This is a genomic window from Pseudomonas sp. KT_2_4, from assembly GCF_041410225.1.
Lineage (GTDB): Bacteria > Pseudomonadota > Gammaproteobacteria > Pseudomonadales > Pseudomonadaceae > Aquipseudomonas > Aquipseudomonas paracarnis.
On record NZ_CP166962.1, the window covers coordinates 2,915,897 to 2,973,567 of the forward strand.

A 57,671-nucleotide genomic window follows, 5' to 3' on the forward strand; every position below is an offset into this window, starting at 1 on the left:
TGATCCAACTTGGCATCCCTGAGGGAACACTGTGCACTGCCACCGGATGCAGGCTGCCGTCGAGAAACATGGAATCGACCAGCACCTGCACATCGGAGTGGACGAACGGAATCTCGATCTTGGCTACGTAGTGTGGTGGGGACTGTTCCTCTATACGCGAGCCATCGAGTCCCAGGGTCTTCAGATAGCGGCACCACGCTTCCTGCACTACCCGCAGCAGGGCATTCTTGGACGCCAGCCATGTAGCGACGGGCTGATCCGTGAACAACCCCTTGCCTTGAATGATGCCCGCCGCATGCTGCGCAAACAGCGGAGGCAAGGAACGGTTGGCGAAGTGCATCCGCAGCAGCTCGCGCCAGAAGTCCACCGGGTTGCGAATGGATCGCGGCGTCAGTTGATAGACATGTTCGAGGATGAAGTCCTTCGACTCGTTCTCGCTACGCGCTGTCTGCAACTCGGTCTGATGAGCATGAAACAACCCGGCAAAATGCTCCTGCTCGACCTGCTGCACCGCGCTGTACGCCAGCCTGGGGAAAAGCTCGGCAAGACTGAGCCGAACCACACGCCCGTGGTGAACAACATCCCACGGCAACTCATTCGCATCTGCTCTACGCAGATGCAGCACCAGCGAAGGCGCGGGCCCTTGTTCACCCCGATCCCATGCGGCGCGGTAACGTTCCTCGAACTCCGCACGGAAAGCAAACGGGTCTTCGTAGAGCATCATCTCGAAGCCCCGGTCGCGCAGTTCGGACAACAGCTTCTCGTCGAGCAGCACGTCGTCCGGGTCGCAGGCCACCCACAAACGGGTGAGGTCGGCCGTGAAGTGGCTGAGAATACGTTCTGACCACTGGCTCATGCCACACGCTCTTTCGTCATGTTCGCTCCGGGCATCACATCGCTGGAGACGCGCACCATCATCACGGCATTTAAATCCGGCACGCAGGCACCCATATTATCTAAGGCCGTCATGCGTGCATCGTGTTCTTGCTGCAGTCGCTTGCGCCGATGTTCGCGCACGGCTGGCAAGCCGATACGCCCGATCGCCTGACTTCGCGCCTCGAATGCATACACCGCACGCTCGCGTTCCTCCTTCAGTCGGGCACGGTGTTCATTCACCAGCTCGGTAAAGATCAGCTCACCTTGAGTGCTGGCGGCCGCATGCGATGCCGCAAACCGCGTCACAGACTCCTCAGCACACGTCAAGGCATGTACGTCCACCATTTCCGTCAGCAGTAGATCCCATACGCGTTTGGCTGTCGGTACGAAGGGCCGACCTTCCTCGTTGATGAACACCGGTAAGAAGCGCTTCCGGCTCAGACCTTCAGCTGCCAAGCTGATTTCCCACAGCGACCAGATGCCGCGAACCGAATCCGGCAAGCCGGTCACGCGGATCACCGGCAGCGGCTGGCCGACGACAAAGCGAGGCAGCTCACAGATCACAGCCCGGGCGCGAGGGTCCTCCATCGTGATCCATTCGAATTCCGGATTTTCGTCCGCCGTGCGGGCGTCGAAACAAGCCTGTTTGGATTCGCTTTCGTCCACCCAATTAACCCGCCAGGCACTACCAACCTTGGCGGCTGAACCACCGCGTGCGGCCAACCCATTGGTGATGGCACGTTCCAGCCAGAACTGGGCCGGATGATCACGCCATTTGCGAGCGTCGTCCGCGTCTAGATCGTGCTCCGTTGTCAGCAGATCGCTGTTCTGCTTCGACTCTGCCAGCGCGGATCGCAGCTGCGAAACCACGGCGTCGCATTCCTGCTCGATCGCATCCGGGTTCTGCAGGCCATGCAAGAACAACTCGTCGAAGATCGGATCGGCCTCGACCGAGTCCATAACGTCGGCCGCCTTGTCGACGCCAAACTCCTGCGCGATGATCTCGAGCTTTGCCTCCAATACCTGACGCACACGGTGTTCGACCGTATCTTCCAGTACGAAGTTGATAGCCCGCACCACATGGTGCTGACCGATACGGTCGACGCGGCCAATACGCTGCTCAATCCGCATCGGGTTCCACGGCATGTCGAAGTTGACGATGACGTGGCAGAACTGAAGGTTCAAACCTTCGCCGCCGGCATCTGTTGAAATCAGCACACGCACATCCTTGGAGAACACCTGCTGAGCGCGAGTGCGGGCTTCCAGATCCATGCTGCCGTTGAGCGTCGCCACCGAGAAACCACGACTCAAAAGAAAATCGGCCAGCATCGCTTGGGTAGGTACGAACTCAGTGAAAATAAGCACCTTAAGCGCTGGGTCTCCTTCTTCCTGTTGCAGCTTGTAGATCAGCTCCAGCAACGCCTCGGCCTTAGCATCGGTGCCTGCGGCTTCGGTTTCGCGAGCCAGATCCAGCAGCATCTCGACTTCGGACTTCTCCAACTCCCAGCCACTGGATTGCATGGCCAGATCCACCTGAGATTGCCCATCAAGATCTGCCCACTCGTCCTGGCTGGCGTTCTCGAATAGGTTCGCTTGGGGCTGTGCTGTATCGAGTAGAACCTGCCGCCTCTCCAGCGTAGTGCGGATGGCTGCGGTACTCGACGTCACCAACCGCTGCATCAATATCATCAAGAAGCCTATGTGACGCTGCTTGGCTGCCATCGCCTGGTTGTAACCGTGGCGAACGTAGTCGGTCACCGCCTCGTACAGGCGCTGCTGCGAGCCATGCCGCGCCTGCCATGCGACAGCCTGAAGCCGCGTGACGCGCGGCTTAAACAGAGGCTGGCCTTCGGCATTGATCGACAGTCGCTTCTCTGTGCGGATAACGAATGGTCGCACCCGGTCACGGTTAACGCTGCTTTCGTCCGGAAATGCCTCCCGGTCCAACAACTGCATTAAGCGCATGAACTGGTCGGTTTTGCCCTGGTGTGGCGTGGCCGACAGCAGCAAGAGATAGGGCGATGCTTCCGCCAACGCAGCGCCCAGCTTGTAGCGAGCGACCTGTTCGGTGCTGCCGCCCATACGGTGGGCCTCATCGATAATGACCAGATCCCACGACGCGGAGATCAAGTCCTCGAATCGCTCGCGATTGTAGGTATTCAGCTGCTCCAAGCTCCAACCGCGACGGCTCTCCATGGGTTTGACCGAATCAAGTGAGCAGATCACCTGGTCGTGCATACGCCACAAGTTTTCTTCCTCGCCCGCACCGCCGCTGCGCCACTGGCGGAAGGCCGCAAGCTCGGACGGTTCGATGAATTGCAACTTCTCGCCGAAGTGCAGGTGCATTTCGGCCTGCCATTGGCGCACCAGCCCTTTTGGCGCCACCACTAGGATTCGCTTCACCCGACCACGCAATTTCAACTCGCGCAGCACTAAGCCTGCTTCGATGGTCTTGCCGAGGCCCACCTCGTCTGCCAGCAGGTAGCGAATGCGATCACGGCTTACCGCGCGGTGCAGAGCGTAGAGCTGGTGCGGCAGAGGCACAACACTAGATTGGATCGGCGCCAGCAGCAGGTTGTCCTCCAGCGCGTCCAGCAGCTTGGCCGCCGCCGTGGCGTGCAGGATCTGCTCCACACTCGGATGCACGCTTTCCAGCGGAGCCAGATCCACCGCCCGCGCACGCACCACCGCGTCCTTGGCCGGCAGCCACACGCGGTAGGCAACCTCGCCCCACATGTCCTGCCGCTCGATCACTCGGCACGGTGATGCCTGCCGGGTGAACCAGCACCAATCGCCGATTATGAATCCGCTACCGGCCACGATCAGATCCCGTCTTCGGTACGAGTTAGCGCGAGGTCATAGAGGGTGAGCAGCTTCTCATCCTCTTGCAATGTAGCATCAGGCAGTTTGTCGGCGATGCTGATGATCGTCGCGTAGTCTTTGTTCGCCCACGCCGCGCGGAAGCCTGCACGCAGCACCTCGAGACGCGACTCCTTAATCTTGCGGCCTGTCAACGATCGATAGGCGTCGAACTCTTTGAGCAATGCCTTCTCGCGCTTCTTCTCCAGGTCCTGCGCTTTGTTTGGGTCGGGCACGTACCAACGATCCTTGGCCTTGGCCACTAATGCAGGACTGTTCTTTTCTAGCCCACGAAGATCCCGGTGATTGGTCGAGAGGTAGCTGTGGATTTGGCTGGGCACCTCACCTGTACCCTCGTACTTCAGGAAGTTGTCCTCTAGCAACGCTGACAGCTCGGGCTTGGTCTCGTGCTTTTTCCAGCCTGCGCCAAGCTGCCCCATGAATTCCGGGCTGACTTCTTGGTAAGTCGATGGGCGACGCTTCAGGAAATCTGACAGCCAGTCGATCGCGCTTCGCTCGTCAGAGACAAACATCTCCATCTGCGGCGCGACGGCAACTTGCAGCCGCTTCTTGTCGTACTCAGCCACCTGATCCGGCAGAAACACCATACCGTCACGCTCGACGAAGCGCTGCATGAGCCCGGACTGGAACTCATGAGATGACATGGGTACTGGCGTGTTGTGTCGTACAAACCAAGCGACCATTCGATCAAAGATAATGCGCGGGTCACGTTCAACAATAAACTCTAGTTCGCCGACTCGAAATTTGACTATTGGCAAATAACCCAGGTGTGTCCTGACGAAATCCCAAGCAGACTCTTCACTATTGAGATTGGCAGTAAAACGATCTTCAAGCCCTCCATTGGGCTTGTAAGCGCTGATAATCAAATCTTGCTTCACTGCAGTAGTCGTAGTGACTGCTTTGAAGCTACCCTTTTTCTTGTCGATCGCTGAAACATTAGCAACGACAAAGCCGGCTTCTTGTAGTGCCGTCTGAATTGCGTTCCAAACAGACGCCTGAGTGTTGGAGAATTCGACAGTCATCCATCGGCCAGGCTTTAATATGCGATAAGCCTCAGAGAAGCCTGCACTCATCAATTTTCTGTAGTCGTCAATTGATTTTCCTTGCTCTTTACTTTGAATTGCCTCACTTAGATTGTTCGTAGTAGCGCTCAGCCAGCTTTCCCAAAGAAAATTGAGTTCTGAGTACATCAAGTTACCCCCGAACGGAGGGTCAATAAAAATGTAATCCAATGAGTTAGGTGGCACGTCCATGGAGAACGCAGAGCCTGTCGAAACCACATATTTGTTCTTATGATTGCGAAGCACCTTATCCATATTAGAACGAAGGCTCCATTTATCAATCACATTTAACTCAAGAGAGATTGATGGCGCATACAAGGTTCCATCAAGAGGCTTATCGACTTTCCCACCTTTCCCGCTAAAGTAGTTGGAGACATTCAGCCTGCAAAGTCTGTTTACGAACTGATGGGTGGACGTAAAGCCAAACAGAAGCTGTCGCCCTAGAGGCCCTGAGCACATGGATCTCAAAGCCGATAGTGCAATCAAGTTCCTGTGGGTATAAAAGTGGTGCACGTGCGTCACGCCAATGGGATCATTCCTGCGCGTTTCCGCACCCTCCGACATCCTCGTAGTCGGATATTTGTCCTTGATCTCGACCCCGCTAACTCTGGTGATCAAGGCGAGGTCTACTTTGTCCGGGCGCTTCTCATGCCGCTGCCTGCCGACACTGTAATTAATTAAGACAGGTACTTGCTTGGCTTGCTTAGTATTTTGGCTAAGCGCTGTATCAATTTTCGTTTCCCATGCTCTTCCCAACTCCTTTTTTCCGAATCGAGCACTGCAGCTTGGGCATGCTAGGTCATCTCTAACGCCGCCATTTTCATGATCGAGCGCCACATCAAAAAAGACAATTTCATGTGCGCATTCCGGGCACGAAAACACATCAGACCATACAGTGTAGTTAATCCGTGCGCACAACCCTACCCCTGAAAGATCTGGCAATGAATTGTGTTCAACTAATTGCAAGGCGGAATCTAGTTGTTGATCGGTTGGCTGATGAAGTGTCTGATACATCCACCCATAGTTTTTTTGGAGAGCCTTTGAAATCTCTACTGTTGCTGACTCCAAGTCGTGAGTATCGACGGACGAGTTGAAGTTATACGCAATGAATCCACCAATCGTCGATAGATCGTTGAGCACTGGGATTCTTGGCCCGATTTTTGATATCGCACGCAACTCTGTTTTGCCACTTTCATTAACATGATCAAAAACTATTCCCTTATCATCCACCGTGTAACCCAGAGATTCCACGGCTCTCCGATCTCCGCAAAGTTGTGCGGCTACCCCTGTCATCCCAGTTCCACAAAAAGAGTCAAGGACAAGCTCTCCTGGCTGCGTGTAATGCAACAGGTAGCGCATGATCGCTTTGTGAGGGACCTTGGTGTGGTAGCTGTGTGCGTTGTAAATCGGATCGTTCTTTCCCTCGCTTACGTCAGCAGTGAATGGCTCTACGTGGCGGGTTTCGATTCCTGTTTTGTATTCCGACCCATAACTTTTTACGAAATCCCTAAGAAATGGATTGGGGCAGGCTGTGTAATACGGTGGGTCAGAAAGATCCAAGATGGCTTCGTCCGAACCGATAGGGAAACCCTCAATTTTCCGGAACGCCGGATCTTTCAGCTTCTCAGCAAGCAACTTCAGGTAATGCTCGCGGCGAGCCTCATCACTCGGGAATGTTTGCCCGAGGCATTCAACGGGGCCGGAGTTGGCCGCGTGGTTCTGGAAAAGATCACTCATCAGTTGCTCCTCAAATTCTTTTTTTCATAGTCGGGTGATCAGGGCGTATCACTCGATCACGAAGCGCAGCTTGGTGGCATCCTTGCCCTTGCAGCGCTCGTTCATGAAGGTGTCGAAGCGCTTACGCAGGTCGTCGGGCGTGGCTGGTGAGCCGCCCTGCAGCAGCGCCTGCTTGATCTCGTCGCCCTTGACCGCGATTTTCTCCAGCCCCGACAGCGCCTCTTGCACGGCATTGGCGAACTCGGATGTCATCGGCTCCGGTAGCTTCCGTGAGGTCAGAAAGGCGTCGATCAGCTTCTTGGACGCGGGCGGCAGCAGACCAAGGCTGTCCTGCGTGAACGGGTCCTCCAGGTTTTCCAGCAGCGTTTGCTGCCAGTTGGCTACCAACTGATCCAGATCATCGTCCAGCTTGTGCAGCCGGTTGGCCGCCGGGATCAGCTCCAGCTGCTCAGCAGACGGGCGGAACTGGCAGTGCGGGCAAACGGCTGCGGCGACCAGAGTCGGCTCATCCAGCGAGGAACAGCTCTTCAAGCCGTTGAGTGACTCCTCGAAGGCGGTAAGCTGGCTGGTGGGCATCAGCGATACGCCGGCCAACACGCGCAGCGCCAGCAGGCGGTCGTCCTTGCGCAGGGCGTTGCGGGTCTTGTCCTCTGACACGCCCAGCCGCGCCTTGCTGTGGCTGGCGATATAAGCGGTGATGTAGTCCTTCTTGAGCTGGCTGAGCGTCTGCCGATACTCGGAAGCATGTTCTGCCGTGCGGTCCTGGCTCAATCTCTCCTGTAGCGCCTTGCGGGCGGCTTCGGCCTGCTTCACCCACGGGTGCTCGACAGGTAGCACCATCTCTGCCTGCGACAAGTAAGAAGCCGTGCTGCCCAGCTCGACCACTAGTTCAAGCAGGCGCTCGACAGCGGCCAACACCTCCAGATTCTTTTTATGGCCGTTGATGTCTTCCTGCGTGACGCGCAGGTTCTTGAGCTTGCCGACAGTGTTGTACGGCGCCAGCGACTCGGTGAACTTCTTCAGTGCGTCCAGCCGGGAGTGCCAGTCTTTGGCTTCTTCCTCACGTAGCAGATTTTGGCCCCAGAAGCCTAGCTTGCCTTGTTGAAGGTCGGAGCCAGCTTTGAGCACGCGCGGCACCAACCCACTGAGTTTCTCCTGCAGTTTGATTACCGGCTCGGTGTCACCCTGGCTAGCCTTTTGGGCGAGGCCGGACGGCAGGTCAAACAACTCGAACAGGGCGCGCAGTACCGCGAGGTTGATCTCCTTGGGAGCTTCAACATGCTTGAACTGCTTGAGCTCTTCAATGGAGCGTTCCGCCAGTTGCGCCAGCTTGCCGGAGTCGATCTTGTCGCCGGTGATAGACAGCACGATGTCGCCGGAGTAGACCAGGCCGCCCAGCACAGTAACCAGCAGATCGGGCTCCAGCCGGTACTTGATCGGCGCGAAATACTCGACGTCTGAGGTGCCCGAGAGCAGTTCGTTGCGGTTGAGCACCTGGCCGTGGCCCTTGGCCTTGAGGCGATTCAGCACTTCCTGGGCGTAGCGAGAGTTCGTCGGATCGACGCGATCGCCATCAAGCAGTTCCAGGGCATCGAGAATGGCAGCCGCGTCCTTGGTGCGAGTGCCACCGGCCAGGGCACGCAGCGCATTACCGATCAGTTGCTTGCGGTTGGCTTCGGTCACCAGCACCGAGAAGGTAGGGTGCTCCGGCGAGAGATCGAGAAAGCGCTGGCCCAGCACCAGGCCTGAGATGACGTTCACCACGTCGCGGAAGTTGATGCGCTCGTCGGCACCAAGCCGCGCCCGGTCGCGCAGCGAAACACCTTTGGCCCACTCCTGCAGCGTCTTGGTCTTGCCCTGGTAGGTGACCTCGAATGCCGTACTCTGCTTATCCTGTAGCCACTTGCTCATGGCACGCAGGGCATCGTCTGCCTTTGAGATGTAGATGTTTTTTGCTCCACTGCTGGCAGTAGACGCCAGATCACGTGCAGCCGCATATTGCGACAGGTAACGCTTATAGTCCTCGTCCGGCGACTTCAGGCGGAAGAATACTTCGTCTGCCAGGTGGTTATCGCTGAACTTTGGCTTGTCAAAGGGCTGGATGAAATAGATATAGAAGTCGCGCTCAGGCTGGGCGGTGGGCCGGTCATTTGGGGCACCAAAGAACAGATAGCCCATGCGCTCGACACGGCGTTCTTGCCACTCGACCTGGTACTGCCAGATCTGGAATCCGGGGTAACTCAGATCGTCGGTGCACTCCATCAACTTCTTGATGGCACTGTAATAAGCACGATCAAGCGCGTCGTCGGACAGGGCTTCGGCACGCTTTTCGATCTGCGCGTCGTAGTCGATGTCCTTCTTGAGATCGAGGTAGTACTGCTCGGTGTCCGGCGCCTTGGAGATGAACTGACCGTTGACGGTCTTCAGCACTTCCCGCATGACGGTCTGCACCATTGACAGCAGATTCTCGGCGGGCTCACCCGGCATGTCTTCCACGCCCGGTTGAAACAGGCACAAGGCGTCGCGCAGCTCAGCGGCCGTGGGGCCAATCGGAATGTGAATGTCGCCGCCGGTGGTCAAACGGTTCACGGCCAGCGCGTTGATGACGCGTAGCGCCATCGGCTTGTAGGCCGGGCGCGTGAAGGCCTGTTGAACCCGCGACTCCAGCACCTCGGAGACACGCATCACTTCCTTAATATTCGGGTCGGCGCGCAATACCGAGTTAGCTTTGATGGTGTTCCAGAAGCTTTCGTAGCTTATGAACTGTGGCCGGTCAGTGGGCACATCTTGGTCGAGGATCGCCAGCATGGCGGACTCGATGGTCTTGAGCGCTCCACGCTTCTCGGTGAAGTGGATTTGCTCGAAAGTCTTCAGGTAATCCGGGTGTACCGGGAACAGACGCACATATTCGTCCATACGCTCGTTCATGGAGCCATAGAACTTGGCGAACGGCGTCAGGTACTCGCGGATCTTGTTCTGCTGATCGGCAGTTTTCTTCAACAGACGCGCGGAAACGACGAAGCTAACGTCCTGGCGGTCGATCAGAATCTGAGTGAAGCGTTCGTTGACGCGGCGCATGCTGTCGGCGACGTGCTGAAAGCGCACGCTGTCGAAGATGGCCTCCTGCACACCGGCGACGAAGCGGAACTTCAGATGCTTGGTGACTTCGCCGATCTGACGCAAGATAGCCAAATCCTGCACTAGCTCGTGGTCGCGACGGGACTGCAGGTACTCCAGGAATTCATCGACGACAAGCAGCACGCCCTGGGTCGGGAATTTCTCGCCGAACGCCGCCATCATCTCCTCGAAGGAATCCTTATTGTTAAGCTCCTTGTCCGCCGTCGGGAATGTGTAGTCGACGCCGAACTTTTCGAGGAAACGCTCAAGCTGCAGGGTGATGATCTGGCGCAGCGGCATTTGCAGTCCGCCGACCTCGATGCGCAACACCTTGAAGCGGCCGGCGATCGGGGCAACCGCTTCGGCAACCTTGGGGTGGCGGATCATCGGTGCGTAGCCAGCGTCTTCAGCCACCAGCGACAGCACCGACATCAAGTGCGATTTACCGGTGCCGTAGTTGCCGACGATCAGCACACCTTTGTGATCGACCGAGTCGTCGAAACTGAGCTGGGGAACCATGAGCTTGGAGATCCGCTCGGCCATGTCATCGGAGATGACATAGGTCGCGACGAGCTTCTTGGCCTCGTCCGGGCGCCCGGCATCGAGCAGCTGAATGACTGACTCGATCTGCTCGAACTGGATTAAATCTCCGTACTTCATGTTCACGGCCATGCGCTCTTCACTCCCCTTTAAATTTCGAAGATGACCACGCCTTCGCGGCTGTAATCACAGTGTTCTTGATGAGTTAAGTCAGCGTATATCAGCCGGTCACCGCGCAGCTCTCCAGGCCAAACGGCGACCACTCGCTGGTAATGTGCGAGCCCCTTGAGGAGCTCAAGCGGATGAATCTGTAAACCCGGCTCGAAAAGTAGCTCCAGGTTGTCTAGCAAGAGCACCTCGTCCATGCGGGCTCTCACACAGATATCCCGAAGCTCCTCCCCTACAGCGAAGCTGCGCTTTGGTTTTGGAATGGCCGCCAGCCGGCGCGCAAGCACCGCGCTGATGTTGAGAGGCTCTACAGCAAGGTTGACGGCAAGCTGGCGAAGCAGATGGGTCTTACCGCTCCGACTAAGGCCAACCAGGAGAATTAGCTTGCTGTTAAGGTCGCCGATTTCGTCGACGAGTCGTTCGAGTTTGCTCAGCACGCCGACTTCCTTATCCAGGCGAATGTGAATGAGAAATCTGCGAACATCTCAGCAGCAGATCCTCGGTTTAGCATCCCGTTACCGCCTATAGAGGGGCTTAATGAGGACCGTTTGGACCAATCAATCATCATATCCCACTGATACTCTTCGCGTAAATTGCAGCAGGTAAGGCGTGCCGCGGTTATAGAGCATCACAAAGCCAAGGGCGCGGTTGTAGAGATCCGTGGAGTCGTAGTTGCCGGGCTCGAGGTGATGACGGATATGCGACTACCTTGAGACATTGTCCACCTTATCGGCAGAGATCGCCTCGTCATGATGATTGATCTCAGGGTCATCGACATTGCAGATAAGGAATACGAGGTTGAGCGTCTTCATCTGGACTGGCACCGACATAGACTCCTGAGTCGGCACCAGGGAGATTCCGACATCCTGAGTCCATATTCAGCCGCCCAGTATTCCATATGGTATTCCACCAAAATTTCAAAAAAATATTTTCTATTTATTTTCAATAGGATAGAAGATCATTTCAAATTACCCCGGCCCACCAGAAAAGCCCGCACAGTCCGGGCTTTTCTGCATTTGGGTGAATGACAAACGGTTATGAATTGATGCGAGGTCTCCCCCGGACTCAGTAGCTTTTCAGCAACACCACCTGCGGCGTCCTGCCGAACGAACACACCTGCGACTCCCCAGCCCTCATAAAGCCCGCCACCCCAGGCTTTGATCAGCCGTTGCCAGCAATGATCAGCGCGCTTGAACACGTCATTTAGCCCCATGACGGCGCAGGTAGCGGCCATAGGGTTTGCCTCCCCGCCAGGTAAAAGCCCGCGAACTCCTGCCAATAGCCAGTCAGCCAGCATGCCTTGAAACGTATGAGCTTTTAGGACCACTATCGAGTGGTGACAACCAATAAAACCACGGGCAGCTATCGTGAACCTAAGCCCCGGGAAACCAGGAAACGCTCATGGACACTTCCACGCTGCAGTCACTCAAGCTTGGGATTATTTCAGCCACCGGCCTCTCAAGGGACGCGTTGCATATCTATGTAGGTCTGGCATTGCTGATCGCTGCCAGCTGCATCACTCGAAAATCCCTGGGCTCCTTCAGCAATTGGCTGGTGGTGTTGGCGGGGGCGAGCCTCATCGAGCTGTTCGATCTGATGGATGATAAGGCGAGCCTGGGACACTGGCGGTGGGCCGCGAGTCTCCATGACATCGCCAATACACTGTTCTGGCCAACGGTTCTGGTCGTGGCCTACCGTTTCAGGCTGATTAAATTCTGATCAGCAAACCCGCGCTGTGGTTCTCCTCACACACAGCAGCATAAAGACGCTTTAGGTCAAGACTCTGACCCAGATGGTGTTGCCCCATGCACTTGCTTTTTGTTTAGATCGGCCCCTGGCCTACCCATGGATGAACGATCACTGCCCATAAGCAGCTTCAGGAAGAGGAGATCTCCCATGCACTTGAATAAAGAGCGATATGGCGTTGAGCTTTACAACTTGCTGGAATGTTTAAATTTCGACACCACCGCCAAAGGCCCCGTTATTGAAAAGGTGTTGGAATGGGCGCAACGCTATATAGATTATAGCTGCGTTGCGGTCTGCACCCTTGAAAACACTGCGTTACCTTCCATCGAGTTTTACTACGAAAAAAATGTTCCCGAGCACTGGCTCAAGGAATACCACAGGAATGATTACGCCAAGGATGACCCCGTCATCCAGTACGCTTTAAATATCGGCGGAGTTTTTTCCTGGCGCGATGCTCTCGTTTCTTTTGACACCCCACGTGGCAGAGAAGTTATCGCGCGGGGCGAAAGGTATGGGCTGCGACACGGTTATACCTATTTCATGCCGGATGCAGAGGCTCAACCGCTGGCACCGAAACTGGTATCGCTGGCCAATGTCAGTTCGAAGTCCGACGTAAAATGCGAGTACATCATTGCCACATTGGGCGCGACATTATGTTACCTGGCAGAAAACGTGATCACCCAAAAAGAACTTTGCAAAGCTCCTTTGAATGACAGTGAGCTGCAAGTTTTGGATTGGTCAGCCAAGGGCAAAAGCATCTGGGAGATTGCGAAAATCATTGATACGCCAGAGCGTACTGTGAAATACCATTTACTCAATACCTATCGAAAACTTGAAGCTTCCAACAAGACCCAAGCCGTCAGCAACGCGCTGAAGCTTGGCTTATTGCACTGACGGATCAATCAATAAACACCGGCTCACGCGTCAACTCTATATGAAACCTGGCAAAGACTAATCGCCGCAGCAACTCGCCGAATGCGATAATCTCGGCGCCTGTGGCGCCTTCGTAATTAATAACCACCAATGGGTTATGCGTATAAATGCCTACTCGATCGACTCGAAAGCCGACAGCGACGCACTGTTGAATAAGCCAGCCCGCCGATAATTTCCAGCGCCCGCCTGGCTGCTCGAATGCTGGAAACTGGCTATAACGGGCCATCAGCTGCGCCATGCATGCTGCGCTGACCACCGGATTCACGAAAAAACTACCGGCATTGCCGAGCTGGCCGGGCTCTGGAAGCCGTCGATTTCGCACGCGTCTTACTGCTGCGGTAATGTCCGTCAGCGTTCGGGCCTGCGGCTGAGCACCCAGCTCCTCGCGGATTTTCGCATCCAACTGGGCCCAGGCTCCGCACTCACGCATCTGGAACAGCACACTCAAGATGACCAATCGTTGTGCGTAGCGTGATTTGAACACACTGTCGCGATAGCCCAGGCCCAAGTCATTGCGCGGTAGCCAGTACCGAGTGTGGGTCAGTCTATCGAGTACCTCAACACCGACCAGGCAGTCTGCAACCTCCGTTCCATAGGCGCCGATGTTCTGAATGGGTGCAGCCCCAACCGTGCCAGGTATGCCCGCCAGCGACTCGAGCCCTTGCAACTGCGCTTCTGCGCAATACTGCACAAACGCGTCCCAATTGACGCCCGCACCAACACGCACCCACCGATGAGTGCCCCGGGAGCGCTGCTCAATATCGATAAAACCTTCGAGCAAAATAACAACACCGTCAAAATCCCGAGCCAGCAGAATATTGCTGCCGCCCCCAAGAAAAAGCACTTTTAATGCCTTGCGTTTTGCAAACGTCAGGATTTTTTTCAGATCGTCATGCGTGCCCGCCTTGCATAACAAATAGGCACGAACATCAACCCCGAACGTATTGAAACTGCGAAGGGATTGCCGATAACTGATCTGCATAAGCACTCACCCAGCGCGTTGATTTCTGTTGGCATCGCTAAAAGCTAGCGCACATAGCCTTAGCCTGCCCACTGTCCAAACGGACACTTTACAGCCCGGCCCTTGAGCGCACAGGATTGGATCCAAGACAAAAAATATACGTCAACTATTGCACTTACCAATTGCGAGGGTTGTGTCATGGAAGTCTTATCAAACGTTCATCCGTGCGCGGATAACCGTCCGGCCTGCCAACAATGGATTATTAAAGGCAGCCACTCGATTGAATATTCAGTTATTGAAGCGCCGCGTCTTTTTGATTCTACCAACATCAAGCTGGCGGTCTGTGGATCGTCGGCCTCGTCGATGACTTACGATAAGCGTCTGATTTTCATCGATAGCGAAGTTTTAACCTTTCACGGCCCACGCCTTCGGCAGTTTTTCAATGCCTTTGAAGGTGAATATCGGATTGTCCCGATTCACATTACCGAACGCCTCAAGGACTACGCGATGGTGGAGAGTATTCTCCAGCATATGGTTGACTTTGGCGTCTCTCGTAAAGATGAACCGGTTATCGCCATCGGCGGCGGTTGCTTGATGGATGTTGTAGGCATGGCCGCAAGTTTATATCGGCGCGGTGTGCCGTATATCCGCATTCCAACAACACTGTTGGGCATTGTTGACGCCGCCGTAGGGGTTAAAACCGGATCAAACTTCGGCGCCCATAAAAACAGGGTGGGCAGTTATTACGCGCCGATCTGTGCATTGCTCGATACGTCCTTCCTGGAAACGCTGCCGACACGGCATATTAAAAATGGAATGGCCGAAATATTGAAAATGGCAATCATCGCCGACCAGGCGTTATTCACTGTCATTGAGAAAAACGTGGAGCATCTGATGGCTGATCGCCTGGCCCAATCAGCGCTTTCGTTAGGTGTGGTGCGCAGTGCAGTGCATGGCATGCTCAAAGAGCTCGAACCTAACCTCTGGGAAAGCAACCTGCAGCGGCTGGTGGACTTTGGCCACACGCTCTCGCCGATCTTTGAGATGAAAGCGGTCGACACCCTGCTGCATGGTGAGGCCGTCGCAGTGGACATGTGTATTTCAACCCTGGTCGCCGCCAACCGCAAGCTACTGGAGCCACGCCAGGCATTGCGCATCATTGAGCTGACCAAAAAAATTGGCCTGCCGATCATTCATCCCACCTGTACCTCAACCAATATCACCCAGGCACTTACCGAAATAGTCAAGCATCGCGATGGGCTGCAGCGAATGCCCGTCCCCACAGACATTGGTCAAGCCACCTTCCTCCACGATGTGACTGCACAGGAATGCATACGCGCCTGTGAACAGCTCAGAGAGATCGCACAGCAATACAGCCCGGCCTGACGAGACAGGAGTCTTTATGATTTTGGTATTTGATGTCGGCGGCACCAGCCTGCGCATCGGCTGTTACTGTGAAAAGCAGCGCCGGCTAGTCAAGCAGGCCCGCATCGCCACGCCTAACTTCGTCAATTCGCCGCTGCGCGACAGGGACCTGGTCGAACACCTGTTCAGGACCATGAAAGACGCTGCGCACACCCTGGGTGTGGCGTATGACACCGTCGTCGCCGCGCTTCCCGGCCCGGTCACCGCAGAGGGCTATGTCACTGCTCTGCCCACTGTCCTGGGTGCAAAACTCGACAGACCTATACCGGCGGTGGCGCAGTTACAGGCACTCTTTGACACGCAAAACGTGCATGTACTCAACGATATAACGGCCGCGGGATACCGTTACCTGACCCCGCAGCATCACACGTTCCATATCGTGTCGTCGGGATCGGGGATCGGTTCCAAGCTGTTTATTGATGGCAAACCTTTGACCGGCCATCAAGGCGACGCTGGCGAAATTGGGCACCTGCTCCACCCGCTCTGCCCAAAGGAATTGCGGTGCGATTGCGGTGGAGAGGGACACATCGGTGCCGTCAGCTCAGGGCGCGGAACCCTGAGGCTCTTCAAGTTGCGCGCCAGCCAGCAACCGACCGCATATCTGAACAGCGCATTGGGCAAGACCACACCCACATACGACTTGCTCCAAACCTCCTCACTGGTTGACGCCTTCCAGCAGCGAGACCCCTGGACGCTTGAGGTCATGGATGACGCCATCCGCCCTCTCGCCCACGCACTGGCGGCTACTCGCGCCGTCTCTGGGGTTGCCTCCTACATTTTGCTCGGCGGCTTTTTGTGTGCGCTGGGCGAGCCTTATCGAAAGCGATTGGCTGGCCTTTGCACCAGCTTCTTCGACGCTGGAGATTGGAACGACACCATCGCCCTCGGCCATGCCGATGACAACAATGGCCTCATTGGCTGCGCGCTCTATGCACAAGGACTCCTCCGCCATGAACATGAAAGTCAACCGCTATAACTATCCAAGTCAGTTCGGCAACGACTTGCAGCCATTGCTGCGTGCCATTGGGGAAGACCTTCTCAAGGGTCATTACATCCTGACTGAAGCTGTCGACAGCTTCGAAACAGCCTTCGCGGACTACATCGGTGCCAAGTACTGCGTCGGTACCAACAGTGGTACCGACGCACTGATCCTCGCGTTACTGGCCATGGGGATAGGGCCCGGTGATGAAGTTATCACGCAGGCAAACACGTTCTACGCCACCGTCGCCGCCATCTGTTTCGTGGGGGCCACTCCCGTATTGGTAGACGCCGAACCCCATGCTTACTTGATGGATATTGAGCAGGTCGAACCTGCAATCACGGCGCGTACCAAAGCCATTATTGCTGTGCACCTGTTCGGCAAATGCATGCCCATGAAACAGCTTCTGGCGCTGGCCGAAAAACACCAATTGAGGGTCATCGAGGATGCCGCACAAAGTCATGGCGCCCGAATCGACGGGCGCGCCGCCGGGCATTTCGGCGACATCGGCTGTTTCAGTTTTCACCCCAGCAAGAACCTGGCTGCCGCCGGCGACGCCGGGGCGATTGTCACCGACGACCTTCACCTGGCCGAACAAATAAAAGTATTACGGGCGCTGGGGCAATCCGGCCAGAACCGGCATGTGGCCTTGGGCATGAACTCCAAGCTGGATGCCATTCAGGCCAGGGTCTTGTCCGCCAAGCTTGGGCACCTGGAGCATTGGAACGAACAACGCCGAGCAGTGGCCGCTCATTGCATCAGCCGCCTGGATGGGTTGCCCTTGAGCTTCCAAGCGCCAGCAGAGCACGAGGATCACGTCTATCACCTGTTCCAGGTGCGTACTGAACAACGAGATGCTCTGCTTGCTCACCTGCAATCGAACGGGATAGATGCTGTCGTGCGCTATCCAACACCGATCCATTTGCAGGAAGCGTTCGCTGCATACGGCTGGAAGCCTGGTGATTTTCCGGTGGCCGAGGCCCTGGCCACACAAACCCTGTGCCTGCCCTTGCGGCCCGATATGGATGCCGACGAAGTCGACCGGGTATGTGGCTGCGTGCGCGCATTCTTCGAGGGGCACTCATGAAAACGCTGGCCGTGCTGGGCGGCGGGAGCCCCTACACCCTTCAATTGTGCGAGCAGCTGGCCAGCAGCCCAATGGCCGGCGAAGCTTGGGAATTGCGGCTGCAAGGTCGCAACCAGGCCGTCACTTCGCAGATAGCGCACTTTGCGCAGTCACGCCTTCCCCGCTGGAAAGTCAGCCATGACACCACCGCTCAACGCGTGCTCGACGGTGCCGACTATGTAGTCCACCAAGCCCGCTACGGTGGGCTTGAAGGTCGCCATGAGGGCGAGTCGCTCGGCCGCGCATTGGGTGTGGCCGCCGATGAAACCCTGGGGCCTTCCGGCCTGCTGGCAGCGATTCGTTGCCTGCCGTATATCGCCGAACTGGCCGAGCTGCTCCAACGCTTTTGTCCACAAGCCTGGGTGCTCAATATCACCAACCCGCTGAGTCTCACCACATCGCAGCTCTTTTTACAGGGCCACGCCCGTTGCATCGGCATCTGCGAGTTGCCGACGGTCACACAACGTCAGATTGCCGCGCGCCTGAACCTGCCTTACGAGCAACTTCAATGGGCCTACACCGGGCTGAACCATCGTGGCTTCCTCCACGACCTCACGCATGCAGGCCAGCCGGTACTGCCGCGCCTTGTGTCGCTCCTGAAAAGCCAGTCATTTACGGGCTTTGATGCGGCCCTGATCGAAGAACTGCAGGCTGTTCCAACTAAATACTTTCGCCTGTTGGTCAGCACTAAGGTGGAGGAAAACCATCGTTCCACCCAACTGGTCGACCTGCGCACAGAGATCCTCAAGCAACTGGAACAAGCCCCGCTGCGCTACCCGCCAGCCCTGGAACAACGCCCGATGCCTTGGTATGAGCTGGCGGTAGTGCCCATGCTGGAGGCATTGAGCGGGGCCCGCCAACCCTGTGTGCTACCGATCAACCTGTGCGCCGCCGACGGTATGACCCGCGAATTTCTGGCCACTGTCAGCTGCGGCACTGTCAACGACGACCTGCCGCACGCGCCCCCACCAACTGCCGTTGCCAAGTGGATGCAGGTATTTGAAGCCCATGAAGCCAGCTCATTAAGTGCCTGCCTTGACCCCACGGGCGCAAACATCGAAGCCGCCTTCGCGGCGGACCCGCTGATGGCCAATCGTGATCTGAAAGCGGCCGTCGCAACTTTTCAAACCTATCTTTCAGGGGATGCACATGGACATGCTTAGGTTCGCCATCATTGGCTGCGGCCGCATGGGTTTGACCCGCGCCAAAGCCCTCAAGACACTGGGAGCGCGCATCGTCTCTAGCGTGGACTCAGACCTGGCCCGCGCCAGACAAATCGTCGACATCGCCCCCGGCTGTGCAGCACTGGAGAACGACCAGGAGATCGACTGGACACAAATCGACGGGGTGTTTATCTGCACGCCACCCGGCATGCGCGGGCCGCTGGAATTGGAGGCCGCGCGTCACGGTGTTGCAGTATTTGCCGAAAAACCGCTACACGTGTCCGCAGCCGGCGCACTGCAACTGGGGCAGGCCTTCGCCCGCAGCGATGCGTTGTTTGCCGTGGGCTATATGAACCGCTATCGGCACAGCGTCAGCAGCGTCAAGCAGCACCTCGATACCCTCAACGTCATCGGGTACCAGTGCCATTGGATCTGCAAGCCGTATTCGGTCGACTGGTGGAAAGAAGCCCAGTGGTCCGGCGGCGCGTTGAACGAACAGATGACTCACAGCGTGGATCTGTGCCGCCACCTGTTCGGAGATGCCCAATCGGTTTTCGCCCAAACCCATGTGGACCCGGGGGCGCCTCATATTCAAAGCGTCAGCGCCCTGCTCCAGCACCGGGACAGCCTTGCGGGGAGCATCTTCTATTCCTGTGCGGGCCAGGACAAAGATATCGGCCTGCACATCTTTACCGACCAGGGCCCGGTCGTACTCTCAGGCTGGGACTACACCTTGACGTGCGCGCCATGGCTTGAGGGCGACAGTCAGCCGCAAGATCCTCAGGACGTTTTCCTCACAGAAACCGAGTGTTTCCTGCAGGCCGTGCTTAAAGGGGATCCGCACCAGCTCAAATGCACGCTGAAAGACGGCATCAAGACACAACTGACCGTTGACGCCATTCGTCAAGCCGCCACCGACCAATGCCTGATCAGGCTTTGAAATACGGACAGGAGCCTCAGTGATGTCAACTTGCACGACCCTTTATGTAAAAGGCAGCACGCCTGCCCTGCAAGGCAACCTGCATGTCCCTGGCAGCAAAAACTCCGCCATGCCGTTGCTGACGCTGGCGGCACTTCAGGCACAGCCGGTGACCGTGAAACAAGTGCCGGGGATTTCCGATATCACCCACTTGCTTGAGCTTCTCTCATTCGCGGGCAGCAGCAGCAGTGTCAATCAAGGTAACCAAGTCATTTTTCAAGGGCTGCATCTTAAAAACGAGCCCTACACATTCCCGCAGGCGCTCTCTTCGCGACTGCGCGGAGCGATATACGCCCTGGCATTGCCGGCCAGCCGCGGCGTCCGTGCCCGGCTTGAATCCATAGGTGGGGACTTTATCGGTTCGCGCTCGTTTACTCCCCATCTGCGGGCGTTGGCCGGATTCGGGTTGCAGGTCAGTGGCCAAGGCAGTGCCGTGGCTATTACCGGTGGGCACCCACGCCCAAGTGAGTTCTCTATCGATGACAAAGGCATCACGGCTACGTCCCTGGCGATCATCATCGCCGCCAGCCTTGACGGGGAATCCATCATCAAGGACGCAAGCCTGGAAACCGAGTGCGACGATGTGCTCGCCGCGGCCCGGCACTTCGGCGCCCAGGCCGAGCGCGATGGGCGCAGCCTGATCATCAAAGGTCCCTTCCAATCAACCGATGCGCCGATACTCATACCCGCCGATCATCTGGTCTGGGGTACCTTTGCCATCGCAGCGGCCATGACCGGCGGATCGACAAGCTGTGCAGCCGCGCTTATTGACCACCGTTTCGACCCTGTCATTGAGGCCTTGCGCAGCTTCGGCATCATCGTGAGCCAAGATGGCCCCCTGCTGAAAACCTTTGGCCGTCCCTTGCGCCCCGTCACACTTGAAACCGGCATGTACCCCAAGTTCCCGTCGGATTTACTGCCACAGATGATGGCCCTCGCCGTTTCGGCGCCCGGTACCAGCGTGTTCAAAGAGTCGCACTATGGATCGCGGTTCGACCACTTGCCGGGTATGGAAAAAATGGGAGCGCGCATCAGCATGGTCGAAGGCGACGTTCACATTCACGGAGCAACACCGGTGTCCGGTGCCCAACTCGACGGCGCAGGCATACGCGAGACCACTGCCCTGGCCTTGCTGGCACTGACAGCGCAAGGGCCCAGCGTCATCCGTAAAGCCGCCTCGGTGTCCCGAGGTTACGAAGACTTGGCGCAAACGCTATGCCGGATGGGCGCAACTGTTCATTTCGGCTGACTCCCCCTACATTTGAAGGAGGCTGGTAATCATGGCCATACAGGCGGTTTTTTTTGATGTCGGCAATACGTTGATGAATTTCAACTACGCCACAATCGCCCGATGTATCCCAGGGCTGCAGGTCGAGCAGTTGGAACAGAGCGGACCGCTTGCTTGGAAAAAGTTAAACGGAGTACTGGAAAAAGCACGCATCGAAGGTACCCACATCGACGTGTTGAGATGGCTGTTCAAGGAACTGCTCCAGGAACGTGGACAACCGGCGCAGATCGAGACGCTCATCGAAAAAACCAGCACCGGCTCACTGTGGAATTCGGTCAATTACGACGCCAGGGAGGCGATTGTCGGGTTGAAAGCAGAAGGCATCAGCACCGCGGTGATCTCCAACGCTGACGGGAAAGTACAGGCATTGCTGGACGACAATGGTTGGGCCGACACCTTTGATTTTGTCATCGACTCCGGGCTGGTCGGGGTGAGCAAGCCCGATATCGAAATTTTCAATATCGGCTTGGACAAAGCCGGGCTTGAGGCCTCCCAGGTGCTTTACGTGGGCGACTTACCGGCGGTTGACGTCTATGGCTCACAGGCCGCCGGCCTCAGCCCTGTGCTGTACGACCCGCATGATCACTACGACGCCCATTGGAGCGCGTCTACGCGCAACGACCGTCGGGCCTATCACCGCATCACCCATATGAACCAGTTAGGCCCACTGGTCAGCCTGCTCAACGGTTAAGGAGATCTCCTCATGCAGACTGTCCAGATCAACCGGCTCAGCCACAGTTTCGCAACCAGCTATTTCGACGCGCAAACCGCCCATGACGGCCTGGGCAAAGTCCTGACCTCACGCGTCGTGCCCGAGCCCGAGTGGGGTTGCAACTTTGTGGACCTCGTGGCGCTACTGCCCGAAGCGAGCATCGGTATCCATGAGCATGGAATGGATGACTCGGAAATTTATATCGTCATCAGCGGCGAAGGTGAAATGACGCTGGCGGGGGAAGTATTCAGGGTCGGTCAGGGCTTCGTCCTGATCAACCCGCCCGGAGGCAGGCACGCCCTGCGCAATACCGGCCAGAGTCTGCTGAAATTGGCCGTATTGGACATTCCCGCCCCACAAGGAAGAGAACATGAACAATAAAAGTTACGTATTGAACGTCGGCCAGGATGACCTTGAACGGCTGGGCAAGTCTGATCGTATCTATGGTCCGGGCTCCCGGGACTTTTTGCAGCGATATGCCCACATCAAGGAGGGCATGACGGTATTGGACGTGGGGTGCGGCACCGGCAACATGTCCCTTTGGATGGCAGAAAAAGTCGGGCCTGGCGGGCAGGTCATCGGCATTGACGCAAGTGCCGAGCAGATAGCCGTGTGCAAGGCTCGTGCCGAGGCGCTGGGGTATACCAATACCCGATTCGAACAGTTGGATTTCAGTCAGATCCACTCCCTCAACACCCTGTTTGATATTGCCTACTGCCGCTTCATTCTGATCCATCTGACGCAACCGCTTGAGGCGATAAAGCTGATGAGTTCAGTCACCCGGCCCGGCGGCGCAGTGGTCTGTGAGGAGCCTGTCACCGACTTGCACGAATGCTCGCCCGAACACACAGCATTCGATCACGCCAACAAGCTGACAATCGCGCTGGGGCGTGCCAAAGGGGTGGATTACAACCTTGGCGCCCGCCTTGCGCAGCTGTTCGCTGCGGCTGAGCTGGATGACCTCCAATTCGATCATTACCAACCCAGCATCAGTGACGAAAATGACAGGGGCATCTTTTTCGATTCATTTACTCAGATTGCCGACAACCTGCTGGAACACGCGCTTGCGACACCGGAACAAATCCACAGCGTCGGCGAGCAATTATCCCGCCTCAAAGACGATCACCGTTACTCGATCAAGGGCTTTCGCAACATACAAGGCATCGGCAGGCGGCGACCTGTTGCCCAGGAGGATATGCGATGAGTGACTTCATGCAGGACGACCCAGGGATGGCCAGTATCAGAACCCTGATCGGTATTGCTCAAACCGGGCTCGCGTATGCCAAGGATCCCTATGACATCGAGCGCTACCATCAATTGCTGGAGACCGCCCAAACCCTATTGGCGAAGCAACCCAGCCCCCTGACCTCCCAGCTCTTGAAGAACCTGGTAGCCGACTCGGGTTACGCCACGCCCAAAATGGACATCAGGGCGGCGGTATTCGACGGCGAACGCATCCTGCTGGTCAAGGAAGTTGAAGATGGGCTCTGGTCGCTTCCTGGGGGCTGGGCCGACATTAATCACTCCCCCGCACAAGTAGCGGCCAAAGAAGTGCTTGAAGAGACAGGGTTGCGGGTGAGCCCGCGCAAACTGGTGGCCTTCACCGATCGTCGCCTGCACCCTCATCCCCCCATGCTGTTGCATGTGTACAAGGCGTTTTTCCTGTGTGAACTGTCTGGCGGGACATTGCGCCCCAGCCTGGAAACGCCGGATGTCGGTTTTTTTGACGAGCACAACCTTCCCGAACTTTCCACTGCGCGAGTGACCCATGAACAAATCGCCATGATGTATCGGCACCTACGAGACGAGACCTTGCCTACTTATTTCGATTAGCCAGGAGAGTGTCATGGTGGATTCATCTTCAATCACGTATGTGCTGCACTACAGCCCGGACCCAGATGAGTGCCAAGGGTCACGTACGAGCCCGCTGCACTTGATCAATGGCCTGCAAGACACCCACAGCTACCAGAGGCTTTACCGGGAAATTGGCGGCGAATGGGGTTGGGGCCGCCAACGCGACTGGCAACCCATGCAGTGGGCCCAGCACCTGAGCAAGCCGGACATTCAAGGGTGGATCATGTACTGGGCTGGCCAGGCGAATGGCTTCTTCGAGCTTCGACGGCAACAGGACGAGAGCGTTGAAATCTACTATTTCGGCGTGGCCAAGGCGCTTCAAGGGCAAGGCTTGGGCCACGCGCTGATTCAGCATGCGGTCACTGCGGCAAAAGCGATGACGAAAAAAACCATCTGGCTGAAAACAAGCTCCACCGATCATCCCGCCGCGCTCGGCCTGTATTTGCGCGCGGGATTCAAAGTCATGCGTGTCGTCCCCAAGGACACCCCCTTACAAGGGGCCGAACCCTGCACATTCCACGTTCGCCCTTGATAGGAACGGCCATGAAACAGTGCCGATGGCCCCCGTCGATAAACGAGGCCGTAAATCGCCAGGACAGGTCGCAGCTACTACGCCGGTGGATAACCCACCTCTTTAAGCGCTATGGCCTTCAAGCCTGGAGCTTGCAACTTATCGCCGGCGAAGCCAGTCACCGACGCTATTACCGGATACGCAGTGCCCACCCGGGCAAGGCCTTTATCATTATGGACGCCGCCCCATGGCTTGAAGACAATGCTGCTTTCGTTACCGTCGCCGGCCTGCTTGCATCTGCCATGATCCGCGTTCCGGCCATCTATGAATGGGACAAATCAAATGGGTTTCTGCTGCTGGAAGACATGGGCGATGAAACGTTGCTGCAACTCAATCTTCGCACTCATCGTGAAGCCGTTCGCCATTACTATAATCAGACAATTTGCACGCTAGTGGACATGCAGTTCAATGCGCCTGCCAATCAACTCGCTAATTTTTCTCCCGAGCTCATGCGCGACGAACTTAGCCTGTTTACCGACTGGTACCTGGACCAGTATTTAAAAATCAAATTAAGCGGTAATGAGCAGCGCGACATTGCCTGTTGCTTCAACTTAATTACAGAAAAAATTCAGTTAATCGAGCACGTATTCGTCCATCGGGATTTCAGACCTGGCAACTTGGTCATTTCGAGGGATGGTAAAGCGATTGCTGTGCTTGATTTCCAAGATGCGGTTAAAGGCCCCATCACTTACGATCTAGTGAGCCTGCTATGGGATTCATTCCATTGCTGGGACGAGCCGTTTACCCAACAGATGGTTCGCCTTTATTGGACGACTGCAATCGGCAAGGGCCTTCCCGTCCCGTCGACCCTGGCGGCGTTCAACTTATCCCTTTACTGGACGCGGCTGCAGCGGCATATCCGTGTGATAGGGATCTTCGCGCGGTTAGGCATACGCGATGGCAAACTCAGGTATTTGCAGGAAATTGAGCGCTTTAATAATTACCTTTTATCCAGCACGGTGCGAAACGATAGCATGCAGCCACTAACGCGCTTACTCAAGCAAATAACCCTCTCTAACTCCGCCCTTCATTAAGATTGCGGATACACACCCACTCACCCAAACAGCTACCGGCCACTCGCCACGCTTTACAACAGCGAAACACCCCCCTAGATTATTTGTTGCTACCGCACCTCAGGACCTGTACACCTAAATGATCGGCCCCCTATCAAGGAGAGATAGATGGAACTGCGACATCTACGTTATTTCATCAGCGTAGCCGAGGAGCTTCATTTCGGTCGTGCTGCACTGCGATTGCATATTGAACAATCTCCTTTATCAAGGGCAATAAAAGAGCTTGAGAGTGATCTGGGCGTTCAGCTCCTTGAGCGTTCCACCCGCACGGTTAATTTGACCAGTGCTGGCGAAGTTCTTTTGCAGGAGGCACGCACCATGATAAATGGAGCGCAGCATGTGCGCGAAAGAGTGCACGCAGCGGCGCAACCCGATAATGAGCCGGTATTGCGGGTGGTGGTAACTGACGGTGTGGCACAGCCAAAATTGATGAAGCTGCTTAGTCAGTGCCGAGTCTCCACACCCGCCCTGGCGGTGCGACTGCAAGACATGACCGCCGAGCAACTCCAGGAAAGCTTGCTGAATCAGGAAATAGACTTGGGGCTTTCGCTACGCGCCGGGGACGAAACCGGACTGTGTTCCCAGCCTGTATGGCGAGATAAGGTCTCGTTGGCGCTCCCGGTCGACCATGCCCTTTGCAGCCTGGAGAGCATCAGCCTGGAACAGGCGGCGGCCCATCCGTTAATCGGATATGACGGAAAACTGTGCCCCGAAGGATACAGGGCAATCGAACTCATGCTTGATACACAAGCGCTTGCGGTGCAACTGACCATCAGTGCTTCGGGGCATGAAGAAATGTTGCTCCGGGTAGGCGCCGGCTACGGGATCGGTTTCTTACTGTCATCGCACCCAGAGCAGTTTTTGCCACCAGGGATCGTCACCCGCCCGTTAAAGGGCTGTGAACACGCAGTGATCACCTACGCGTTGTTTCACCCAACGGGTGTCTCTGAAGATGCCCTGCAACTGATAAAGCATGCCAGGCAAATAGGCCTGCTTGATTGAACTGCAGGTTTGTTTACCGGTGTTACCGCTGTTGGTTAACCCAAGAGCCAAGACGTGAATTATGTGCGTTTGAGGTACTTTTTGGCTTGGCCGCAATACCCGCAGCCATGCATGGCATACCCCTGCACCGTCGGAGCTGCGCCTTGCCATCACGCGGCGGTATTGCTAGTGTCGACTGATGAATCATTATTGCCTCACCTCGACCACCACCACCACGACCGCAGGAAGCGGAGCGTGCGAGGTGTCGTGAGCCAATAGCCAACGAACTTCAAAGGCCCGCCAGCGATGGACAGGGCCTTTTTTTATGCCTTGTGTCGCGGGTTCACACGCAAGGAGATGCACCTATGTACGCCCTGTTGATACTCGATATCCAAGTCGGACTTGTTCACGGCCCGGAAAACCCCTGGCGCTGCGACGAACTGCTGGAAACGCTCAATAGCCTGATGGACAAGGCACGCAGCGCCGGCGCGCCGATTTTTCTCGCTCGTCACATCGGCCCCGTTGGCTCGCCAATAGAGCCGGGCAGCCCGCTTACGTTGATTGCACAGGAAATGAAGTTAATGGGCGGGGAAGTGGTGTTCGAAAAACGCCGGCCCAATGCTTTTGCGATGACCGACCTGGCGGACAATCTGCGCGCTTGCGGCGCTACCGGCGTGGTGGTCACTGGGGTGAAAACGCAATACTGCGTCGACAGCACCTGCCGTGCCGCGCGTGATCTTGGCTTCGATGCGGTGCTTATCGCCGACGGTCATACCTGTTCTGATACGCCCTTGATGAAAGCCGAGGCCATCGTGGCTCATCACAATGCCACGCTCGATGGGCCGTTCTGCCAGTTGGTTCGGGCTGAGGACTGGAGCTTTTAACAGAGCCTGACGACGGGGGACGCCAACAGGGCCGAGCTTCGGAATTTTCCCGCAAGTTGCCGCGCTGTTGGTGAACTAGCGCAAGCCACCTCACAACGCTAACTTCTTTACGTCGCTGATGATCAGCGTCCGGCTTTGACAGGCCGAAAAGTGTAACCTTTCACACCCCGTGATAAGGCGGCATGCTTACACATTCCGCTCCGTTCATGGCGGCTGTGCGTGGGGCATCTTCGGGTGCGCCGGGTTCCTACACTTCCGGTCTGTCAACCCGCGTACAGCTGCCACCTATTCCTGTTTGACAGCAGGGGGGAGGCAGCTCCTTAAACAGTGTGGGAGCTTCATCATGAAAAAGATCACCCCCAATCCCCCAACCACCCTCTTCACCCTCGCCGAAAACATCCACCCCGAAACCCTGCTAATCCAAGCTAGCGAAACCCTCGCCTCCCTCAACGCCATGACCACCGACCTGGCTTTCGAACTTGAAGGCGCGCACCGCCACAAGTTGCTGGCCGCCCAACAATTGATCGTTCTGGGTGAGCTACTGGTAGAACGCGTCCTGAACACCCAACTATTCACTACCCATCCGCCACAGCCCTAAAACACGAAAACGGGCGAGCTGCCTCAGCGCATCTCGCCCGCTGGCATCCCCTCACACTTCCCATTACCCTGACGGCCTTTATCAGACAACCGGAAGTCAGATACCCGTGCTCAAGCCCTTCGCCGTCATCGCCCTCACCGTCATGCCCTTACTCACCACCGCCGCCGAGTTGGCCGGGGTTTGGCAAGGCACCTTGGGCAAATCCGCTATCACCGTCTGTTTCAACGGCGCCGATGGTGAGCATGGCAGTTATTACTACCAGCGCATCCGTACCCCTATTCAGTTGACTCAGGCCAACGACAACGCGCCGTGGGTGGAGGAAGGAAACACCGGTTTCTGGGCCCTGCAAAAACCTCAGGGCGATACTCTTTCTGGTGCTTGGAGCAAAACCGATGGCGGTGCGCCGCTGCCACTGGCCCTGCGCCGCATTGGCACGGACGGCTGCGGCAGCGATGCCTACAACGCGCCCATGGAAGCTGCGCCGCTGCCAATCAAGACTGAGAAGAAAACTTTCCAAAACCACACCTACCAGCTCAAGACCCAAGGCCCACGCGTCACGCTCAAGCTTGCGGGTGACGGCCCGGCGGTGCAGAAGATCAACCAGCAGCTCGCTGCCCTGGCCGTCAATGACGAAGATCTAACCGACTATTTTTATGAACGGCGTGAATACCTGGGTCGAAACGGCTCGGTCTATACCAGTGAGATCGAGGTTGAACCTGCCTATTGGTCATCGCAATTTCTCACCGTGCGGTTCTACCGCTGGGCCGCAGGCCAAGGCGCCATGGGCATCAGTTGGGGCCTGCACTCCTGGAACTTGCAAACCGGCGAGAGTGTGGACCCATGGGCCTGGCTCGGCGGCCATCAGCAATGGCATGACGCCTATTCCGGCCATTTGAAGCTGCCGGCCGCCTTCAGCACTTGGCTGGCCAAGCAAACCACCACCGACGAGGGCTGCCCGGCGATCACCGATTATTCCAACTTTCACCTCAGCTTCAACACCCAGGGCCTGCAACTCTCGACACCGGCCAATGGTGACGGTTGCGACAACGACTTGGCCTTCACCTGGGAGCAGTTGGAGCCGGTGCTGACCGAACAAGGCAAAGCGGCACTGCCCAGTTTGAAACTGCCTTGACGCGCCGGAGAAAAACCCCGCGGCCGTTCACCAAAGGTTAAGAATCGCGATCGTATACTCCCTGACTACCCATGACCGGTCGCCCGATCGGTCTCATGCCTCGGTAGCCAGACTCCATGACGCGCCCCGCTCCCCTGCTGCTCTTGCTTGCTGCTCTGTTGTTCTTCTTCGCCCTCGGCAACCACGAGCTGCAAGGCTCTACCGAAGCCCGGGTGTCCGGGATCGCCATGGCGATGCACCTGGACAATGACTGGGTGGTGCCGCGTCTGTTTCGTGAACCCTTCCTGGAAAAACCACCCCTGAGCCTGTGGCTGGACGCCGGGGCGATTCGCCTGTTTGGCGCCAGCACCGGGGCGGTGCGCTTGGCGTCGGCGTTTGCCGGGTTGTTCAGTGTGATGCTGTTGTACGGGATGTTGCGTCGGTTCGGGCGGCCGCAGGCGCTGGCGTTCAGTGCCGCGTTGATCCTGGCGACCATGGCCAGTTACTGGGGCAATGTGCGGGGTGTGGGTGAGGATTCGTTGCTCAGCCTCGGTGTCACGGCTGCCCTGCTGGGGTTTTACCAGGCTGTGCGGCCTGAGCGTGAAGGTTCAAGTACTTGGGCCTGGGCGTTGTTTACCGCCGGGATGGTCATCGCTACGTTGAGCAAGGGTGTGTTGGGCCTGGCGATGCCGGGCATTGTGATTTTCGTGTACCTGTTCAGCACCAGCCTGATGGATAAACGCCTGCGGCTGGGCGATTGGCTCAAGCCGGCGCTGTTCACGCTGTTGGCGTTGGTGCCGCTGCTGATCTGGCTGGGGTTTCTGTTTCAGCGCGGTGGGATGCAGGCGGTGGGTGAGGTGTTATGGACCAATAGCGTCGGGCGCTTCAGTGGTTCGTTCGTCGAGGCCGGGCATTACGAACCTTTCTACTATTACCTCGCGAAACTGCCCGAGGCCTTCCTGCCCTGGAACATCCTGGTGTACCTGGGCCTGTGGCACTTCCGCAAAAGCCTGGTGCGTAACCGCTATCGGTTGTTTTTCAGTGTGTGGCTGGTGGCGCAGTTCACTCTGCTGACCTTGGCTTCCAGCAAACGCACGGTGTACTTGATGGCGCTGACGCCAGCCGCTGCGGTGCTGGCCGCCGAATATGCGCGGGTGTTGCTGGAGTGGGCCAAGGACCATAAGCCGGGGCTGTACCGTTTTCATCGGCGCATTATCGGTGGGGTTTTCGCCCTGGCCATCGCCTGCTACCTGAGCGCAGCGTTCTGGTTTGCACCCAAAGCCGATGTGCGCCATTCATTCGTACCCGTGATCAGCCAGATCCAGACCCTGCAAGACGAAGGCAGGACGGTGGCGATGTACCAACCCAACGAGCGCATCGACGGCGCCAGCGTGTTCTACCTACAGGCCTACTTGCCAATCCTGAACACCGAAGCCGAACTGCGCGCCTTCCTCAGCGCCAAGCCCGGCAACGTGGCGTTGACGGACCACACCGACCGGCTGAAAGAGCCGGTCACGGTGATCAAGCAAATGGCAGTCAACCGCCAGCCTTACTACTTCGTGGAGCAGTAAGGCCGGCGCGGGGTATCAATGCTTGGTGAGTTTGTCCAGGTAGCCCATGGCAAACGCCGAGACCACGAACGTCATGTGGATGATCACGTACCACATCAGGTGCTGTGGATCGACGTTCTTGGCGTCCATGAAGATGCGCAGCAGGTGGATGGAGGAAATCGCCACGATGGAGGCCGCCACTTTCATCTTCAGCGACGAAGAGTCCATGGTGCCCAGCCAGTTGAGCTTTTCCTTGTTCTCGTCGATATCCAGCTGCGAGACGAAGTTCTCGTAGCCGGAAATCATCACCATCACCAGCAAGCCGCCCACAAGGGCCATGTCGATCAACGACAGCAGCAGCAGGATCACTTCGGCTTCCAACATGGTGAAGATGTTGGGAATCACGTGAATGATTTCCTGGAAGAATTTCAGCGCCAGGACCAGCAAGCCCAGGGACAGGCCCAGGTAGATCGGCGCCAGCAGCCAACGCGAGGCGTACATCGTATTTTCGATAAAGCGTTCCATTGAATCTCACACAGCTTGGCTAAAAATGGCGCCGAGTATACCAGCCGCCACCCGGCCCCTGTCACCGCGAGAAAACTGACCCAAGTGGCATCTGTAAGAGAATTTTTCTGCTAGTGTCGAGGCCATTCACTCGGCTCGATGATGTCGGACAGGAAAACTCAGATGATGGATGTGCGATCCCCTTTGGCCACTCTCGGCCTGTGCGCGGCGTTGCTGATGGCCAGCGGCTGCTCCCCCAAAGAAGAGCAGAAGCAGGCGACCCTCGAAGAGAAAACCACAAAGTTCGAACAGTCCCTGGACACTATTCAGGACCCCAAGCTGCGCGATGCCATTGCGGACCTGGGCGGCTCGCTGCTGTTGCTGGAGCGTGCGCGCGTCAAGCTCGCCAGCAAGCCCATCGAAGCCGAATACGGCGAAGACAGCCTGGCCCTGCTCAAGCATTACCCTACGCCCCAAGCGCTGGTGGACACCTACATCAATGGCCTGTTCGTGCTGCGCAAAACCTCGCACTCCGACTACCTGACGGATTTGCAGCCGGTCTTCCCGTTCAACTTCAACGCCCCTGACCAGTTCCCCTTCCCCCATGGTCTGGAATGGCAGTCGGTCACCCTGAGCAACAATAAAGTCATTCCCTTCCAGCCGGAATGGTCAGAAACCGACCCCGGCATCCAACTGAGCCCCAGCAGTTCCAACCTGACCAACCCCGACGACCTGACGGTGACCTACCCGTTTATTGAAGGGATCGAGACGGAAAACAAGAGCCAGCCACAACCCATCAGCCTCAAGGGCGCGGTGGAGGTGATCACCCCGGGCAAGGTGCTGACGTTCGACCTGACCAAACAAGACGTGGGCCATAAACGCACCGACGGCAACATCACCCTCAACCTGCTGACGCTGGAAAAGAACTACGCCGAGATCGAACTGACCAACAGCCAGCCCCTGGCCGCCGAAGTCGGCGATGCGTCACCCAACCCACTGCTGGTGCAGGCACGGGACAGCACCGGGCAGTTTCTGACCCGCTCAGGCTCGATCAACGAGAGTGCCGCGCAAGTGGCGTTCTATGAAAAACAACTGGCCGAGATGCAAAAACAGACCGCGTGGTCCGATGCCTTCGATAAACAGCTCACCGACGCGCAAAAAGCCTTCGAGCGCCAGCAGACCAGCCATTACGCCAAGGTGTATTTCAACGGGCTGATCGATAACCTGCAGGTGAATGTGCTGGATTTCTCCAAGGCCACGCTCACCCGTAAAGACCTGGACCTGCCGGTGATGCGCTTTGACAGGAACAGTCTGCAAAACACCGTACAGCCCCTGCCAATGCCGGTCACGGTGTATGACGACGGCGCCGCCAGTTGGCTCAAGGATGCCTCGATGACGGAGGACCAACTGAAAAACAGCGTCACCATCAGCCAATCGACCGAAGACGCCAGTGCCGCAAAAATCGTGTTCGACCACCCGTTCACCTTCAATGACGACCTGGTCGGTGCCGAGCGCAACAACAGTGACGCGCCTATCACCTTCTTCACCGCCGACGACAAGGGCGAGCGCGGCGAGCCTATCGAGCTGCCGACCGAGGCGTTCGAGCTGAATGCCGTCAGCGGCACGCTCACGTACGACCTCAACCTGTTCCCGGAAACCCCGGCGTTTGTGGTGGGCTCGGTACCGTTGTTTTTGGCCACCATCGAGAAAGCCACGATTGACGCCGCCAAGCTGCCCAAGGGCCTGTCGCTCAAGGACAACGCGCTGATCGTCGACCAGAAGGACTTCCCCGCCGACAGCTGGCGCTTCTACGCCAAGGATGCCAGCGGCAATTACCTCAAGGAGATCCTCGGTGTCAGCCACCGCGCCGAGGAATATGGCACGGCGATGTTTGACGTGCATTACTTCTACGGCCAGCCGACCACGCTGGAAAGTTACCAGCGCACCGACCTCAACACCGTGCAGTACGGCTTTGAGGTCAAGCTGGACAAGCCTGAGAGCAAATAGCCCTGGGTGGACGCGGAGCGTCCGGGGCGGCGTTACCACGCGGAGCGTGGGAACGATCCTCAGAGGGCCAGCCGCTCCTGGCCGCCATTGAGTTGGCGCAGATGAGCCTGCAGGTGCAGGCACCAGATCTGCGGTTCGTCCATTTGCTCGTAGCCGTGCAAGGTCAGGCTATCGACGATGGTGCCCAGCATGCGTTCTGCCACGAAGGGCCCATGAAACGGGCCCTGGGATTTGACGGTGGAAGGCTGTTCGCCCGACATGCCGGCGGCAAATAGCAGCGTCCACATCCCGTTATCCCCGGCCAGAGGGCGAATGGAGCATTCGATACGGGTGACCAGGCCCAGGCACTGGCGAGTAAGGCAAAGGTTGCGCGACATGGCGGCGCCCCTCGGTAGATCGGTGTTCAGCCCCAGCGCACGGCGAGGCTGTTTCTATCCTGCGACTCCTGTGGATATCCCTGATTCTGAGAATAGAAGAAAAACACGACAAACCAAGGTTGTAGGGACCAACGGGCGTTGGTCCCCGAGAATGGAGTCAATTTTGTGGCACGCTAAACGCGCCCCGAAACACCACGGACCACTGTGGGAGCTGGCTTGCCTGCGATGACAGACTCATAGCCAACCTCCCAGTTGGCTGATACACCGCTATCGCAGGCAAGCCAGCTCCCACCTTGACCGAGTGATGACAGCAATCAGGTCGGCTTGGCTTCGGCCAACGCCTGCTGCGCCAGCTCCTTTTCCGCCTCCTTCAAATCTTCCTCACTGATCATCTCGGCAATCGCGCGCAGGCGCTCCACCACCCGCGCATTCACGGTGCCTTCCGGGAACTGCCCCTCGGCGTCCGGCTCACCGGCATCCTCGCCCACCAGCAGGCTCAAGGCCTCATCTGCCTGGCGCACCGCATAGATATGAAATTGCCCGGCACGCACGGCCTGCAACACCTTCTCGTCGAGCATCAGCGTGGCGACGTTGGCCTGAGGGATGATCGCACCCTGCTCACCAGTCAACCCACGGGCTTCGCAGAGGCGGAAGAAGCCTTCGATCTTCTCGTTGACCCCGCCCACCGCCTGCACTTCACCAAACTGGTTGATCGAGCCGGTAATGGCAAAACATTGCTTGAGCGGCGTCTTGGACAAGGCCGAGATCAAGGTGCATGCCTCGCCCAGGGACGCACTGTCGCCGTCCACATACCCGTAGGACTGCTCCAGGGCAATACTGGCGGAGATGGCCAACGGGAATTCCTGGGCATAGCGGCTGCCCAGGTAACCGGTGAGGATCATCACGCCCTTGGAATGAATCGGCTGGCCGAGGTTAACTTCGCGCTCGATGTCGACAATACCGCTACCACCTGGGTACACCGTGGCGGAAATCCGCGCCGGCACGCCGAATGCCGAGTCGCCGACCTCAAGTACTGTCAAGCCGTTGCACTTGCCCACAGCGGCGCCGGCAGTGTCGATCAGGATGACGCCGGCGAGCATGTCGTCGAGAATCCGCGCCGACACGCGGCCGGTGCGCGTGGCCTTGGCCTTGAGGGCGCGCTCGATATGCCCGGCATCGGTCATCTCGTCACCGGCCAGGTGGCGAATAAAGTCCGCCTCGCTGACCAACTGGAACAGGTCGCCAATACGCGCCGACAAACGGCCCTGATGTTCGGCCAGGCGTGCGCTGTAAGTCGCCAGGCGCGCGACCGCATCCGAGGTCAGCGGCGCCATACCCTCTTCCGAAGTACGGGTTTTGAGCAACTGGGCGAACTGCTCCAGGCTCTCGTCGACCATGGGGATGTCTTCGTCGAAGTCCACCAGTACGCGGAACATCTCCTGGAAGTCCGGGTCGGCGTCCTGCAAGGCGTAATACAACTGGCGCGAGCCGATGATGATCACCTTGACCTGCAAGGGAATCATCTGCGGGTTGAGGGTCACGGTGGCCAGGCGGCCGAGTTCGCCCAGGGGCGATTCCATCTTCAGTTTGCGCGATTGCAGGGAACGCTTGAGCGCATCCCACACAAAGGGTTCGCTGAGCATTTTTTCGGCTTCCAGAATCAGGAAACCGCCGTTGGCGCGGTGCAACGCACCTGGACGCAACTGGCGATAGGTGGTGTAGAGCGCGCCTTGGTCGGTGCTGTATTCGATACGGCCGAACAGGTTGTCGTAGGTCGGGTGCGGTTCAAACACCACCGGCGCGCCACCGTTGACCGAGTGGCCCACCACCAGGCTCGGGCAGTACTGCTCTTCGAGCAGCTTGCGCGCCTGGGCGTCGGTCTTGGCGTCGTCCACCAACTGCTCGACCACGGTTTTGAGCAGGTACACCTGCATGGCCTGCAGGTAGCCACAGACCCCGGCGTTTTCTGCGTATTTTTCCGACAAGGGCGCCAGCAAAGGCTGCAGGGCCAGGGTGATGGTTTCTTCGTTGAACTGGCGCAGCTGGTTGTTGGACTCACGCTTCCACTGCGGCAGGCTGGCCAGCTCTTCGTTGAGGCGCTCTTCCAGCTCGGAGATATCGGTGTGGAAGCGCTCGCGATCGGCTTCCGGCAGTTGCGAAAACTCGGCTTCGTCCAGCGCCTTGCCGTCGAGCATCGGCGTAAAGGCGATATTGGAGCTGTCGCGGTACAGCGCCACGTCTTTTTCCAGGGCCAGGCGCTCGATCACGTCCAGCGCTTTGTCGTAGCGCTGGTTGAACGCCCGGTCGATGGCGCTTTTACGCTGTTGATAAGTCGGGTGCTCGAACACCGCCGGGAAGGTGGCGACCAGGTTGTCGACCAGGCCGTTGATATCGGCAATAAACGCCGCGGCGGCGCCACCTGGCAATTCCAGGGCGCGGGGCTCGCGGGGCTCATCGAAATTATTCACATAAACCCAGTCCGCCGGGGTTTGCAGGCGCTTGCCTTCGGCTTTCAGGTAGCGTTTGACGAACGAAAAGCGGCCGGTGCCCGGCTCGCCCATGACAAACACGTTGTAACCGGGGCGTGGCATGGCCACGCCGAACTGCAAGGCTTCAACCGCACGTTCCTGGCCAAGCACACCGCGAAAGGGCTCCAAATCATTGGTGGTCGAGAAGCTGAACTGTTCAGCGGAGAAAGGGCGAGTCAGCGCTTCGGGCGCTAGACGCAAGCTGGCAGCAACAGGATCAGGCATCGGGCTTCCTTACATCAGGCGGGGCAGATGGGGCATTCTGGCTCCCGGTTGAGCGCTCTGGCAAGGCGCGCTTTCGGGAAAGCATAGCCACCGCACGCGTCCTGCAAAAAAATCGCCCGCCACTGAATGTTTATAAAAAAACACGGAACCCTAGGAACGTGCCTAAACTCCAAACTGCGCGGGTTGGACTAATAACTGGCCCCTAGGGTGCGTTGAGCACCTGAACCCTTGTCCATTGGTTTGCACACAAAGAGAACAAAGCTATGAAACGGATCCTTCTTGGTACTCTCTTCACCGTCGTCTCCCTCAATGCAATGGCAGAAGCACCAGGTGGCCCGAACTGCGGTTGGGGCAACATGTTGTTCGAAGGCCAGCGCGGTACTCCGGCCCACTTCCTCGCCTCCACCACCAACGGTACTTCGGGTAACGCCACCTTCGGCATGACCTCGGGCACCAACGGTTGCAGCACCAACAGCGCCCTGACCTACGGCGGCAAGTCCTGGATTGCCATGAATGGCATGATGAACGAGCTGTCCGAAGACATGGCCAAAGGCAACGGCGAAGCGCTGACCACCTACGCGGTGGTACTGGGTGTTGCGCCGGAAGATCGCGATCACTTCGCGGCCGTGACCCACGAGCACTTCCAGCAGATCTTCAGCAAGGCTGACGTGACCGCTGACGACGTGCACAACAACACCATTGCTGTACTGAAAAGCGATGCCCGTCTGGCGAAATACGCAACCCAGGCTTAAGCTCGACCTGCCCGCGCCTTTCGAGGCGCGGGTTTTATTTTTTCGACCCGCCCACCTTGGGTCTTTTTTTCCGTCCGACTTAAGTAGCCCCCATGCTCAAACGCCTCGCTTGCCTGGCTCTCTTCGCCTGCGCCCCGCTGCATGCGGCACCGCACCTCGACGATCAACGTTTGCAGCAACTGGCCAATGATCCGTTCTGGCTGTCGCTGGGGCACTACGAAGCCGGCAAGATCAGTGGCTGGCGCAGCTATGTCAGCGACAAGAAATTCTTCATCGCTCCCGATGGCGCACACCATCCGGACGCCGAACTCAAGGCTACCGTTGATGCGCTGTACGCACCGGCCAGCCTGGGTGAAAAGCACGCCCAATGCGTCTACCCCGCACGCACCCGCTGGCTCAAGGCGCAGTTGCAACTGAACGACCTGCCCGCCCTGGAGTGCAAAGAGTTCACCCAGTGGTTCAAGGATGTCGCGCCCCATAGTGCGGTGATGATCTTCCCGGCAGCCTACCTCAACAGCCCGTCGTCGATGTTCGGCCACACCCTGCTGCGCATCGACCAGGCCGACGTGCAAAGCAACAACACCGCGCTGCTCAGCTATGCGATCAACTTCGGCGCCTATATCGAAGGCTCCGACAACAGCATCCTCTATGCCTGGAAGGGCTTGATGGGCGGTTATCCGGGCCTGTTCGCCTTGGTGCCCTATCAGGAGAAACTCTCGGAATACCGCAGCCTCGAAAACCGCGATTTGTGGGAATACCGCTTGAATCTCACCGAGGTCGAGACCAAGCGTATGGTCGAGCACGTGTGGGAGCTCAAGCAGATCCAGTTCGATTACTTCTTCTTCGACGAAAACTGCTCCTACCGCCTGCTCGAACTGCTGCAAGTGGCCCGCCCTGGCCTGCGTTTGACTGAGCAATTCCCACTCACCGCGATCCCTACCGACACGGTCAAAGCGGTAAAAGATGCAGGGCTGGTGGAGAAGATCGACTATCGCCCCTCCCGTGAACGTGAACTGCTGGAACGCGCCAAGCCACTCGATAGCGATGAGCAACAGTGGGTGCTGAAAATCAGCGACGACCAAAAGCAACTGCAGGAACCGGCATTCAAAGCACTGCCCCGCGAGCGCCAGGCACTGATCGTGGATGCTGCTTACCGCCTGGGCCGCTACCGCGCCAATGGCCTGGAGCGCGACGCGACACGCTCCCAGCGCAGCTTCGAACTGCTGCGCGCGATCAACCAGAACCCGGCACCAGACCTGAAAATCACCCCGCCTGGCCTGCCGGAAAACGGCCACGAATCGCGCACCTGGCAAGCCGGCATCGGCACCCGTGGCGACAAAGCCTTCGGTGAATACGGCCTGCGCATGGCCTACCACGACCTCAACGACAATGCCGAAGGCTTCCCCTTGGGCGCGCAGATCGAAATCCTGCAAATGAAATTGCGCCAGTACGAGGGCAATCACTGGCAGCTCCAGCAACTGGACCTGGCCACCATCCGCTCGCTGACGCCACGCAATGCGCTGCTGCAGCCTTGGTCGTGGCAAGTCACCGGCGGCCTGGAGCGGGTGCCGGGCAAACACGACGACGAAACCCTGGTCGCCCACGTCAACGGCGGCGCGGGCGGCACCTGGCAACTCTCCGACGACATGCTCGGCTTCGCCCTCGGCACCGTGCGCGTGGAGCACAACAACGACTTCAGCGAAGCCATCTCCCCGGCCGCTGGCTTCAACACCGGCGTGCTGTGGAAAAACCCGTTGGGCAACCTGAGCCTGGAAGCCAAGGGCGATTTCTTCACCAACGGCGAAGTGCGGCGCAGCATCAGCCTCAACCAGCAGTGGGAACTGTCGCGCAACCTGGGCCTGCGCCTGAGTGCCCAGCGTGAGTACAGCCACCTGTCCACACCGGTAAATGAAGTGATGCTTGAGGTGAAGTGGTACCACTACTGATTAATGAGTGCGGGCTTGCTCGCGATATACGGTATATCAGCCAAGGTTCAAGTGACTGACGCACCGCCATCGCAGGCAAGCCAGCTCCCACAGGTTTTATACTCGGCCCACAACTTTCTGACCTGCCTTTCACACCGCCCCAACAAATCCCCTTCTAGACTTCCCTTATCAGCCGTAAAACGGCCAGGGAGTACGCCATGTGGCGGTATGCGGTCATGCTGTGCGCGGTGGTGGGGTTGTCGGGTTGCCAGTCAACCCATCAGGAATTGCTGGCCAAAGGTTATCCACCCGCCTTCGTCGATGGTTTTGATGACGGTTGCAGCAGCGGTCGCCAGGCCGCTGGGGTGATTACCGGGGCGTTTCGCAAGAATGTGCCACGCTACCTCAAAGACCGGCCATACGCCGAAGGCTGGGAAGATGGGTTTCGTCAGTGCAAGGCCATGCGCGAGAGCCAGGAACTGCGCGATTACGAGGAAAACCGCAGGGACGACCGCGAACACGATTGGCAGCAGGAAAAAGATCGTGACGCCGCCAAAGCCTATCGCTCACGCTGATCGTTCCCACGCGGAGCGTGGGAACGATCAGCCCGCGAACGTGGCCCAACTTCCATAGGAAGGAGAACGCCATGAGCCGAGCTTTTGTAAATGAAGATAACGCGGCGGCCCAGGCTGATCAGCCGGTGGAGCGTCAGGTCAGCGCGCAACCTAACCGCCTGACCGCGCAAGGGTTGGCGCAATTGCAGGCCAAGGTGGCGCAGTTGCAAGGGGAGCACAGCGACGAAGCCGCCAAGGGTGAGCAGGCCGATAAACAGCGCCAGGCGGATCTTGAGCGGGACCTGCGCTACTTCAACCAACGAGTGCAGAGCGCCCAGGTAGTCGCGCCGGCCACGTCCACCGACAAGGTGCAGATCGGCAGTTGGGTCACGTTCGCCAACGAGCAGGACGAACAGCAGCGCATCCAGTTGGTCGGTGAAGACCAGGCCGATGCCAACGCAGGCTTGATCAACTGGGGCTCGCCCCTGGGCCGTGCTTTGTTGGGCGCCCAGGTGGGCGACGAGGTGCTGTGGCAGCGCCCCGTCGGCGATCAGTTGATCGAAGTGTTACGCGTCGAACCCGAGATTTAAACGATGCCTTGGGCCAGCATCGCGTCAGCCACTTTCACGAAGCCTGCGATGTTGGCGCCCTTGACGTAGTTGATACGGCCGTTTTCTTCACCGTAATGCACGCAGGCATGGTGGATCGACTGCATGATGTTGTGCAGCTTGCTGTCCACCTCCCCGGCGGTCCACAGCAGGCGCATGGCGTTCTGCGACATTTCCAGACCGCTCACCGCCACACCACCGGCATTGGACGCCTTGCCCGGTGCAAACAGAATGCCCGCGTCGATAAAGATATCCACAGCCTCCAACGTGGTCGGCATGTTCGCGCCTTCGGCCACGCAGAGGCAGCCGTTGCGCAGCAAGGTGCGCGCTGCTTCGGCATCAAGTTCGTTCTGGGTAGCGCAAGGCAGCGCGATATCGCAGGCCAGTTCCCACGGCGCCTGGCCTTTGCGGAACTCCAGGCCGAAACGTGTGGCCAGCTCACTGATACGCCCGCGCTGTACGTTTTTCAGCTCCAGCAGGGCCGACCATTGTTCTTCGGTCAACCCGCTTTCGGCGTACAGGGTGCCTTCGGAGTCCGACAGGGAAATCACCTTGCCGCCCAGGTCCATGACCTTGCGCGCCGCGTACTGCGCCACGTTGCCAGAGCCGGACACCGCCACACGCTTGCCTTCGACACGCTGGCCTTGGCGCTTGAGCATTTCCTCGGCGAAATACACGCAGCCAAAACCGGTGGCTTCAGGGCGGATCAGGCTACCGCCATAGGTCATGCCCTTGCCAGTCAGCACCGAGGTGAATTGATTGCTCAGACGTTTGTACTGGCCGAACAGGAAGCCGATTTCCCGCGCGCCTACACCGATATCACCGGCCGGTACGTCCACGTCCGCACCGATGTGGCGGTACAGCTCGCTCATGAAGGCCTGGCAGAAGCGCATCACTTCGGCGTCGCTCTTGCCCTTGGGGTCGAAGTCCGAGCCGCCTTTGCCGCCGCCCATGGGCAGCGAGGTCAGGGAGTTCTTGAAGGTCTGTTCGAAGGCGAGGAATTTCAGCACACCCAGGTTGACCGAAGGGTGGAAGCGCAAGCCACCTTTGTAGGGCCCAATGGCGCTGTTCATCTGGATACGGAAACCGCGATTGACCTGGACCTTGCCGTGGTCATCCACCCACGACACCCGGAACGTGATCGCGCGCTCTGGCTCGCAGATGCGCTCCAGGATGCCCGAGTTCAGATAGTGCGGGTTGGCTTCAAGAAAGGGCCACAGGCTGCGCAGGACTTCTTCTACAGCCTGGTGGAATTCCGGTTGGTCCGGGTCGCGTTTCTTGAGGCGGGCAAGGAAGGAATCGACGGATTCGGTCATGAACAGTCTCGGCAAATTGATTGTTGTTAAACGGAGATTGAGCCGGACTTTATCAATTCGTTTCGCACCGTGACAGGGCAAAATGTCGCTTTTGTGAAATTAAATGGTGCAATAAGTATAAATAACCCGCGCTTTCTGCCCTTAAATGGGGATTTCACTCTGAATTTCGCACCAACAGGTAGGCCGCCATCGCAGGCAAGCCAGCTCCCACATGACCGGTGTACTCGATCAAATGTGGGAGCTGGCTTGCCTGCGAAAGCGGTGGTTCAGCTCAAGATTCAGTGGCTGACACACCGCCTTCGCGAGCAAGCCCGCTCCCACAGCATTTGCCCACAGACTCGCGCAGGGCACTAGCGCGTGCCCGGCACCAGGTCGAGTATCTCGTCGATGCCCAGGCAACGTGGCTCCAGTTCCAGCGTCCTGCCATTGGCGAGTATGCCGACGGCAGTATCGCGCATGGCCAGGTAGGCACTGCGCAACATGTGATTGGCATAAATCACCGCGTTGAAACCTACTCGCTCCAGCACCTCGAACTTCAGGTGAACATAGCTGGTCGGCACACAAATCAGCGGTACCCTGGGCCGCTGCAGGCGAAACTGCCGGGCGAATTCCAGAATTTCCAGGCCATCCTGCTTGCGGCTGTGGATCATGATGCCATCCGCCCCCGCCTCCACATACGCCAGGCACCGCGCCATCGCCTCTTCCATGCCGCGATCCAGAATCAAGCTTTCACACCGGGCAATCATCATCAGCCCTGAGCCGGTGCGACTCGTGCACCCGGCCTGGAGCTTGGCGCAAAAGGCCTCGATGGACTCCTGCGCCTGATCGACCTCGATGCCCAAGAGTGAATTCTTCTTCAGGCCGCATTTGTCTTCGATCACCACCGCCGAGACGCCTGCGCGCTCCAGCATCTTGATATGAATCGCGAAATGTTCGGCCTTACCGCCGGTATCGGCATCGAATATCAGCGGCAGCGAGCACACATCGAATATTTCGCGAATCCCCGGCAATCGGTTACTGGGCGAAAGGATTTCGATGTCGGGTAACCCGCGCTGGGTCGAGTCGGTCAGCGAACTCGACCAGATGGCGTCGTACCCCACCGTATGCCCTGGGCTGATTTCCAGCCTGGCGCGCTGCGCGAGCAACGCCGATATCGGGCTATGGGCTTCGAGTACACGCAGGCAACGGTTGCTATCCAACAGCGCCGACAGAGGGCGTCGGCGCGCTTCGGTATCCATCATAGGGTTCAGGCTCCTTATCAGCGGCACAACAAGGGTTATCGGACAGCCTCAATCCCAGGCGGGCTGTTCGCACTTGAGCACCGACGCCATCTTTTGCAGATGTTCGCAGGCCCTGGCCACGTACTCCCTGGAGAGCCGCGCGATACGCGCGTAATCCACGGCCTGCCCGGTGGCGCTGGCATACAGCCGCAACGCCTCAGCGGCATGCTTGAAGTGGCGTGCTTCCACGCTGCCGCAATGCACGCTGAGAAAACTTGCGACGCGGCTGGCCTCACCGGCGCTGTAGCCCCGTACATCGCGCAACCACTGCTTCCATAGCGGGGTCATCAGGTTGTATTCGCCGGTATTGAACAACTCCGTCATGGCCATCATTTCCAGCGCTTCGATGAGTTGCGGCGCCAATGGGCGTTTTTTCCCCACCCAACCGGAGAACTCTTTGGTAATCGGGTTGAGGAATTTGTCTTGCAGGCGCCAATCATCGGAGCCGCAGATGGCCGAAGCCATGCGGTAATACAGCTTGGAATGGTGCGGATGCCCATGCATTTCACCCAGCCCGATGTCCTCGACAATGATCTCCCCACAATGGGCCGCCGCTTCGAGCATTTTCAACCGGGCGTCATCCGTCAACGATGCCGACTCCTGGAGGATGCGCACGATGACGCTCGAGACGGCATGGGCGGCGCCGTCCGGGCTACGCCAGCCACAGAAGAACGTACACAGTGACGACTCGCTCCAATTACTGGAGGTCATGTCGACATAGGTCTCGCAGTACGTGTCCAGCGCGGCGGTTTGACTGTTGAAACCGCTGAGCAGGGCCTGGGCCAGATGTCCGTCCTCGACATCCACCAGCGCCTGGTTCACGTACCCGATCAATTGGCGGCTCAGATTTTCCACGGCTCATATCCTTTTAAGGTGGGGTTAATGCGCAACGATTTCTGACATGAAACGACTAAAGCGTGTGAGGCCCTCAATCAGCGCTTCACGCTCAACGGCGTAGGAGATACGGATGCTGTTGCCGTCACCACAACCAGAGCCGGGCACTACCGCGATATGGGCCTCGGTCAATAACAGATCGGCCAAGTGGTCGACGTCACGAATAACGGTGCCCAGGTAGCGGCCCCCCAACTTGCGGGACACATCGATAAACAGATAGAACGCCCCTTCTGGCGGGGCGCACCGAATGCCGTCGACATGCCCCAGGCAGGTGCAGGCCGCGAGCAATTGCTGGTCGAGGAAGGCATTGACCTGGCGGGTAAAGTGCGGCGCGTCCGCCATCAGGCTGCCGAGCGCGGCATATTGGGACAGGCTGCTGGGGTTGGACGTCGTATGCCCTTGCAGGTTGTGCATGGCGGCGATGACTGGGGCGGGCGCGCACGCATACCCTACCCGCCAGCCGGTGACCGCGTGGCTCTTGGAAAACGAATCGACCAGTACCGTCTGATGTTTAAGCGGCGCAAACAGCGACACGATGTTGTGATGTTCATGGGGCGCGCGCACCAGTTTGCGGTAACACTCGTCGAACACCACCCAAAGCCTGTGTGCGAAGGCGAGCCGGGCAATACCCAGCAGTTCTTCGCGCTGATAAACCGTGCCCGTCGGATTGTTCGGGGTGTTGATCACAATCATCCGGGTGCGCGGGGTCAGGGCCTTCTGGACCGCTGCGCAGGTGAGGCGATAGTCATCCGCAGCCGTGTCGACATAGACGGGAACGCCACCGGCCAGTTGGATCTGGGTGGGGAAGGTTTCCCAGTACGGCACCGCGACGATGACTTCATCCCCCGGATTGAGCAGCACCATTGCGGCGTTATACAGCGCCTGCTTGGCACCGGCGGTCACCGCTATTTCATCGGCGGCGTAATTCACCCCGCAGCGCTGAGTGACCTGCTGCGCCAGCGCGTGGCGAAGCTGGGGCAGGCCGATGGGCGGCGTGTAGCGGTTGCGGGCAGTGGCGAGCGCATCGGCCGCGGCGGCTTTCATGATCGGGCAGGCATCGAAGGACAATTCGCCCGCGGCAAAGTTGACCACGTTGACGCCGGCTTCTTTCAAGGCATTGGCTTTACTGCGCATGCTGGATGTGCCGGGTGCGCTAAGACGTTGCGCACGCTGGGACAACGGCAATGACACGGCAGACGGTTCACTGTTATTCATTGTTATACCTGCCAGAACACGTTGGAACGTTCGTTCGCCCTACCGGGCTTGGGCCTCCAGCCCTTGCTGAACCCGCCAGGACAGCGGCAAGGTCAGCAACAGGGTGGCGGCCAGCAACAGGACGGCCATGGGCACACCGGTGGCATCCCCAAGGCTGCCGAACAGCACCGGCGCCAAGGCGCCGCCACCGATGGTGCCGGTGTAGAACACGGCGAACGCCTGGTCGCGCCTGCCCGGCCCTGCCAGGTCCGGGACTGCGCCGTACAGCACCGACGACGTGCCGTTCAGCGCCAGCCCCAGCAGCGGCAACATCACCATCAAGCCGGCGTAGGGCAAGTACACCGCCATGACGATCAACACGGCCGTGGTGAACTCCGTGGCCCATACCGTTTTCATCATGCCGATGCGCGCACCGAGGTAACCGCACAACAATTTGCCGAAGGCGCCCCCCACGAACAGCATGGTCAGCGCCAGGCCGATGCCCGCAGGCCCGGCGCCCTTGGCCTTGAGCAAAAACGGCAGAAACGTGAGGAAACCCATGCGCACGGCGCTGTCCAGCGTGCCGGTCACGATCAGCGCACGCAGGCCGCTCGCAGAGCCGGCGCCGCCGCCCGTACGGGTGGCTTTCAGCGGCGCCGCCGTCGCCTCGGTGCGTGCCGGGATCAGCCACCACAACAGGCCTGCCGCCAGCAGCCCGAGTACACCCAGCAGGGTGACACTGGCGCGCCAACTGATGACCGCCAGCAACAGGCCGATCAGCCCCGGGATCAGGGTCTTGCCGATATCGCCGCTGAAGTTGTACTGCGACAGCGCTTGTTTGACGCCCCCGCCGGCCTCGTGCGTATCGGTGATCAACGACGAGGCCAGCGGGTGCTGCGTACTCGCGCCGAGCCCGCCCAGCAGCAGCGCCAATAACAACACGCCCAGCCCACCGGCCTGGCCGGCCAGCAGGTAGGCCAGGCCCGCCAACGCCGTGCCACCTACCAGCAAGCGTTCACGCCCCCAGCGCGCGGCAGCCCGGCTGGCCAGTAACTGAAAACCGGCCATCATGCCCGCATAGGCACCGCGCAACAGGCCGATCTGGGCGTAGCTGAGGCCGAACTGCGCTTGCCAGATCGGCAACAGCACATAAATCACATCGGTCAGCCCGTCGTGCACGGCATGCGCGCCGCAGCCGGCCACCAGAGCGCGGCGACGCACGCTGACCGGGTCAGGCGGCGACAACGATGGCGTTGCGGTCTGCTTCAGGGTGTTCATCTGGGTCAGAGGCTCTCAGGCAAAACGCCGGGTTAACCCAGCAACTGCGCACAGTCGCTCATCACACTGGCTTTACGCTGCAGGTATTGGGCAAAAATCTCGCGTGCCGTGGCGGGGTCCACTTCAATCTGCATGGCAGTGGTGAACTCATTCACCGCCGCCACCGCATGGGCGAAATGGTTGCTCTCAGTACCGCCGGTGTGCACCGTGACCCAGGCCACCGTCGCACGGGATTTCTCCGGCGGCACGCCCATGTCCCGCACGAACCACTGCGAGTACAACGGGTGGATGAATTCCACTTCGCCATGGGTGTACACCTCGTGGATCAACGTGGTCAGCAACCCCTGCAGCAGGTCGCGATCACGCAGGCGGCGGGTGTCGGTCCAGTCCTTGAACGCCTGTGCCGAGGGCAGGCAATTGTCCTTCAATATCCACTGGTCATCACCGCACAGCGCGGTGGCCATGGTGTAGAACAGGTCTGCGTGCAAGGTGTTGCCCAACGCGCCCAGATCTTCATCGGTGATGCGTTGCAGGCTGCCGCAGGCGCGGTACAACTGCGCGGCGGCGGCGGAGCCTTCATCGGAGCGCGCCAGCAAGGTAATGCGGTTGGCCAGACCGGACACACTGGCTGCCGAATTATTGGTCTTGGACCAACTGGCGAAGAACTTGCGCAGTACCGCCGGCGAATGCCGACGCGAGGTGAGTCGCGCAAAAGCGTCTTCGATATCCACCAGCGCGTCTTCCTGAGCCCAGAAGGCTTCGAACAGCGCGTGACGCAAGGCACCGGCCGGCATGTCGTTCAATACCGGTTCGATGAGCTTCAACAACTGGCTGCGCTTGATCACGGTGTTAGTCATGTTCACCTCTCATAGTCCTTTATTGGATGAAAAATCAGGCTGGTTTGCCGCGCTGTCCGGCGATCAGGGCCTGGGGCTTTACCGGTTTCCAGCCCAGCAGGGCAATCGCCAGCGACAACAGCTGAAAACCTGCGACCAACGCCACGCAGCCCGGCCAGCCCCATTGATTCCAGAGCATGGCCGGGGCCACGGCGCCGGCGCTGCCGCCCAGGTAATAACCGGTCAGGTACAGCCCCACGGCTCCGGACTTGTCCGGGCCCGCCGTGGTGGCGATATACGCATTGGCGGATGCCTGTGCCAGGAATACGCCGGTGGAGCTCAGGGCCAGCCCCAGCACGATCAGCCACAGGGACGGCAACAATGTCAGCGCCGAGCCACAGATGCCGAGCGCCACAGCGCCGGTCAGTAACTGCGATTGTGGTCGCGATTTGCTCAAGCGCCCCGCAACAGGAATGACCACCAGCGCCAGCAGGAACACCGCATACAAAGTGCCCAAGGCTGCAGCGCCCAGGTTGAACGGGGCCTGGCTGAGATACAGCCCGGCATAGGTAAAGGTTGCGACTTGGGAGAACAGCACGCAGAAACCGACGCCATAGGCCGCCAGCAAGGGTTTGCGCAGGAGCCGGCGCACCCCGTGCATGCCCACGGCCGCAACGCCGGGCCGCGCCACCGGATTGGCCGGCAACAGCCACACAATCAGCAGGCCGACCAGCAGGCTGATCACCGCCAACAGTTCGAAGGCTTCGCGCCAGCCCACATATTGGGTCATGACACCCGAAACAAAGCGCCCGGCAAACCCACCGAGCACCGTCCCCGCGACGTACAAACTGGTGATCTCGGTGACCGTGGCCGCACGCCAGCGATCACCGATATAAGCCACGCTGGTGGCGAACACCACTGGGATCAACATCCCTTCGACAAAACGCCACACCAGCAGCTCGGCAAAACTGTCCACATAGGCCGTCAGCAGCGTCGGTAGCGCCAGCAGCAATGCGGCCACGGCAATCACCGTGCGCTGCTCGAAACGGCCGGTCAGGCGCCCGACAAACGGCGCGGTCACCGCCACCGCCAGCGTGGTCACCGTAATGCTCCACCCTGCCTGTCGGGCACTCACCTGGAAGCTTTCGGCAAACGCAGGCAGGATGCTCTGTGTCGCATAGAGATTCAGAAACGCCGCACAGCCACACAGGAACACGGCGAAGCGGGCGTGATGCATGCGCGGGTTCATGTGGCCTCTCGTCTTATAGTCGAGGATGTTTATAGAATACCCAGCGCAGGGAACACCAATACCGAATTCGGACCGATCAATACCCAGGAAACAGAATGCTTGATCTACGCAAGTTACGGTACTTCCTGACGGTCGCCGAAGAGCTGCACTTCGGCCGTGCGGCCCAGCGCCTGCACCTTGCCCAGCCGCCCCTGACGCGGCAGATTTCGGCCCTGGAAACCGAGCTTGGCTTTCGCCTGTTCGACCGCACCAGTCGCACGGTCACACTGACCGCCCAAGGCCAGCACTTTTTGCCGTATGCCCGCGCAGCGCTGGAGCACGCCAGGCTTGCGCAAGACATCGCCGCCAAGCTGGCTGCCGGCTCGACCGGCCAACTGGTCGTAGGCTATGCCAGCTCGATCGCGTTGTCGGAACTCTTCAGCCAAACCCTGCAAGCCTTCGCCCAGCGTTTTCCCGATGTGCAACTGACCCTGGTGGAAAGCGCTTCCGGTAGCCTGCACACGCACGTACTGGACGGGCGCATCGACGTCGGCATGAGCCGCCTGCTGCCGGAGGCCGGGCAAACCGGTGTCGAGGCTTTGTCCTTGGGGCAAGAACCGTTGGTGGCGGCGCTTTGCAGCGACAACCCGCTGGCGGACCAGGACGAAGTCACCCTCGCCCAGCTCAGTGAGTACCCGTTGATTCTGTTCCCCAGCGACTACGGTTCGGGCCTCAACGGCTCCATCGAGCACCTGTATCAACGCCGCGGCCTGGCGCTGCGCCCGGGCCCTGCGGGGCGCCAGATCACCTCGATCATCGCCCTGGTGGCGGCAGGCCAAGGTGTCTCGCTCGTGCCCCAGTGCACCCGCACCCTGGCCAGGGAAGGCGTGGTCTACCGCCCCTTGGCAGACCCCGAAGCCTGGGTACACCTGCTGATACTCACGCGCTCACCGTCACGCTCATTGTTGGTCGAGGCGTTTATGGGGGTGGTCGAAGAATTGCTGCGCAGCCGCCCAACGCTGGCGCCCACGACGCTTCCGGCATAACGCGGGCAAAAAAATACCCCTGCGTGAGGGGTATTTTTTCAACAGGCTGTAGCGGCTATTGCAGCATCAGGCCAGCTTTTTGTGGCGTACGCGGTGCGGCTGGGCAGCGGCCTCACCCAAGCGCTTCTTGCGGTCGGCTTCGTACTCGGTGTAGTTGCCTTCGAAGAACACCGCCTGGGAGTCATCTTCGTACGCCAGGATGTGGGTCGCGACGCGGTCAAGGAACCACCGATCGTGAGAGATCACAATGGCGGCGCCCGGGAAGTCCAACAGGGCTTCTTCCAGGGAACGCAGGGTTTCAACGTCGAGGTCGTTGGACGGTTCGTCGAGCAGCAACACGTTGCCGCCCTCTTTCAGGGTCAGGGCCAGGTGCAAGCGACCGCGCTCACCACCGGACAGGTCCTTGACGAACTTCTGCTGGTCGCCGCCCTTGAAGTTGAAACGGCCGACGTAGGTGCGCGACGGGATTTCATAGTTGCCGATACGGATCTGGTCGGAACCGTCGGAGATCTGCTGGAACACAGTCTTGCTGCCGTCGAGGTCGTCGCGGCTCTGGTCCACACAGGCCAGTTGCACGGTGTCACCGATCTCGATGCTGCCGGAGTCCGGGGTTTCCTTGCCCATCAGCATGCGGAACAGTGTGGATTTACCCGCACCGTTACCACCAATAACGCCGACGATCGCGCCTTTTGGCATGGCGAACGACAGGTTGTCGATCAGCACGCGGTCGCCATAGCCTTTGGTCACGTTCTTGAACTCGATGACCTTGTCACCCAGGCGCGGACCGGCCGGGATGTAGATCTCGTTGGTTTCGCTGCGCTTCTGGAATTCCTGCGACTGCATTTCTTCAAAGCGTTGCAGACGGGCCTTGGATTTGGACTGGCGGGCCTTGGCGCCTTTGCGCACCCACTCCAGTTCTTCCTTCATGGCTTTTTCGTGGGCCGATTGCTGCTTGGATTCGGCGGCCAGACGGTCGGACTTGGCTTCCAGCCAACCGGAGTAGTTGCCCTCGTAAGGGATACCGGCGCCGCGGTCGAGCTCCAGGATCCAGCCGGCGACGTTGTCCAGGAAGTAACGGTCGTGCGTGATCGCAACCACGGTGCCCGGGAAATCGTGCAGAAAGTGCTCCAGCCAGGCGACGGAATCGGCGTCCAGGTGGTTGGTCGGTTCGTCGAGCAGCAGCATGTCAGGGGCCGACAGCAGCAGGCGGCACAGGGCCACACGACGCTTCTCACCACCGGACAGGTGCTCGACCTTGGCGTCCCAGGCTGGCAGGCGCAGCGCATCGGCGGCGACTTCCAGTTGGCGCTCCAGGTTGTGGCCATCGCCCGCCTGCAGGATCGCTTCGAGCTTGGCCTGTTCGGCAGCCAGCTTGTCGAAGTCGGCATCCGGTTCGGCGTAGGCGGCGTACACCTCATCGAGGCGGGCCTGGGCGTCCTTGATCACGCTGACGGCTTCTTCGACCACTTCGCGCACGGTCTTGGTCGGGTCCAGGATCGGCTCTTGCGGCAGGTAACCGATGTTCAGGTCCGGCATCGGACGGGCTTCGCCTTCGAACTCGGTGTCGACGCCCGCCATGATTTTCAGCAGGGTGGACTTACCCGAACCGTTGAGGCCGAGCACGCCGATCTTGGCGCCTGGGAAGAAGGACAGCGAAATGTTTTTCAGGATTTCCCGCTTCGGCGGAACAACTTTTCCCAGCCGATGCATGGTGAAGACGTATTGAGCCATGGTGAACCTAGCGTCAGTGACTGATGAATTAAGCGGACGAAGCCCGTGCCAGGCCATGCGCCGCGCGGGCCTTTGACTATCATCAATGCCAGCGAGCAAAAAAAGCCTGAATGTCTGGGGCTGGAACGCCCCCGCGTAACCGGCAAAGCTACCTGAATGCGCTGGGGCAGTCCAGCCAGGCAGGACTGGCACTTTGCCACAACTCAAGGCATGCTAGCCGCCCTTCGGGCGTCCGGCTTATAGTGCACGTCGCGCGCCAGTCCAGCCAAACCGCAGGATCACAGTTTGTCCAACGTCACGCCGCCCACGCCCTTGCGCGCCGCTCATATTGCGCCGGGAGCGCCCCTGCACGGCACCTTGAAAGGCGCGTTGGCGACGCTTGTCCTGCTGTTGCTCGCCCTGTTGTTCTGGCAACTGCTGGACCAATTGCAGCAAAACCAGAAAAACCAACAGCAATACACCATCGACTACAGCGCCGACCTGGCCGAGCAGATCAGCCAGAACATGGCCCTGAGTGCACAGATCGCCCTGAACCTGTTGCCGATTGTCGAGCCGCCGCGCAATGCCGAACAGCAGCAGGCCCTGATGCGCACGCTGCAGCGCTCATTACCGGACCTGCGCAGCTTCGCCCTGCTCGCCCCCAGCGGCGCACTGATCAGCGACACTGCCGAAGGCAGCCAAGACAGTGCCCTGCTCGAAGACCTGGTCAAGCGCAGTCACGCCCAGTCCTACTACCTGAGCAATGATAATGACGGCACGGTCATCTATCTGTTGCTGCACCAACCCAGCGGTGGCTCCAAGGTGTACTGGGCCTTGCGCCTGGCGCCCAATTATCTGGCCAACCTCACACGCCAGGATGTCCAGGGCCAGCGCCCGATGTGGGCAATCGAGAACAGCCTGAACCATCGTGTGGTCAGCCGTGACAGCGGCATGCCGGCGCAGTGGTCCGGCGCCCTGACACCGGATGAATTGAACCGCAGCGTGCTGGTCACGCCGTTGAGCAAAAGCGATTGGCAACTGCGCGGCATGTTTGACCGCAGCGCGGTATTGGAACAACTACTGCCCGCCTTTATCGGCAAGTGCCTGCTGGGCCTGGCGTTCTCGCTAATCCCGGTGATCGTGCTGCTCAACATGCGCCGCCGCCAACGCCAGGTGAACGAAGGCCGGCGACGCTACCAGGACATCTTCGAAGGCACCGGCGTCGCGTTGTGCGTGTTGGACCTGTCGGGGCTCAAGGCGTTTTGCAACAAGACCCAGGTGCAAAGCCGTGAGCAGTTGCACGCCTGGTTGCAAGCCAACCCCACGGAGCGCAAGCAACTGCTCAAGGAGTTGCGCGTCACCGAGGTCAACCAGATGGCCGTGCGCCTGCTCAACGTCGCGTCCTGCGAGCAGGCGTGGGAACGCCTGATCGATGACTGCCCGCGCAATGCCACGTCCATCGGCTATCAGGTGCTGGAAGCCGTACTGACCCGGCAAAAACAGCTGGAGCTGGAAATCCAGCTCAACGACGTGGCCGGCAACGAACAGTACCTGTGGCTGGTGATGCGTTTGCCCGAGCAGCAGGATGACGTCAAGGCCGTGATTCTCAGCATCAGCGACATCACCAGCCGCAAGCTGATCGAGTTGTCGCTGGTGGAGCGTGAAAGCTTCTGGTCGGATGTGGTGCGCACCGTGCCCGACCACCTGTATGTGCAAGACGTGATCAGCCAGCGCATGATTTTCAGCAACCATCATTTGGGTCACACCCTGGGCTACAACAAAGCCGAACTGCAGCAAATGGGTGAGTACTTCTGGGAAATCCTGCTGCACCCCGAAGACGCCGAGCACTACCATGACGCGCGCCAACAACAACGCCAGGTCGGCTATACGACCCAATTGCACTGCCAACTGCGCTTTCGTCACCGCAATAACCAGTGGCGCCGCTTCGATATCCGCGAACAGGCCCTGGCCCGCGATACGTCTACGGTGGTCACCCGGATCATCGGCGTGGCCAAGGACATTACCGACCAGATCGAGGCCAGTGAATCGCTGCGCGACAGTGAACAGCGCTACCGGATGCTGGCCGAAAGCATCAGCGACGTGATCTGCTCCACCGACAGCCAACTGGCCCTCAACTACATCAGCCCCTCGGTCAACACCGTCCTGGGCTATGACGTGGACTGGGTGTTCAAGAACGGCTGGCAGTCGATCGTTGCCAACCCTCAGCAGTTGACCGGCATTTACAGCCTGATGGAACAGGTCAGCCGCGCCCTCGGCAACCCCGACGCCTTGAACACCTTGCGCGATGAACTGCAGACCCAACTGTTTCTGTTCGACTGCCTGCGCGCCGACGGGCGCAAGGTGCCGATAGAACTGCGCCTGGTGCTGGTGTGGGATGAACATGGCGCGTTTGAAGGCATCCTCGGCGTGGGCCGCGATATCAGCCAGCAACGCCGCGCCGAAAAAGACCTGCGCATGGCGGCCACGGTATTCGAGCATTCCACCTCGGCGATCCTGATCACCGACCCGGCCGGTTATATCGTGCAAGCCAACGAGGCGTTCAGCCGGGTCAGCGGCTATGCGGTGAGCGATGTGCTCGACCAGTTGCCCAATATGCTCACCGTCGATGAGCAGCAGGAAGCCCATCTGCGTTATGTGCTCAAGCAATTGCACCAGCACAGCACCTGGGAAGGCGAGGTGTGGCTCAAGCGTCTCAATGGCGAGCATTACCCGGCCTGGGTGGGCATTACCGCGGTGTTCGACGACGAAGGCGACCTGGCCAGTTACGTGTGTTTCTTCAGCGATATCAGCGAGCGCAAGGCCAGTGAGCAGCGCATCCACCGCCTGGCCTACTATGACGCCCTGACCCACCTGCCCAACCGCACGCTGTTCCAGGACCGCCTGCACACCGCGTTGCAGTCCGCCGAACGGCAGAAGTCGTGGGTGGTGCTGATGTTCCTCGACCTCGACCGTTTCAAGCCGATCAACGACTCCCTCGGCCACGCGGCCGGCGACCGGATGCTCAAGGAAATGGCCACGCGCCTGCTCGGCTGCGTGGCCGAGGACGACACCGTGGCGCGCATGGGCGGCGACGAATTCACCTTGCTCCTGCAACCACGGGTCAGCCGCGACATGGCGCTGAACCGCGCCATTCATGTGGCCGAGCAGATCCTCGCCAGCCTGGTCAAACCTTTTGTGCTGGAGGGCCGCGAATTCTTCGTGACCGCCAGTATCGGCATCGCCCTGAGCCCGCAAGACGGCAACGAGCTGAGCCAATTGATGAAAAACGCCGACACGGCGATGTATCACGCTAAAGAGCGCGGCAAGAACAACTTCCAGTTCTACCAGGCCGACATGAACGCCAGCGCCCTGGAGCGCCTGGAACTGGAAAGCGACCTGCGCCACGCCTTGGACCAGAACGAATTCGTGCTCTATTACCAGCCGCAATTCAGCGGCGACGGCAAACGCCTGACCGGCGCCGAAGCCCTGCTGCGCTGGCGCCACCCGCGCCGTGGCCTGGTACCGCCCGGGGACTTTATCCCGGTGCTGGAAGAGCTCGGGCTGGTGGTGGATGTGGGCGACTGGGTGATCGGCGAAGCCTGTCGCCAGCTCAAGACCTGGCACCAGAACAAGGTGCGAGTCCCTAAAGTCTCGGTAAACATCTCGGCGCGGCAGTTCTCCGACGGCCAACTGGGCACGCGTATCGCCACCATTCTCAAGGACACCGGCCTGCCGCCGGCGTGCCTGGAGCTGGAACTGACCGAAAGTATCCTGATGCGTGAAGTCAACGAAGCCCTGCAGATCCTCGCCAGCCTGAAAAACCTGGGCTTGAGCATCGCGGTGGATGACTTTGGCACCGGCTATTCGTCGCTCAACTACCTCAAGCAATTCCCCATCGATGTGCTGAAGATCGACCGCACCTTCGTCGACGGCCTGCCCTCGGGTGAGCAGGACGCACAGATTGCCCGGGCGATCATTGCCATGGCCCACAGCCTGAACCTGGCGGTGATTGCCGAAGGGGTGGAAACCCATGAGCAGTTGGACTTCCTGCGTGAGCATGGCTGTGATGAGGTGCAGGGTTACCTGTTCGGGCGGCCAATGCCGGCGAATCGGTTTGAGGTGCAGTTCAGTAATGATGCGCTGTTCATGTTTGACTGAAAGTGCCGTCCCTGATCGTTCCCACGCTCCGCGTGGGAACGCAATTCTGGACGCTCTGCGTCCGCTTTTAAATGTGACGCAGAGCGCCACGGGATGCATTCCCACGCAGAGCGTGGGAACGATCAGGGGCTGAGTGAAAACCACTTGTCCGCGACATGATGTCCTTTCATATGCCATCTAAAACCCATTGGGTTAGAATGCCCTCCTTTTCTGCCCCCGATCCTTGAGGACCGCCATGTTCAGCCGTGATTTGACTATTGCCAAGTACGACGCCGATCTCTTCGCCGCCATGGAGCAAGAAGCCGTGCGCCAGGAAGAGCACATTGAGCTGATCGCTTCGGAAAACTACACCAGCCCTGCGGTGATGGAGGCTCAAGGTTCGGTTCTGACCAACAAGTACGCCGAAGGCTACCCAGGCAAGCGCTACTACGGTGGTTGCGAGTACGTCGACGTGGTTGAGCAGTTGGCCATCGACCGTGCAAAAGAGCTGTTCGGCGCCGATTACGCCAACGTCCAGCCACACGCCGGTTCCCAAGCCAACAGCGCCGTGTACCTGGCCCTGCTGCAAGGCGGCGACACCATCCTGGGCATGAGCCTGGCCCACGGCGGTCACCTGACCCACGGCGCCACGGTTTCGTCCTCCGGCAAGCTGTACAACGCCGTTCAGTACGGTATCGATGCCAACGGCCTGATCGACTACGACGAAGTCGAGCGCCTGGCGGTCGAGCACAAGCCAAAAATGATCGTGGCCGGTTTCTCTGCCTACTCGCAGATCCTCGACTTCCCACGCTTCCGTGAAATCGCCGACAAGGTCGGTGCCTACCTGTTCGTCGACATGGCCCACGTGGCCGGTCTGGTGGCTGCGGGCGTTTACCCCAACCCAGTGCCTTACGCCGACGTGGTCACCACCACGACCCACAAGACCCTGCGCGGTCCACGTGGCGGCCTGATCCTGGCGCGTGCCAACGCCGAGATCGAGAAGAAGCTCAACTCCGCCGTTTTCCCGGGCGCCCAAGGCGGCCCGCTGGAGCACGTGATCGCGGCCAAGGCGATCTGCTTCAAGGAAGCACTGCAGCCTGAGTTCAAGACCTACCAGCAACAAGTGGTCAAGAACGCCAAGACCATGGCCAGCGTGTTCATCGAGCGCGGCTTTGACGTGGTGTCCGGCGGTACTGAAAACCATCTGTTCCTGCTGTCGCTGATCAAGCAGGACATTTCCGGTAAAGATGCTGATGCTGCCCTGGGCAAAGCCTTCATCACCGTGAACAAGAACTCCGTGCCGAACGACCCACGTTCGCCGTTCGTCACCTCCGGCCTGCGCTTCGGCACCCCGGCAGTGACCACCCGTGGCTTCAAGGAAGCCGAGTGCAAGGAACTGGCGGGCTGGATCTGCGACATCCTGGCCGACCTGAACAACGAAGCCGTGATCGACGCGGTACGTGAGAAGGTCAAGGCCATCTGCAAGAAGCTGCCGGTATACGGCGCTTGATGGCAGTTGCGTGAATAAGAAGCCCGGCTCATGAGCCGGGCTTTTTTATGCCGATTTCAATTTGAAACAGGGTCAAGTGTGGGAGCTGGCTTGCCTGCGATGGCGGTTGTGCAGTCAGCCCATCAGTGATTGACCCACCGCTATCGCAGGCAAGCCAGCTCCCACATTGGCGTGCATTTCAAGCCGAGTTCATTGGTAGACCCGCTCAAAGCCTTGGCGAATCTTGTCTTCGGGCAGCTCATCGGCAATAAACACGATCACACTCTCCCGCGCCTCGCCCTCGGCCCATTCGGTATCCCAGTCGAAGCCATACAGCTTCAGCACGCCCTGGAACACCATGCGTCGGTCTTCTCCGGCAATGTTCAATACGCCCTTGTAACGCAGCAGTTGCTTGCCGTGGTCTTCCAGCAGTTCGTTCATGAACTCGCTGAGACGGTCGATATCCAGCGGCTGGTCGGTGCGTAGCACCAGGCTGGAAATACGGTCCACCGAAGGCGCTGCACTGACCGGGCGCAGGCTCATGCCGGCATTGAGGTTGAAGCCTCGCACGTCCAGCAGCTCGGCCAAATCAATCTTGCCGTGGTCAACTACGCGAATCGGCGCACGGCGGTTGATGCGGGTGAGGCGCTGGCTGAGGGCGTCGAAGCTGGCGTCGTCTACCAAGTCGCGTTTGCTCACCAGCAAGCGGTCGGCAAAGCCGATCTGGGCCTGGGCGATGGTCTGGGTCAGGTGATGCTCGGCGTGGGCCGCATCCACCAAGGTGATGATGCCGTCGAGGATATAACGCTCGCGCAGTTCTTCGTCGATGAAGAACGTCTGGGCCACCGGCGCCGGGTCGGCCAGGCCGGTGCATTCGATCACCAGCCGGTCGAAGGCGATCTCGCCGCTGTCCAGGCGTTCCAGCAGCAGGTACAGGGCTTTGGTCAGGTCGGTGTGGATGGTGCAGCACACGCAGCCGTTGGACAGGGTCATCACTTGCACCGGCTCGTCGCCCAGCAGTTGGGTGTCGATACCGGCGTCACTGAATTCGTTTTCGATCACGGCGATTTTCAAGCCGTGCTCGGCTTTGAGCAGGTGGCGCAGCAAGGTGGTCTTGCCGGCGCCGAGAAAGCCACTGAGGATGGTGACGGGGATGGGAGAGGACAAAGAGATTCTCCTTGAGGAAACACAGAAACAAATGTGGGAGCAAAGGCCTCTGTGGGAGCTGGCTTGCCTGCGATGCAGACAACTCGGTGCTTGCGTCAGACCGAGGTGATGCTATCGCAGGCAAGCCAGCTCCCACAGAAAGCCCTGCTCCCACAGGGATATTGCATTGGCCCGCGTTACCGGGTCAGCAGCACTTGGGCCCACCCTTGCCGCCGTAACGGGCTTCCTGGCGTTCCCGGAAAAACGCCTTGTAGTCCATCACCGGCTTGTCCGGGTGTTTGGTTTGCATATGCTCGACGTAGG

Annotated in this window: 47 protein-coding genes (2 of these 47 running past the window's edge); 27 read left to right on the top strand and 20 right to left on the bottom strand. The window is 58.9% G+C overall.

Going from position 1 to position 57,671, the window contains the following annotated elements:
* From pglZ to AB9N64_RS13495, 6 genes are all read right to left on the bottom strand, one after another.
* Nucleotides 1-856, bottom strand: the 5' end (the start) of a protein-coding gene (gene pglZ / locus AB9N64_RS13470; RefSeq protein ID WP_371360358.1) for a BREX-3 system phosphatase PglZ. The gene continues 1,151 nt to the left of window position 1, outside the view; 856 of the gene's 2,007 nt are visible here — the first part of the coding sequence; it begins with the start codon at nucleotides 854-856; the stop codon falls past the left edge of the window.
* Nucleotides 853-3,696: a DEAD/DEAH box helicase gene (locus AB9N64_RS13475; protein ID WP_371360359.1), complete on the bottom strand. Its 2,844-nt coding sequence runs from the start codon at nucleotides 3,694-3,696 to the stop codon at nucleotides 853-855. The genes pglZ and AB9N64_RS13475 overlap by 4 nt, the downstream gene beginning before the upstream one ends.
* 2 nt (nucleotides 3,697-3,698) lie before the next feature.
* On the bottom strand, nucleotides 3,699-6,554 hold the full coding sequence (locus tag AB9N64_RS13480; RefSeq protein ID WP_371360360.1) for a DNA methyltransferase: 2,856 nt from the start codon (nucleotides 6,552-6,554) through the stop codon (nucleotides 3,699-3,701).
* 48 nt (nucleotides 6,555-6,602) lie between these two features.
* Nucleotides 6,603-10,343: a DUF6079 family protein gene (locus AB9N64_RS13485; protein ID WP_371360361.1), complete on the bottom strand. Its 3,741-nt coding sequence runs from the start codon at nucleotides 10,341-10,343 to the stop codon at nucleotides 6,603-6,605.
* A 17-nt stretch (nucleotides 10,344-10,360) separates the two neighbouring features.
* Nucleotides 10,361-10,816: a BREX-3 system P-loop-containing protein BrxF gene (gene brxF, locus AB9N64_RS13490; protein WP_371360362.1), complete on the bottom strand. Its 456-nt coding sequence runs from the start codon at nucleotides 10,814-10,816 to the stop codon at nucleotides 10,361-10,363.
* 521 nt (nucleotides 10,817-11,337) lie between these two features.
* On the bottom strand, nucleotides 11,338-11,613 hold the full coding sequence (locus AB9N64_RS13495) for a hypothetical protein (protein WP_371360363.1): 276 nt from the start codon (nucleotides 11,611-11,613) through the stop codon (nucleotides 11,338-11,340).
* Nucleotides 11,614-11,780: 167 nt separating this feature from the next.
* On the opposite strand from AB9N64_RS13495, the gene AB9N64_RS13500 reads away from it, so the two are divergent.
* Together AB9N64_RS13500 and AB9N64_RS13505 are read left to right on the top strand one after the other, a co-directional pair.
* The gene (locus tag AB9N64_RS13500; protein ID WP_014719976.1) at nucleotides 11,781-12,098 is read left to right on the top strand and encodes a hypothetical protein; all 318 of its coding nucleotides are present in this window, start codon (nucleotides 11,781-11,783) and stop codon (nucleotides 12,096-12,098) included.
* Nucleotides 12,099-12,275: 177 nt separating this feature from the next.
* Nucleotides 12,276-13,019 (top strand): LuxR family transcriptional regulator, encoded by a 744-nt coding sequence (locus tag AB9N64_RS13505; protein ID WP_014719977.1) that lies wholly within the window; start codon nucleotides 12,276-12,278, stop codon nucleotides 13,017-13,019.
* Nucleotides 13,020-13,023: 4 nt separating this feature from the next.
* Here AB9N64_RS13505 and murB read toward each other — a convergent pair whose 3' ends face one another.
* Entirely contained in the window at nucleotides 13,024-14,040 is a 1,017-nt protein-coding gene (gene murB, locus AB9N64_RS13510; protein ID WP_014719978.1) for a UDP-N-acetylmuramate dehydrogenase, read from the bottom strand.
* Between the two features lie 177 nt (nucleotides 14,041-14,217).
* Between murB and AB9N64_RS13515 the strand changes: the two genes are divergently transcribed.
* The 17 genes from AB9N64_RS13515 (at nucleotide 14,218) to AB9N64_RS13595 (ending at nucleotide 30,334) form a co-directional block, all read left to right on the top strand.
* Nucleotides 14,218-15,405: a sedoheptulose 7-phosphate cyclase gene (locus tag AB9N64_RS13515; protein ID WP_014719979.1), complete on the top strand. Its 1,188-nt coding sequence runs from the start codon at nucleotides 14,218-14,220 to the stop codon at nucleotides 15,403-15,405.
* Between the two features lie 16 nt (nucleotides 15,406-15,421).
* Nucleotides 15,422-16,420 (top strand): ROK family protein, encoded by a 999-nt coding sequence (locus AB9N64_RS13520; RefSeq protein ID WP_019817994.1) that lies wholly within the window; start codon nucleotides 15,422-15,424, stop codon nucleotides 16,418-16,420.
* Nucleotides 16,395-17,510: a DegT/DnrJ/EryC1/StrS aminotransferase family protein gene (locus tag AB9N64_RS13525; protein WP_019817995.1), complete on the top strand. Its 1,116-nt coding sequence runs from the start codon at nucleotides 16,395-16,397 to the stop codon at nucleotides 17,508-17,510. The genes AB9N64_RS13520 and AB9N64_RS13525 overlap by 26 nt, the downstream gene beginning before the upstream one ends.
* On the top strand, nucleotides 17,507-18,712 hold the full coding sequence (locus AB9N64_RS13530) for a 6-phospho-beta-glucosidase (Cellobiose-6-phosphohydrolase) (Phospho-chitobiase) (RefSeq protein ID WP_019817996.1): 1,206 nt from the start codon (nucleotides 17,507-17,509) through the stop codon (nucleotides 18,710-18,712). Before AB9N64_RS13525 ends, AB9N64_RS13530 begins: the two co-directional genes overlap by 4 nt.
* The gene (locus tag AB9N64_RS13535; RefSeq protein ID WP_371360364.1) at nucleotides 18,699-19,652 is read left to right on the top strand and encodes a Gfo/Idh/MocA family protein; all 954 of its coding nucleotides are present in this window, start codon (nucleotides 18,699-18,701) and stop codon (nucleotides 19,650-19,652) included. The genes AB9N64_RS13530 and AB9N64_RS13535 overlap by 14 nt, the downstream gene beginning before the upstream one ends.
* Before the next feature lie 22 nt (nucleotides 19,653-19,674).
* Nucleotides 19,675-20,940 (top strand): hypothetical protein, encoded by a 1,266-nt coding sequence (locus AB9N64_RS13540; protein WP_197865325.1) that lies wholly within the window; start codon nucleotides 19,675-19,677, stop codon nucleotides 20,938-20,940.
* A gap of 31 nt (nucleotides 20,941-20,971) precedes the next feature.
* Entirely contained in the window at nucleotides 20,972-21,670 is a 699-nt protein-coding gene (locus AB9N64_RS13545; protein WP_014719985.1) for an HAD family hydrolase, read from the top strand.
* 12 nt (nucleotides 21,671-21,682) lie between these two features.
* Nucleotides 21,683-22,072, top strand: a complete 390-nt coding sequence (locus tag AB9N64_RS13550; protein WP_014719986.1) for a cupin domain-containing protein — start codon at nucleotides 21,683-21,685, stop codon at nucleotides 22,070-22,072.
* Nucleotides 22,062-22,895 (top strand): methyltransferase domain-containing protein, encoded by an 834-nt coding sequence (locus AB9N64_RS13555; protein ID WP_102666378.1) that lies wholly within the window; start codon nucleotides 22,062-22,064, stop codon nucleotides 22,893-22,895. Before AB9N64_RS13550 ends, AB9N64_RS13555 begins: the two co-directional genes overlap by 11 nt.
* Nucleotides 22,892-23,524, top strand: a complete 633-nt coding sequence (locus AB9N64_RS13560; protein WP_102666377.1) for an NUDIX hydrolase N-terminal domain-containing protein — start codon at nucleotides 22,892-22,894, stop codon at nucleotides 23,522-23,524. Before AB9N64_RS13555 ends, AB9N64_RS13560 begins: the two co-directional genes overlap by 4 nt.
* A 13-nt stretch (nucleotides 23,525-23,537) precedes the next feature.
* Entirely contained in the window at nucleotides 23,538-24,077 is a 540-nt protein-coding gene (locus AB9N64_RS13565) for a GNAT family N-acetyltransferase (RefSeq protein WP_371360365.1), read from the top strand.
* Nucleotides 24,078-24,208: 131 nt separating this feature from the next.
* Entirely contained in the window at nucleotides 24,209-25,150 is a 942-nt protein-coding gene (locus AB9N64_RS13570; RefSeq protein ID WP_197865327.1) for a phosphotransferase, read from the top strand.
* A 147-nt stretch (nucleotides 25,151-25,297) separates the two neighbouring features.
* Nucleotides 25,298-26,191, top strand: a complete 894-nt coding sequence (locus AB9N64_RS13575) for a LysR family transcriptional regulator (RefSeq protein ID WP_014719991.1) — start codon at nucleotides 25,298-25,300, stop codon at nucleotides 26,189-26,191.
* Between the two features lie 344 nt (nucleotides 26,192-26,535).
* Nucleotides 26,536-27,054, top strand: a complete 519-nt coding sequence (locus AB9N64_RS13580) for an isochorismatase family protein (protein ID WP_014719992.1) — start codon at nucleotides 26,536-26,538, stop codon at nucleotides 27,052-27,054.
* 343 nt (nucleotides 27,055-27,397) lie between these two features.
* The gene (locus tag AB9N64_RS13585; RefSeq protein ID WP_130175517.1) at nucleotides 27,398-27,652 is read left to right on the top strand and encodes a DUF6124 family protein; all 255 of its coding nucleotides are present in this window, start codon (nucleotides 27,398-27,400) and stop codon (nucleotides 27,650-27,652) included.
* Nucleotides 27,653-27,758: 106 nt separating this feature from the next.
* Nucleotides 27,759-28,784, top strand: coding sequence for a hypothetical protein (locus AB9N64_RS13590; RefSeq protein WP_371360366.1), 1,026 nt, complete (start codon nucleotides 27,759-27,761; stop codon nucleotides 28,782-28,784).
* Between the two features lie 116 nt (nucleotides 28,785-28,900).
* Nucleotides 28,901-30,334, top strand: coding sequence for a glycosyltransferase family 39 protein (locus AB9N64_RS13595; protein WP_073452139.1), 1,434 nt, complete (start codon nucleotides 28,901-28,903; stop codon nucleotides 30,332-30,334).
* A 15-nt stretch (nucleotides 30,335-30,349) separates the two neighbouring features.
* Here the strand turns inward: AB9N64_RS13595 and AB9N64_RS13600 are convergent, their stop codons facing one another.
* Entirely contained in the window at nucleotides 30,350-30,838 is a 489-nt protein-coding gene (locus AB9N64_RS13600; RefSeq protein WP_014719996.1) for a TIGR00645 family protein, read from the bottom strand.
* Between the two features lie 162 nt (nucleotides 30,839-31,000).
* On the opposite strand from AB9N64_RS13600, the gene AB9N64_RS13605 reads away from it, so the two are divergent.
* Nucleotides 31,001-32,824, top strand: coding sequence for a hypothetical protein (locus AB9N64_RS13605; RefSeq protein ID WP_371360367.1), 1,824 nt, complete (start codon nucleotides 31,001-31,003; stop codon nucleotides 32,822-32,824).
* 59 nt (nucleotides 32,825-32,883) lie between these two features.
* Here AB9N64_RS13605 and AB9N64_RS13610 read toward each other — a convergent pair whose 3' ends face one another.
* Together AB9N64_RS13610 and AB9N64_RS13615 are read right to left on the bottom strand one after the other, a co-directional pair.
* A complete protein-coding gene (locus AB9N64_RS13610) occupies nucleotides 32,884-33,201 on the bottom strand; it encodes a hypothetical protein (protein WP_003194269.1) in 318 nt (105 codons plus the stop codon).
* A 314-nt stretch (nucleotides 33,202-33,515) separates the two neighbouring features.
* A complete protein-coding gene (locus AB9N64_RS13615; RefSeq protein ID WP_014719999.1) occupies nucleotides 33,516-35,954 on the bottom strand; it encodes a Lon protease family protein in 2,439 nt (812 codons plus the stop codon).
* A gap of 263 nt (nucleotides 35,955-36,217) precedes the next feature.
* Here AB9N64_RS13615 and AB9N64_RS13620 point away from each other — a divergent pair, with 263 nt between their 5' ends.
* From AB9N64_RS13620 to AB9N64_RS13635, 4 genes are all read left to right on the top strand, one after another.
* Nucleotides 36,218-36,706, top strand: coding sequence for a DUF3015 domain-containing protein (locus tag AB9N64_RS13620; protein WP_003194274.1), 489 nt, complete (start codon nucleotides 36,218-36,220; stop codon nucleotides 36,704-36,706).
* A gap of 92 nt (nucleotides 36,707-36,798) precedes the next feature.
* Complete coding sequence (locus AB9N64_RS13625; RefSeq protein WP_044483463.1) at nucleotides 36,799-38,652, top strand: DUF4105 domain-containing protein; 1,854 nt, start codon at nucleotides 36,799-36,801, stop codon at nucleotides 38,650-38,652.
* 197 nt (nucleotides 38,653-38,849) lie between these two features.
* Complete coding sequence (locus AB9N64_RS13630) at nucleotides 38,850-39,206, top strand: hypothetical protein (RefSeq protein ID WP_014720001.1); 357 nt, start codon at nucleotides 38,850-38,852, stop codon at nucleotides 39,204-39,206.
* Nucleotides 39,207-39,277: 71 nt separating this feature from the next.
* Nucleotides 39,278-39,775 carry a GreA/GreB family elongation factor gene (locus AB9N64_RS13635; protein WP_014720002.1) on the top strand — a complete coding sequence of 166 codons (498 nt, stop codon included), beginning with the start codon at nucleotides 39,278-39,280 and terminating at the stop codon, nucleotides 39,773-39,775.
* Here AB9N64_RS13635 and gdhA read toward each other — a convergent pair.
* From gdhA to AB9N64_RS13670, 7 genes are all read right to left on the bottom strand, one after another.
* A complete protein-coding gene (gene gdhA / locus AB9N64_RS13640) occupies nucleotides 39,772-41,109 on the bottom strand; it encodes an NADP-specific glutamate dehydrogenase (RefSeq protein WP_323555542.1) in 1,338 nt (445 codons plus the stop codon). The two genes, AB9N64_RS13635 and gdhA, sit on opposite strands and share 4 nt — an antisense overlap.
* A 350-nt stretch (nucleotides 41,110-41,459) precedes the next feature.
* Complete coding sequence (aepX, locus tag AB9N64_RS13645) at nucleotides 41,460-42,350, bottom strand: phosphoenolpyruvate mutase (RefSeq protein WP_371360368.1); 891 nt, start codon at nucleotides 42,348-42,350, stop codon at nucleotides 41,460-41,462.
* A gap of 48 nt (nucleotides 42,351-42,398) precedes the next feature.
* Complete coding sequence (locus tag AB9N64_RS13650) at nucleotides 42,399-43,244, bottom strand: hypothetical protein (RefSeq protein WP_073452133.1); 846 nt, start codon at nucleotides 43,242-43,244, stop codon at nucleotides 42,399-42,401.
* Between the two features lie 24 nt (nucleotides 43,245-43,268).
* Entirely contained in the window at nucleotides 43,269-44,498 is a 1,230-nt protein-coding gene (locus AB9N64_RS13655) for a pyridoxal phosphate-dependent aminotransferase (protein ID WP_130175001.1), read from the bottom strand.
* 39 nt (nucleotides 44,499-44,537) lie between these two features.
* Nucleotides 44,538-45,755, bottom strand: coding sequence for an MFS transporter (locus AB9N64_RS13660; protein ID WP_108538265.1), 1,218 nt, complete (start codon nucleotides 45,753-45,755; stop codon nucleotides 44,538-44,540).
* 32 nt (nucleotides 45,756-45,787) lie between these two features.
* The gene (locus tag AB9N64_RS13665; RefSeq protein ID WP_044483466.1) at nucleotides 45,788-46,612 is read right to left on the bottom strand and encodes a hypothetical protein; all 825 of its coding nucleotides are present in this window, start codon (nucleotides 46,610-46,612) and stop codon (nucleotides 45,788-45,790) included.
* A 34-nt stretch (nucleotides 46,613-46,646) separates the two neighbouring features.
* On the bottom strand, nucleotides 46,647-47,840 hold the full coding sequence (locus AB9N64_RS13670; RefSeq protein ID WP_019818017.1) for an MFS transporter: 1,194 nt from the start codon (nucleotides 47,838-47,840) through the stop codon (nucleotides 46,647-46,649).
* A 95-nt stretch (nucleotides 47,841-47,935) separates the two neighbouring features.
* Here AB9N64_RS13670 and AB9N64_RS13675 point away from each other — a divergent pair, with 95 nt between their 5' ends.
* Complete coding sequence (locus AB9N64_RS13675) at nucleotides 47,936-48,865, top strand: LysR family transcriptional regulator (RefSeq protein WP_014720010.1); 930 nt, start codon at nucleotides 47,936-47,938, stop codon at nucleotides 48,863-48,865.
* A gap of 66 nt (nucleotides 48,866-48,931) precedes the next feature.
* Here AB9N64_RS13675 and ettA read toward each other — a convergent pair whose 3' ends face one another.
* Nucleotides 48,932-50,596, bottom strand: a complete 1,665-nt coding sequence (gene ettA, locus AB9N64_RS13680; RefSeq protein ID WP_014720011.1) for an energy-dependent translational throttle protein EttA — start codon at nucleotides 50,594-50,596, stop codon at nucleotides 48,932-48,934.
* A 285-nt stretch (nucleotides 50,597-50,881) separates the two neighbouring features.
* Here ettA and AB9N64_RS13685 point away from each other — a divergent pair, with 285 nt between their 5' ends.
* Nucleotides 50,882-54,733 carry a bifunctional diguanylate cyclase/phosphodiesterase gene (locus AB9N64_RS13685; RefSeq protein WP_014720012.1) on the top strand — a complete coding sequence of 1,284 codons (3,852 nt, stop codon included), beginning with the start codon at nucleotides 50,882-50,884 and terminating at the stop codon, nucleotides 54,731-54,733.
* Between the two features lie 235 nt (nucleotides 54,734-54,968).
* Entirely contained in the window at nucleotides 54,969-56,222 is a 1,254-nt protein-coding gene (glyA, locus tag AB9N64_RS13690; protein WP_003194304.1) for a serine hydroxymethyltransferase, read from the top strand.
* A gap of 189 nt (nucleotides 56,223-56,411) precedes the next feature.
* On the opposite strand, the gene yjiA is transcribed toward glyA, so the two are convergent.
* Nucleotides 56,412-57,368, bottom strand: a complete 957-nt coding sequence (gene yjiA, locus AB9N64_RS13695) for a GTPase (protein ID WP_014720013.1) — start codon at nucleotides 57,366-57,368, stop codon at nucleotides 56,412-56,414.
* 184 nt (nucleotides 57,369-57,552) lie between these two features.
* Nucleotides 57,553-57,671: the 3' portion of a YbdD/YjiX family protein gene (locus tag AB9N64_RS13700; protein WP_003194308.1), read on the bottom strand. 79 nt of this gene lie beyond the right edge of the window; 119 of the gene's 198 nt are visible here — the last part of the coding sequence; the start codon falls outside the window, past its right edge — the gene reads right to left on this strand; it ends in the stop codon at nucleotides 57,553-57,555.

What these genes read in the sequence shown, in the direction of transcription:
- AB9N64_RS13565 (WP_371360365.1), top strand. Translation starts at nt 23,538, where the DNA reads ATGGTGGATTCATCTTCAATCACGTATGTGCTGCACTACAGCCCGGAC.
- AB9N64_RS13560 (WP_102666377.1), top strand. Translation starts at nt 22,892, where the DNA reads ATGAGTGACTTCATGCAGGACGACCCAGGGATGGCCAGTATCAGAACC.
- gdhA (WP_323555542.1), bottom strand. Translation starts at nt 41,109, where the DNA reads ATGACCGAATCCGTCGATTCCTTCCTTGCCCGCCTCAAGAAACGCGAC.
- AB9N64_RS13535 (WP_371360364.1), top strand. Translation starts at nt 18,699, where the DNA reads ATGGACATGCTTAGGTTCGCCATCATTGGCTGCGGCCGCATGGGTTTG.
- AB9N64_RS13500 (WP_014719976.1), top strand. Translation starts at nt 11,781, where the DNA reads ATGGACACTTCCACGCTGCAGTCACTCAAGCTTGGGATTATTTCAGCC.
- AB9N64_RS13615 (WP_014719999.1), bottom strand. Translation starts at nt 35,954, where the DNA reads ATGCCTGATCCTGTTGCTGCCAGCTTGCGTCTAGCGCCCGAAGCGCTG.
- AB9N64_RS13625 (WP_044483463.1), top strand. Translation starts at nt 36,799, where the DNA reads ATGCTCAAACGCCTCGCTTGCCTGGCTCTCTTCGCCTGCGCCCCGCTG.
- ettA (WP_014720011.1), bottom strand. Translation starts at nt 50,596, where the DNA reads ATGGCTCAATACGTCTTCACCATGCATCGGCTGGGAAAAGTTGTTCCG.
- AB9N64_RS13485 (WP_371360361.1), bottom strand. Translation starts at nt 10,343, where the DNA reads ATGGCCGTGAACATGAAGTACGGAGATTTAATCCAGTTCGAGCAGATC.
- AB9N64_RS13610 (WP_003194269.1), bottom strand. Translation starts at nt 33,201, where the DNA reads ATGTCGCGCAACCTTTGCCTTACTCGCCAGTGCCTGGGCCTGGTCACC.
- AB9N64_RS13550 (WP_014719986.1), top strand. Translation starts at nt 21,683, where the DNA reads ATGCAGACTGTCCAGATCAACCGGCTCAGCCACAGTTTCGCAACCAGC.
- AB9N64_RS13675 (WP_014720010.1), top strand. Translation starts at nt 47,936, where the DNA reads ATGCTTGATCTACGCAAGTTACGGTACTTCCTGACGGTCGCCGAAGAG.
- AB9N64_RS13585 (WP_130175517.1), top strand. Translation starts at nt 27,398, where the DNA reads ATGAAAAAGATCACCCCCAATCCCCCAACCACCCTCTTCACCCTCGCC.
- AB9N64_RS13525 (WP_019817995.1), top strand. Translation starts at nt 16,395, where the DNA reads ATGAACATGAAAGTCAACCGCTATAACTATCCAAGTCAGTTCGGCAAC.
- AB9N64_RS13540 (WP_197865325.1), top strand. Translation starts at nt 19,675, where the DNA reads ATGTCAACTTGCACGACCCTTTATGTAAAAGGCAGCACGCCTGCCCTG.
- AB9N64_RS13635 (WP_014720002.1), top strand. Translation starts at nt 39,278, where the DNA reads ATGAGCCGAGCTTTTGTAAATGAAGATAACGCGGCGGCCCAGGCTGAT.
- AB9N64_RS13515 (WP_014719979.1), top strand. Translation starts at nt 14,218, where the DNA reads ATGGAAGTCTTATCAAACGTTCATCCGTGCGCGGATAACCGTCCGGCC.
- AB9N64_RS13530 (WP_019817996.1), top strand. Translation starts at nt 17,507, where the DNA reads ATGAAAACGCTGGCCGTGCTGGGCGGCGGGAGCCCCTACACCCTTCAA.
- AB9N64_RS13660 (WP_108538265.1), bottom strand. Translation starts at nt 45,755, where the DNA reads ATGAACACCCTGAAGCAGACCGCAACGCCATCGTTGTCGCCGCCTGAC.
- aepX (WP_371360368.1), bottom strand. Translation starts at nt 42,350, where the DNA reads ATGATGGATACCGAAGCGCGCCGACGCCCTCTGTCGGCGCTGTTGGAT.
- AB9N64_RS13505 (WP_014719977.1), top strand. Translation starts at nt 12,276, where the DNA reads ATGCACTTGAATAAAGAGCGATATGGCGTTGAGCTTTACAACTTGCTG.
- AB9N64_RS13575 (WP_014719991.1), top strand. Translation starts at nt 25,298, where the DNA reads ATGGAACTGCGACATCTACGTTATTTCATCAGCGTAGCCGAGGAGCTT.
- AB9N64_RS13480 (WP_371360360.1), bottom strand. Translation starts at nt 6,554, where the DNA reads ATGAGTGATCTTTTCCAGAACCACGCGGCCAACTCCGGCCCCGTTGAA.
- AB9N64_RS13655 (WP_130175001.1), bottom strand. Translation starts at nt 44,498, where the DNA reads ATGAATAACAGTGAACCGTCTGCCGTGTCATTGCCGTTGTCCCAGCGT.
- AB9N64_RS13595 (WP_073452139.1), top strand. Translation starts at nt 28,901, where the DNA reads ATGACGCGCCCCGCTCCCCTGCTGCTCTTGCTTGCTGCTCTGTTGTTC.
- AB9N64_RS13580 (WP_014719992.1), top strand. Translation starts at nt 26,536, where the DNA reads ATGTACGCCCTGTTGATACTCGATATCCAAGTCGGACTTGTTCACGGC.
- AB9N64_RS13605 (WP_371360367.1), top strand. Translation starts at nt 31,001, where the DNA reads ATGATGGATGTGCGATCCCCTTTGGCCACTCTCGGCCTGTGCGCGGCG.
- murB (WP_014719978.1), bottom strand. Translation starts at nt 14,040, where the DNA reads ATGCAGATCAGTTATCGGCAATCCCTTCGCAGTTTCAATACGTTCGGG.
- AB9N64_RS13630 (WP_014720001.1), top strand. Translation starts at nt 38,850, where the DNA reads ATGTGGCGGTATGCGGTCATGCTGTGCGCGGTGGTGGGGTTGTCGGGT.
- AB9N64_RS13555 (WP_102666378.1), top strand. Translation starts at nt 22,062, where the DNA reads ATGAACAATAAAAGTTACGTATTGAACGTCGGCCAGGATGACCTTGAA.
- AB9N64_RS13495 (WP_371360363.1), bottom strand. Translation starts at nt 11,613, where the DNA reads ATGGCCGCTACCTGCGCCGTCATGGGGCTAAATGACGTGTTCAAGCGC.
- AB9N64_RS13670 (WP_019818017.1), bottom strand. Translation starts at nt 47,840, where the DNA reads ATGAACCCGCGCATGCATCACGCCCGCTTCGCCGTGTTCCTGTGTGGC.
- AB9N64_RS13620 (WP_003194274.1), top strand. Translation starts at nt 36,218, where the DNA reads ATGAAACGGATCCTTCTTGGTACTCTCTTCACCGTCGTCTCCCTCAAT.
- AB9N64_RS13545 (WP_014719985.1), top strand. Translation starts at nt 20,972, where the DNA reads ATGGCCATACAGGCGGTTTTTTTTGATGTCGGCAATACGTTGATGAAT.
- AB9N64_RS13600 (WP_014719996.1), bottom strand. Translation starts at nt 30,838, where the DNA reads ATGGAACGCTTTATCGAAAATACGATGTACGCCTCGCGTTGGCTGCTG.
- AB9N64_RS13520 (WP_019817994.1), top strand. Translation starts at nt 15,422, where the DNA reads ATGATTTTGGTATTTGATGTCGGCGGCACCAGCCTGCGCATCGGCTGT.
- AB9N64_RS13665 (WP_044483466.1), bottom strand. Translation starts at nt 46,612, where the DNA reads ATGACTAACACCGTGATCAAGCGCAGCCAGTTGTTGAAGCTCATCGAA.
- glyA (WP_003194304.1), top strand. Translation starts at nt 54,969, where the DNA reads ATGTTCAGCCGTGATTTGACTATTGCCAAGTACGACGCCGATCTCTTC.